A 45331-nucleotide genomic window follows, 5' to 3' on the forward strand; every position below is an offset into this window, starting at 1 on the left:
AACCCTGACCCCCCACCCCGACAACCGGACCACAGTGGACACACCGGATGCAACGCCGGCCACATTCCCCTGCCCGCACAACCACCACAAGATCAACAACCACGAAAACGATCACCCAAAGCCAGCCGGTGGATCCAGGCTTAAGAGAGCGTGTGACGGCTGGCTCGAAGGCTGCTGCTGTGCGCGTCGGAAACCGTAGGGCTGGAAGGAGTTCAGGTGTCGAGCAGGCGGATGGCGTCGGATGCTGTGTCCGTGCGCGGGCAGAGGCGGCCCCATAAGAAACACTCCGCTGAAGTCGCTGAACGGGTGAGGTGAGACGGGCTCGGGCCGCCCGATCGGGCGGTGAAACGGGCGGTGTTCCGCGCGCTTTTAGTGCTGGTGGGGCGATTCCCAGCCTGGCAGGGTGAGACCCGCTGGGCATGTTCCGGCGATCGATCCCTCACTTGTCCTTGTACGGGAGGAAATCCATGCGCCGAAGGCGCCTTTCACTGGCGGTGGCCGTGCTCGCCGGAAGTATCGCGCTCGCAGCACCGGCCGAAGCCGCCCAGCCTGAAGCCACCCAGACTGACGCCGCCCAGATCGCCAGGCTCACCACCGGTGTGACCGCGGGTGTGGCCTGGAAGTCCTATACCTGGGACCGTGACCTGCACGCGGGCGACTGCACGATGTTCCATGGCGCGACCTGGACCATCCGCGCTGACGGGACGGCCAGCTTCCAGGGCACCGTGACCAGCAGCGACGACAACGACGCCTGGTTGATGCAGGCGCATCTCCTGACCGTTCAGCAGGGGCAGCTCGTCCAGCTCGAGAACGCCTTCCCTGATACCCGGGAGCGCATCATCTTCGCGAAGAACATGCCCGACCACAACCGGCAGTATCCGTGGTCGACCTCGGGTGGCCGGTTCCCCTCTTGGTATTTCGACAGGGTCGGGAGCATGCAACTGATCTCCAACTGCTGAACCCATCCCGATTCTGGAGGAAAGAAGTGCGCTTTTCCCTTACGGTGGCGGCAGTGGCCGCGATCACCGGAAGTTCGCTGGCCGCCGCTCCCGCCGAGGCGGCGGGGACCGTCACCGTCGGCGCGACCGCGGGGGTCGCCTGGAAGTCCTATACCTGGGAGCACGACCTGCACGCGGGCGACTGCACCCTGTTCGGCGGCGCGACCTGGACCATCCGTGCCGACGGCACTGCCAGTTTCCAAGGCACAGTGACCAGCAGTGACAGAAACGACGCTTGGCTGATGCGCGCGTTCCTGAAGAACTCCAGCAATGTCTCGCTCGTGCCGCTGTACAACCAAGCTCACGACGTCGCGGACTGGAAGGTTTTCGCGCAGAACCTGCCCGATCCTCGGCTGCGGTACGACTTTTCCCGCAGCGCTTCCTACGATAAGCGCGTTTTCGACCAGGTGTCGACCATGGGACTGCTCAACGACTGCTGAGCGCCGTGGCTCGTGACGTGTGACAGAGCCACACCTCATGCCGCGGTGAAAGTGTGGCTCGCGCACATATCCAGAGTGGGGTGGTCAGTACTTAAAGTGTTGCCACTATGAACAAGGTATTCCCGGCCGCCGCCGATGCGGTCACCGATGTCCACAATGGAGCTTCGCTCGCGGTCGGCGGCTTCGGGCTGTGCGGTGTGCCGCAGGTGCTGATCGACGCGGTGCACGGCACCGGGGCTTCCGGGCTGGCGCTGGTGTCGAACAACTGTGGTACCGATGGGCGTGGGCTGGGGGTCCTGCTCGAATCCGGGCGGGTCGCGAGCGTGGTCGCGTCCTATGTGGGCGAGAACAAGGAGTTCGCTCGCCAGTATCTGGCAGGCGAACTCGAGGTCCACCTGATTCCGCAGGGCACACTCGCCGAACGGCTGCGTGCGGGCGGGGCCGGGATTCCCGCCTTCTATACGCCCGCCGGCGTCGGTACCCAGATCTCCGAAGGCGGGCTGCCGTGGCGCTATGCCTCGGACGGGACCGTCGCGGTGGCGTCGCCGCCAGGGGAGACCCGTGTGTTCGGCGGCCGTGAGTACGTACTGGAGCGGGCGATCACCTGCGATTTCGCGCTGGTCCACGCGGCTCGCGGTGATCGGCACGGGAACTTGGTCTTCCGTCGTTCGGCGGCCAACTTCAACCCGATGGCCGCGACCGCGGGGCGGATCACGATCGCCGAGGTGGAGGAGCTTGTCGAACCCGGCGATCTCGACCCGGACGAGATCCACGTTCCCGGCGTCTACGTCCAGCGAGTCGTCGAGCTGACTCCCGAACAGGCGGCCGACAAACCCATCGAACGCCGTACGACCGCTGAAAGGATCGCCGACTGATGTCGTGGACACGTGACCAGATGGCGGCGCGCGCGGCGGCCGAACTCGCCGACGGCAGCTATGTGAACCTGGGCATCGGGCTGCCGACGCTCGTGCCCAACCACATCCCGGACGGCGTGCGGGTCGTGCTGCACTCCGAGAACGGGATACTGGGCACCGGGCCTTATCCCGGCGACGCGGAGGTGGATCCCGATCTCATCAACGCCGGCAAGGAGACGGTCACCACGCTGGCCGGGGCGAGCTTTTTCAGCTCGGCCCAGTCGTTCGGGATGATCCGCGGTGGCCATATCGACACGGCGATTCTCGGTGCCATGCAGATCTCCGCGCGCGGAGACCTCGCCAACTGGATGATCCCGGGGAAGATGGTGAAAGGCATGGGCGGCGCGATGGACCTGGCCCACGGCGCGCGTCACGTCGTCGCCCTCACCGAGCACACCGCGCGCGACGGCAGCTCCAAGATCGTGGCCGAATGCAGTTTGCCGCTCACCGGCCGCGGGTGTGTCGACCGGATCATCAGCGACCTGTGCGTACTCGACGTCACCGCCGAGGGGCTCCGCCTGGTCGAAACCGCTCCGGGCGTGACCCGTGACGACGTCGTCGCCGCCACAGGTGCGCCGATCATTTAGAGGCGTCGGGAACGACGACGACCTTTCCGGCGGCCGTGCCGGACTCGGCGAAGCGCAGCGCTTCGGAGATCCCCGAAAGCGGGAAGACGCGAGCGATGCGTGCGCTGATCACCCCGTCGGCGAGCTGGCCGAACACGACTTCCAGATCGGCTTTGAGCTGGGCGCGGTGCTTCGCGGGGTTGCGCTTGCGGCCCGCCCAGATGTTGAAGAACGTGGTGGTGCGGCCATTGGGCAGCGCACGCCAGAGCAGGAGCCTGCCGACCAGCGCGAGCACCGGCAGCTTGGCGTTGCCCTCCTGGTCGCGCGTCGCGGCGGTGCCGTAGGCGACCAGCGCACCACCGCGACCGAGCATGGCCCACGAGGTCTTGATGCCGGGACCGCCGACGTGGTCGAACACCGCGTCGACGCCGCTGGGGGCGAGTGCGCGGACCCCGGCGGCGACGTCGCCGGAGCGGTCGATCGCGATCGCGCCGAGTTCCCGCACGTAGTCCATGTGGCGCTGGGAGACGACGCCGATGACCCTGGCTCCGCGATGCTGGGCGAGCTGCACCAGGAGTGAACCGACGCCGCCGTTGGCGCCGAGCACCACGACGGTGTCGCCGCCGCCGACCTTCGCGAAGTCGATCATGCGCTTGGCCGTCACGCCGTTGACGATCACGGCTTCGACGTCTTCGGCGCTCAGGCCGTCGGGCACCGGGACGAGGTCGGCGGTGTCGGCGACCAGGCGGTCGGCCCAGCCGCCGGTCTTGGACAGCGACGCGACCCGCTGCCCGACCGCGAGGCCGCTGTCCGGGCCGCCGACGGCCTCGACCACGCCGACGAAGTCGTAGCCGGGCACGAACGGGAACGGCGGCTGGTCGTAGTACTTGCCGCGGCGCATCTGCTGCTCGGCGAACGAGACGCCGGTCGCCTCCATACGCACCAGCGCCTGTCCGGCGGCGAGCGCGGGGACCTCGCGGGTCCGCAGCCGCAGGCCGTCCGGGTCCACCACTCCTGGCAGCTCGACTTCGGTGATCATGGCGTCCTCCTGGGCTTTTGTTGTCCTCTGGCGAGAGCAACGATGCCGTGGCGGGCGCACTGGACGCGTCGGTGAGAACTACCTAGATCGCCGCCTATGCGGATCACAAATGGGTAACGCCTGAGCTTGCTGTCTTCAGCCTGTTGGCGTTCAGAGTTCTACTCGTGCGTCACATACCTGTTGAATGTTCATGGATATGAACGGAGTAGCAGTGTTGCCACTCAGACCTCTCCGGCGGCTCGGCGTTCTCGCCGCGACGGCGGCCGTGTTGAGCCTCCCGCTGTCCGCCGGCGTCGCGTCGGCCGCTCCTGCCTCCGGCGGGGCGTGCTCGTTGCCGGTGCTGGCCCGTTTCTGCCCGCCTAAGACCGTCGTGCTCGACGGAAAGCGCCTGCTGCTTAACAAGCTCGCCCTGCTTGTCGGGGAGCGGACGGTCACGGCTTCTCTGAAGGATCTGCTCAAGCAGGCCGACATCGCGGTCAAAGAAGGGCCGTGGACCGTCGTCGACAAGGAGCGCGTGCCGCCCAGCGGCGACAAGCACGACTACCTGAGCCTCGCCCCGTACTGGTGGCCCAGCAAGCCGAAGACGCCGGAGAACCCGCTCGGCTGCCCGTACGTGCAGAAGGACGGTGTGCTCAACCCCGAGACCACGGCCGTCCCCGACAAGGCCGAGCGGCTCAAGGCGTTCGGCTCGATCTACCAGCTCTCGCTGGCCTGGTACTACACCGGCAAGGCCGACTACGCGCGCCGCGCGGCATTAGACCTGCGGACGTGGTTCCTCGACGCCGCAACGAAAATGAACCCGAACCTGAACTTCGCGCAGGGCATCCCGTGCAAGAACGACGGCCGCGGGATCGGCATCATCGAGTTCGCCTACACCTTCACCCAGGTGCTCGACGCCGCCGCGATCCTCAGCACTGGCGCGCCCGGCTGGTCGAAGGGTGACGAGAGCGCGTTCAAGGGCTGGTCCACCGACTTCCTGACCTGGTTGCGCACCAGCCAGTACGGCAAGGACGAGGCCGCGGCGCAGAACAACCACGGCACGTTCATGGACATGCTCACTTCGGGCATCGCGCTCTACACCGGACAGACCGCGGTCGCGAAGGACATCCTCGAGAAGGCCAAGGCCGGCCGCATCGACCCGCAGATCGCCGCCGACGGCAGTCAGCCGCAAGAGATCACGCGCACACGGACCTACCACTACTCGACGTTCAATCTGGTCGCCCTGACCCGTCTCGCTCAGCTCGGCGAGCGCGCGGGGGTCGACCTGTGGGGTTACCAGAACCCCAAGGGCGGCAGCATTTTCAAGGCTGTCGACTTCCTGCTCCCCGCGGCGACCGAGGGGCAGTCGCAGTGGAAATACCCCGACCTCAACTTCCTCCAGTACGCGGCGCTCGACAGCGTCCACGCCGCGGCCGACGCAGGTGACCGCGAAGCACGCGCGGCGCTGCCGAAGGTGCCCAAGTCGCCGATCGGCGATCTCTACCCGGTCCGCCCGGCCGCCGAGCAGCTGGACGACATCTCGACCACCGGCTGAGTGAGGCGCTGGGACCGGTGACGACCGGTCCCAGCGGCTTGCTTGTTCACCGGGGATCTGTCTATCCTCCAATTCACTACAATGTGTAGCGAATTGGAGGCGACGTGGCTGGGCGACCCCGGGATCCCGAGCTCGAGAAGCGACTGCTGGACGCGGGCTGGGCGCTGCTGACGAGCCGGGGCTATGACGCGCTGACCATGGCGAAGGTGGCCGCGGAAGCCCAGGCGCACCGCACCGACCTCTACCGGCGGTGGCCGACCAAGGCGCAGCTCGTCGTGGATGTGCTCGCCGGTCACCTGCCGCCGGTCTCCGAACACGACACCGGGACCCTGCGCGGGGACCTCAAGGCCATCGTCGACGACTTCGCCGAATCCTGGTCCTCGAGCTGGGTCGACGGGCTCATGGCGCTGACAGCCGATCTGCACCACGACCCGGACGCCGAACTCGCGTTCCGCACCATGGCCGAGGGGCGAGGGCGGCCGCTGCACAACGCACTCACCCGTGCCATGCGGCGGGGCGAAATCGGCGAGATTCAAGAACTCGGCCTGGTCGGCGACCTGATCGAGGGCCCGTTGATGCACCGCCGGATGATCGGCCGCCAGCCGCTGACGCCGGAGTACCTCGACGCCGTGGTCACGTCGGCGCATCGCCTGCTGACCGGCATGTCGGTGACGCCGTGAACCTCCACGACCTGTCCGCCACGGAGCAGCTCGGCGCGCTGCGCGGGGGAGAGGTCAGCTCGCGTGAACTGACCGAGCACTACCTCCGGCGCATCGAACGGCTCGACGCCGGGCTCGGCGCGTTCATCACCGTCACGCCGGAACTCGCCGTCGAGGAGGCCATTCGCGCCGACAAGCGGATCGCCGAAGGGGAATGGGCGCCGCTGCTCGGGCTGCCGATCGGCATCAAAGATCTCTATCCGGCCGCGGGTGTGCGCACGACGTTCGGCTCCGCGGCGCTGGCCGGGTTCGTCCCGCCGGACGACTCCTGGACGACCGCGTTGGTGCGTCGCGCCGGGGCGGTGCTTGTCGGCAAGACGAACACCGCCGAATTCGGCGCCACCTGCTACACCCACAACGACGTGACGGCCCAGCCTGCCGTGACACCGTATGACCGGGGGCGTTACTCGAGCGGCTCCAGTGGTGGTGCCGCCACGGCTGTCGCGGCCGGGCTGTTGCCGCTGGCCACGGCGGGCGACGGGGCCGGGTCGACGCGGACTCCGGCGGCGGCCTGTCATCTGGTCGGGGTCAAGCCGAGTCGCGGGCTGGTCGGTTCGCCCGCGCTCGTGAGCACGACCGTCGAGGGGCCGATCGCCAGGACCGTGGCGGACGCCGCGTTGCTGCTCGATGTGATGGCTGATGGGCATTTTGCTTACGAGACAAGAAAAACGCTGAGTGTCGCGGTGTGGACAGAGACGGGTCTCGGTGGGCGTCCGCATCCGCAGGCGGTCCATGCCGTGGAGCGGACGGCGGCGCTGCTGCGGGAGCTGGGGCACGACGTGCGCGAGGTGCCGATCCCGGCCGTCTGCGACGAGCCGGTGCGTCAAGCGCTGCGCAAGCATTTCGCCTCGTCGGTACACGCGGCGGTGTCCACTTTGGTCCCGCCCGATGATCGGGACATGCTCCTGCCGTACACGCGCTATCTCGACACCGAGGGCGCGGCGATGCCGGGCAGCGAAGTGCTTGCCGTGCAAGAAGTTCTCGCTCATTACGCCAGCGCGTTCCTGGCGGCGTTCGAGGACTTCGACGTCGCGCTGACCCCGGTCACCAACGGCCCGCCGGTTCCGATCGGGCACTTCCTCGCCGACGGCGTCGAAGCGGTGGCCGAGTCGATGCTCGCCTGGTCCGGCTACACGCCGTGGGCGAACTTCACCGGCCAGCCCGCGATCGCGCTGCCGTCCCATTTGGCCGACGGGCTCCCGTACGGGGTACAGCTCGCCGGACGTCCCCGCCGCGAGGCCGAACTGCTCGCTCTCGCCGCCCAGCTCGAAGAAGCGGCTCTGTGGCGCGACATCCATCCGCCCTGTTGGGATCAGTGAGAGGCAGGCCCCGATGCGCAAGGAAAAGCTGGATCCCGGGCAGGGATTGACCGAGCGGTTCGTCGCGCTGCCCGACGGGCGGCGGCTGCGTGCCGTCACCGCTGGCGAGGGCGAGGGGCCGCTGGTCGTGTTCGAAGCGGGGATGAGCGCGCCTGCCGCGTCCTGGGTGCACACCCAGCGCGAGATCAGCGCGCGCACCCGGACCTTGTCCTACGACCGTGCCGGTTACGGCGGCAGCGATGACGACTCGCGGGATCGCACGCTGGAACGGATCGTCGACGACCTCACCGGGCTGCTCGACGCGCTCGGCGAGACTCGGCCCGTCGTACTCGTCGGGCACAGCTGGGGCGGGCCGATCATCCGCCTGTTCTGCGAACGGCATCCGCAGCGGGTCGCGGGTCTGGTCTTCGTCGACGCCACGCTCGCCGAGATCATGAACGCGCGCAACGCGAAACTGGCCGCGGTCAGCTTCGCGGTCATGGCCGTGCTCGCGCGCTTCGGCGGCCGGGGTCTCATCGAGAAGTTCACGCTCCCGCACGGGGTTTCGCCCGCGATCACCCCGGCCGATTTCGCCATTGTGCTGCGCGACTACGCCTGCGCGCGTGCGATGCGCGCAGGAGGCCGCGAGGCCGCGCAGATCGTCGCGGCGCTGCCGGTCATGCGCAGGCTGCAAGCGGCGGGAACCCCTGACGTGCCGACGATCTGCCTGCAGGCCGGGCGGATCGAGCGCGGGATGGCGAAGGCACGCCCGCGGTTCAACCAGCTCGCCGCCGACCTCATGGCCTCGTTGCCCCGTGGGCGGATGGTCGTCGTCGAGGAGGCGGGACACCTTCTCCCGCAAGAAGATCCGGCGGCCGTGCGGGACACCATCCTCGAAGTCGTCGACGCCGCCGCGGTGACCCCGTGATCCCCGTAGCGCTGGCCAGGCCCACCGGCCAGAGACGCCTGCTGGCCGCGCTGGTCGGCACGAACGCCGCCGCCTACATCGGCACGTCGGTGCCGATCAGCCTGTTGCTGGTCACCCACCTCACCTCGATCGCCGGCGCCGAGGCGACGTCGGCGTTCAGTCTGGTGACCGGCATCGGCGGACTCACCGGGCTGCTCGCGAACCCGCTCGGCGGCCGGATCAGCGACCGGACGGCGGCGCGGTTCGGCAGGCGCCGCACCTGGATCTTCACCGCGGGCCTCGGCGCGGCGATCCTGCTGGTGGTCATGGGCTGGACCACCGCCGTGTGGCAGGTGGCGCTGGGCTGGGCGTTGATCACGGCGCTGATCGCCTTCCAGCTCGCCGCGAGCTCCGCGCTCGCCGCCGACCAGGTGGCCCCGGCGCGCCGGGGGACGGTGTCGGGCGTGGTGGCTTTCGTGGCGCTCGCGGGACCGGTGCTCGGCTTCGCGCTGGTGAGCGCGGTACCGGCGCTGCCTTGGCTGCAATGGGGCGTGGTCGGGGTGCTGAGCGCGGCCGGTGTGCTCATGACCGTGGTGCTGGTCCGTGACCCGCGGCATCAGGTTCCCGACGAGAAGCCAAGTCTCGCGCTGGTGCTGCGGTCCTATTGGGTCAATCCGCGCAAGCATCCCGCGTTCGGCTGGGCTTGGGTGGTGCGGTTCCTGATCACCGCCGCGTGGGCGTCCAACAGCTATCTGGCTTTCGTGTTCACCCAGCGCTTCGGCGTCCCGACCGGCGAGGTGGCCGGGAAGATCCTAGTGCTGACATTGATCGGCATCCTTTGCGTCGCCGTCACCGCGTGGCTGACCGGCTGGCTTTCCGACCGGATCCAACGGCAGAAGCCCTTCGTGCTCGGCGGCGGCCTCGTGCTCGCGGCAGGACTTGTCGTGGTGGCGCTTTCGCCAGCCATTCCGGTCGTGTACGCGGGCGCCGGGATCATGTCGCTGGGCTACGGCACCTTCCTGGCCACCGATTTCGCGCTCTGCCTGCGCATGCTGCCCGACCCCGAATCGGCGGGCAGGGATTTCGCGGTGCTCAACCTCGCCAGCATCCTGCCGGTCGCGGCCGTGCCGTTCGTGGCGCCCGCGTTGCTTGCGGCGGGCGGGTTCGCGGTGCTGTTCGGTGGTCTCGCGATACTCGGCGTGGCGGGCGCGGTGAGCGTTTTACGCCTGCCCGATATCGGGCAGGAAGGTCAGCCGCGGTTCGCGGCGATGACCCGCGGCTGAGTCACGACGCGGTGAGGTGCTCGGTCAGCTTTTCGCGCAGCCGCGACGCTTCGTCGTGGTCCAGCCGGTCGCAGAGTGACAACGCGCGTTCCCGTTCGGCGCGCGCCGACTTCGGGTCGCCGTCCGCTTCGGACAGTGCCGCCAGCTCGGACAAGGTGTCCACCTGCATGGACATCAGGCCGACGCGTTCGAACAACGCGAGCGCGTCGGTCAGCTTGGCGCGGGCGTCGGGACGGTTTCCCTGACCGGCGAGGAACCGGCCCGCGGCGAGCAGCGCACGGGCCTGGCCCATGGTCGCGCCGTGCTGCTCGAACAGGACGAGTGCCTCGTCGCACTGGGCGAGTGCGGTGCCGAGCTTGCCGAGTGCGGCCAGGTTCTGCGAGGAGCGCAGCAGCAGGTACGCGTAGCTGGTGTCGTCGACGGGGGTGCGGGGGCCGTCGTGGGGTTGCCTGAAGTAGCGGACGCAGGCGTCGAACTCGGCGGCGGCCTCGTCGAGTTCGCCGTTCATGTGCCAGTGCGTGGCTCGCATCGCGCGCGCCACGTGCAGGCCGAGCCGGTAGCCCGCCTCGTCGAACAAGGCCACCGTCTCGTCGAGCAGTGCGCGTGACGCGCCGGGCTGGCCGGCGTTGAAGCGCGCGCTCAGCAGATAGATCCTTGCCCAGGCCTGTTCGCACAGGTCACCGGCCTCCTCGGCGGCCTTCCTCGCCTGCTGGGCCATCTCGACCGCGTCGCTCGCGCGGCCTAACAGCGTGGACAGTGCCCAGGCCAGGTAGTTGCGGTGGACGGCTTCGTCGCGCTTGCTGCCGAGCGCGAGCGCCGACCGCACGGCGAGGCCGAACACGTCTTCCCAGGTGCGCGCGGTGCCGCCGAGCTCGGAGTACCAGTGCATGGCTTCCGACAGGTCGAGTACCTGTTGGTGCTCACCGTTTTCGGCGGCCAGCCGGACCGCGGTCGACCAGTTCTTCAGCTCGATGTCGAGCCAGCGGCCCGCGCCGGCGGCGGTGTCGAAGGAGGGCGTGGGCGAGGGCGCCGCGTTCACCCGATCGGAGGGCTGGAAGTACTGGCCCGCGGCCGTCGCCGTGCGCACCAGCCAGTCGTTGAGGCGATCCTCGGCCGCCTGGATGGCTTCCGGCGAGTCGTCCTGGGTCAGCCGTTCGGTCGCGAACACCTTGAGCAGGTCGTGGAACTGGTAGCGGCCATAGGGATAGGACGGCTGCACCATGCTGGCGTCGGTCAGTTCTTCGAGGAAGAGCGTGGCCTCGTCCTCATCGGGGGCGTCGATGAGCGCTCGCGCCGCGCCTGCCGAGAAGTCGGCGGCGGGCACGAGTGACAGCCTGCGGAAGACCATGGCGGCGGCGGGGGAGAGCTGACGGTAGGACAGGTCGAAGACGCTGCGGATGTCGAGATCGCCCGCGGTCAGCGTGGTCAGGCGCTTGCCCTGGTCACGCAGCTGGTCGACGAGCCGGGAGAGCGGCCACCCCGGACGGCTCGCCAGCCGGTTGCCCGCGATGCGCAAGGCGAGCGGCAGCCGTCCGCACAGCTCCGCCAGCTCGATCGCGGCCGCGTTTTCCCGCGTGACGCGCGCTTTGCCGATGATGGAGGCCAGCAGCGCGAGCGCGTCGCCCCGATCCAGTGCGCCGAGGTTGAGCCTGCTCGCGCCTTCCAGTCCGACCAGCAGCTGGCGGCTGGTGATCAGCGTGAGGCAGCGGGGCCCGCCGACGAGCAGCGGGCGCACCTGGGCCTCGTCGGCGGCGTCGTCGAGGATGATGAGGGTGGCCCGGTCCTTCAGCAACGCCCGGCAGAGGTCGACGCGGTGCTCCAGCTCGGCGGGAATCTGGACGGCGTCGATGCCCAGCGACCGCAGCGCGAGATGGAGGACGTCCGCGGGCTCGTTCGGCTCGGCCGACATCCCGCGCAGTTTCAGGAAGAGCTGGCCGTCGCCGAACCGTCCGGTGAACTCGTGCGCGGCGCGCACCGCGAGGCTCGTCTTACCGGTGCCCGCGGACCCGCTGAGAATCGCGACGTGCCCGGCGCGACGCGTGCCACTCGCGAGTTCGTCGGCGAGTACGCGCAATGCCGTGAAATCTTTTTCACGTCCGGTCAGGTCGTCGAGGTCAGGGGGCAGCACACCCAATGCCGACGGGCTGTAGATCCGCGTTTCCGGTTTCGGGGCCGCACGAACGCGGCCCTGCTTCGCGATCTTCTGCAACGCGGTCAGCTCGTCGTCGCTCAGCGCCAGCGAACTCGCGAGCGCCTCGATGGTGCGCCGCTGCGGGCTTTTCGCCACCCCGCGTTCCATGTCGCTGATCGCGCGGATGCTGACACCGGAGTCCTCGGCGAGTTCTTCCTGCGTGAGCCCGGCGCGCATGCGGTATTCGTACAAAAGCGCCGCGGTTGTCATGTCCGCGATTATCCATGCGCGCCGGGCTCCGCATTCACAGCGGCTCAGTCCAGAATCTCGATGTACCCATCCGTGCCATTGACCCGGATCCGCTGCCCGTCCTTGATCAGCTGGGTGGCGCGGTCGACGCCGACGACCGCGGGCAGGCCGTACTCCCGCGCGATCACCGCGCCGTGCGTCATCAGGCCGCCGACCTCGGTCACCAGCCCGTCGACGGCGACGAACAGCGGAGTCCAGCTGGGATCGGTGAAGGCGGTGACCAGGATGTCGCCGGCTTCGAGGTCGGCGTCGGCCATGTCCACGATCACGCGGGCCCGTCCCTCGACGGTGCCCGCCGAAACCGGCAGGCCCACCAGCGCGCCGGGCGGGGCGTCCTCCCGCCGGTAGTCGCCGGTGATGGCCTCGCCGTCCGAGGTGAGCACCCGGGGCGGGGTGAGCGTCTCGTAGGTCTGGAACGCTTCCCGCCGCTCCTGGATGAGGTCGTGGTCCGCCTTGCCGGAGCGCACGACCTCCTGGAGCTCCTCGAACCGGAGGTAGAAGATGTCGTCCTTCGCGTGCAGGACGCCTTCCCGGACAAGCCGCTCGGCTTCGCGCAGCAGTGCCTGCTTGTAAGCGAAGTAGCGGCTGATCATGCCGTACTTGGGGTACTCCCGGTACCCGGCGAACGTGCGGACGCGGTCGATCATCCGCTTGGTCTCTTCGGCTTTCGCCTCCCCGTCCGGGAGAGCGCGCAGCCGCGTCAGCACGTCGTCTTCCTTGCGCCGTGACTCTTCGAGGCCCTGTTCGAAGCGTCGCTTGCCCGCGCCGGGCTCGAAGTTCTTGACGTTGCCGAGGATCGTCGGCACGAGCGTGGCGGGACGCTCGGTCCAGCGCGTCCTCGTGATGTCGATCTCGCCCGCGCAGCGCATGCCGTACTGGTCGAGGTAACCCTGGATGGCGTCACGTGCCTCGCGGCCGCCTTCGAGCTCGGCCAGCTCGTCGAGGAAGTCGTCGTCCGAGACCTTCCGCAGGAACTCCACGACCTCCGCGTGCGGCCGGATCGTGTCCGCGACGTCGAGCAGCGCCAGCCCCATTTCGGAAGTGACGTTGTGCGGCACGGACTGGGTGAGCGCGTCGGCCGCGTTCTTTTCGCCCAGCCACTGCTCGAGGTGGTCGTTGAGCCACCACGTCGTGTCCATGCTGGCCATGATCGCCTGGAAACTCCGCCGGTCGAACAGGAGCCGCCGCAGCTCCGCGAGGTCTTCCTGGATGAAGTCCACCAGCGCGGGCCCGGACAGTGCCTGGATCTCGCGCCGCAGGGTGGCGACCGACTCCTGGTTCTGCGCGATCAGGTCGGTGACGATGGCCGGATCGGTCTCGATGGGCGCGGGCTCGGCTGCGGCGGCCGGTGGCGTGGCGGGGTCCGGAAGCGAGGGGATGAAGCCGTCGCGGTCGAGCACGGTCTGCAGTGCGTCCCGGAACAGCGGATCCGACTTGCCCGCGTTACCCATGACGGCCTCGCGCCCGGACGGAGTCGCCAGCATCGGGGCGACGTCGACGAACAGCCTGCCGCCCGCCTCGTGCATCGGCCGCGGGGTGGTCAGCTGCCAGAAGGACAAGCCCAGCGGCTTCATCGCGTCGGTCATCATCTGCTGGTGACCGACGGAGAGGTAGACGTGGTTGGCGTCGTCGTCGGTCACCGGGACCGGGAACAGGGTGGTGATCGGCCTGCTCTGCACGACGTGGAAATCACCGTCGACCAGGCACCATTCGATGTCCTGCGGACTGCCGAAGTGCGCTTCGAGCCGCCTGCCCAGCCGCACCAGGTGGATGGCTTGCGCTTCGGTCAGCGTCGGTAGCGTCTGCCGTTCCGGCTCGATCGGCGTGTCCACGGTGCCGCCGCCCGGCACCGCGTGGACGGCCAGCCGCTTCGTGCCGATCGCCGTGGTGAGCACCTGGTCGTCGCGCACGGTGTAGACGTCGCCGTTCACATGCCCGGAGACCAGCGCCTCGCCGAGTCCCCAAGCGGCCTCGACGGTGGCGATCTTCCGGTTCGACGTCACGGGGTCCGCGGTGAACAGGATCCCGGCGGCCTCCGGGAAGACCATCTCCTGCACGACCACGCCCATCCGTACGGCGCGGTGGTCGAAGCCGTTGTGCTGCCGATAGGTCACCGCCCGCTCGGTGAACAGCGAGGCCCAGCACCGCTTGACATGCAGCAGGACCTCCGCCGTGCCGACGACGTTCAGGTAGGAGTCCTGCTGACCCGCGAAGGAAGCGGTCGGCAGGTCTTCGGCCGTCGCGCTCGATCGCACCGCGTAGGGGACCTGCTCGCCGAGCCGCTCGCTGATCGCTTCGACCAGCTCGCCGGGCATGGTGACGCCCTCGATGATGTCCCTGATCTCGGCGCTCAGCGCCCGTACCGTCTCGCGGTCATCCGGTTTGACCTCCGCCAGCCGGTCGAGATGCTCGTCGATCGACGGCGCGGCGGCCATCACCTGCCCGAAGGCCTCGGTGGTCACGCAGAAGCCGTCCGGCACGCGAACCCCGTCGATCCGCGAGAGCTCACCGAGGTGCACTCCCTTGCCGCCGACGTCCGCGATGTTCGCGCGGTCGATCTGCTCGAAGCCCAGCACGTAACCCAATTCGGTAACTCCATCGTTCGTCTGGTCGGTACGCGACGAGCAGTATGGATCATCTTCCGGCGCCTCATGAGGTCCGCGAATCTGGTATAAACTGAAAGAGAGGGGCGCGCTGCGGGCTGCCGCGCCTCCCGTCCCGCCGCCGGCACCCACTCGGGTGGCCACGATGGCGGTCGGCCGCCGATATCGAATTAGCCATTCGCGATATGTGGGTCTGTTTGCACAATTTCGTGTCATTGAGGCGTGACCTCCACGATTCGGTTGTGCTATTCGACACCTTGTGGCTTTAATGCTCTTGTTGGCCGCCGCGGAACGCCGCCCGATCGATGGCCGATCATCGAATTTCACACGTTCCGGGAGGTTTCATGTTCTTGAAACGGATCACGGCGGCCGCCGTGGCCGCGGCTGGTGTCGCCGTGTCACTGCCCAGCGCGACAGCGGCTTCGGGGGTGCCTTCTTTCGACCACATCGTGCTGGTGATGTTCGAGAACAAGGACTACAAGGAAATCAACAACAGTTCCAAGGCGCCCTATTTCAACAAGCTCGCGGGCCAGGGTGCGAAGTTCACCAAGGCTTTCGGCACCACGCACCCCAGTCAGCCCAACTACATCTCCCTTTTCGCGGGCTCGACGCTGGGTGTCACCAGCAACAAGTGCAAGGACTTGGGCAACAAAGAGAATCTCGCGACCCAGCTGACCAGCGTGAAGAAGACGTTCGTCGGCTACGCGGAGAGCATGCCGTCGGACGGGTACACGGGATGCGAGAGCGGCGAGCTCTACGCCCGCAAGCACAACAGCTGGGTGAGCTTCAGCAACGTGCCGAAGTCCAGCAACAAGCGGTTCTCCGCGTTCCCCAGTGATTTCTCGAAACTGCCGACGGTCGCGTTCGTGACCCCCGATCTCTGCAGCGACATGCACGACTGCGGGATCGACACCGGCGACAAGTGGCTGAAGAAGAACCTCGACGCGTACGCGCAGTGGGCGAAAACGCACAACAGCCTGCTGATCGTCACCTTCGACGAGGACAACGGCTCCTCGGTCAACCAGATCTTCACGGCGTTCGTCGGTGCGCACGTGAAGCAGGGCAGCTACAGCACCTCGATCAACCACTACTCGGTGCTGCGCACGATCGAGGCCGCTTATGGCCTTCCTGGTATCGGCGAGGCGGCGAAGAAGTCGCCGATCTCGGGCGTCTGGAACTGACCAGCCTCGTGAGTGTTCCCGACGGCTATTGCGCGGAAAGCCAAATATGGCTGGTGAGGGACTCCGTCCCTAGGTCCGGCGAGCGCGCTCAAGCCTCGGGTGGGCTTGAAGTGAGGGGGCCTTTGGGTGCGTAGTAAGCACTCGAGGGCCCCCTCGCGTCACGATTGGCTCTGGCGGTGTCCGCGAGTGGTAACTCTGCGTAGGCCGGCTGTTTGGGGTGTGTGGGTTTTGGGGCGTTAGACGACCCAAAACCCACACATCAAGCCCCGGTGGGAGGTGGCTGACGCTGGCCAAGTTCGCCCAGTACGACCTGACGCCTTTGCGCGAGTGGTAACTCTGCTCCGTTGGATGCAGCAGAGTTACCACTCGCGGCCCGTCCGAGCCTCGCGACGTGAAGACCCCATCGGCCCGTCAGGAGCACGCCACATTTGGCCTTCCCTCAATAACCGTCGGCGACACTCACGACCTAGGCGACCGGGTGCATGCAGCCCATCGCGTCGGCGGCGGTCTCGTCGCCGCCGCGCTCCAGGTGCGCCTCACCCCAGAGCCGGACGCTTTCCACGACGGGCAGGACCGTGGTCCCGTAAGGCGTGAGCCGGTAGATCACGGGCGCCGGGACCGGCCCGGTCTCGATCCGCTCGACGAGACCGTCGGCCTCCAGCTCGCGGAGCTGCTCTGCCAGCACCTTGGGCGTGATCGGCGCACCCCGGCGGCGCAGGCCCGCGAAGTGCGACTCGCCGTGGGCCAGCCAGTACAGCAGGGTGAGCTTCCACTTGCCGCCGATCGCGGCGAACGCCGCCGCCATCGGGCAGCCGGGCAGCGGGTTGGGGCGGGGGTTACCCGCAGGTGCCTTCTTGTCCATGGCCGTGCTCCCTCAGATAGTCGCATCATGAACATGCGCACGCTGCTCACCGTCCCACATGGACGGGTTCTCGTCGCCCTGCTCGTCGGCCTCACGCTGATGGCGCCGGCTCCGGCGTCGGGAGCCGAGGAAGGGCAACAGGACTTCGACTGGGAGATCGGCACCTGGCACACCGATGTGCGAGTGCTCGCCGACCCACTGTCGGACACTCAGGACGAATGGCTCCGTTTCGGGGGCACATCGGTCGTACGGCCCTTGCTGGACCGGCGGGCGAACGTCGTCGAGCTCAAGGTCTCCGGCCCGAACGGGCGGATCGAGGCGCTCAACATGCGGCTCTACGAGCCGGGGGCGAAGCGCTGGAGCCTGACCTTCGTCAACATCCGCGACGGGCTGCTCACCCCGGCGGTGTACGGCGGATTCCGCAACGGGGCAGGCGAGTTCTACGGCGACGACCAGCTCGGCGGACGCCCGATCAAGGTGCGCTTCCGCATCGACCGGCAGGGCCCGGACCGGGCGAAGTTCGAGCAGGCGTTCTCCGCGGACGGCGGCGCGACCTGGGAGCCGAACTGGATCGCCGTCGACACCCGCCGCTCATGAGGCGAGGACGTTGTCGAGGCGCGTCATCGAGTCGAGTACGCCGCGTTCCATGCCGCTTTCGACCATCGCGTCGCGGCTCGCGACCGAGAGGAACACCGAGTGCTTGTGGACGCGGGTGCGGCCGCCGAGGTCCTCGAAGGTGAGCGTCTCGAGGCTGACCTCGGTGGGCCAGCCGTCGAACTGGAAGGTCTGGACGATCCGCTCGTTCGGCACGACCGCGTGGAACACGCCGCGGAAGACGTACTCGCCTGCGTCGTCGCGGTGGACGTAGTGGTAGCGGCCGCCGTCGGTCACGTTGTACTCGATCAGGTCCATCGACATGCCGGACGGGCCCAGCCACAGGGGGACGATCTCCGGGTCGGTCCAGGCGCGGAAGACCTGGGCGGGGGTGGCCTCGAACTCGCGGACGATGTCGATGAACGGGGTGTTCGGCTCGGCCGTGATCGTGGTCTCGTTCATTTTTCTTGCTCCTTAAGGGTTTCCAGCACCGCGTCGAGGCGGCGATGACGTTGTTCCGCGGCTAGGCGGTAGTTGTCGAGCCAGCTGGTCAGTTCCTCCAGCGCGGCCGCGTTCAGGTGGCAGGGCCTGCGCTGGGCGTCGCGGCTGCGGGTGATCAGGCCCGCGGCTTCGAGCACCTGGATGTGCCGCGAGACCGCCTGTTTGGTGATGGTGAACGGTTCGGCGAGCTCGTTCACGGTCGCGTCGCCGCGGGAGAGCCTGGCGATCATCGCGCGCCGGACGGGATCGCCCAGCGCGGCAAACGCCCGGTCCAGCCGCGCCGCCACTTCGTCAACTGCCATGTTGTTTAACTCATCTCTTTATCAACCGATGTGTTGACTATAGGTCGGCCTCCGTCGGGGTGTCAAGCGTCCGCAATCGGGAGGTTGGTAGGTCACGGAGTGGTGCGGAACTGTGGGAAAGGAGCCCGCCCAGGAAACTCGGCCGACTACTGGAGGAACAATGTCTCTCGAAAACGGCAATGGGACCGCCGAGCCGTTGGAGATGTTGCACACCCATCGCGTCGACGAACCGCTGGGACCGCCGTTCCTGTCCGCCCTGAAGACCGGGGTGCCGGTGTGGGTGGTCCAGCGGCACCCCGAGGCCAGGCAGGTGCTGACGGACCCGCGGCTGAACCGGGCCTCGCTCGTCGCCCCCGACGCGCCGCCACACACGCCTTATCCGAATCTGCTCACCGATCCCTCGATCCTCAACAATCTCGACGGGGAGGAGCACCGGCGGTTGCGCCGTACGGTGAGCAAGGCGTTCGCGCCGCGGTCGATCGCGCTGTGGCGGCCGTGGGTCGCGTCGGTGGTCGACGGCCTGATCGACAAGCTCATCGAAACACCCCAGCCCGCGGACGTTATTTCCGGCTTCGCGAGTTCGTTGCCCAGTTCGGTGCTCAGCAGGCTGATGGGGCTTGATGAATTCGACCGCGACCGGCTGGCCAATTTCTGCGATCACGCCTTTTCCACCACGGCTTTTCCGCCGGAGCAGGTGCAGGCGGTGCTGGGGGAGTTCGCGGCCTTCGGTGCGGAGGTCGTCGCGATGCGCCGCGCCGAGCCCGGCGACGACCTGGTCAGTTCGCTGATCAAGGCCGCAGACGAGGACGGCGGGCTCCCGGAAGAGCAGATCGTCGGACTGGTCATCCTGCTGACGGTGGCCGGGCACGAGGTCACGACGACCGTCATCGGCAATACCCTGGTGTACCTGCTCACCGATGGCCGTGACGCCTGGCGCGCGCTCGGCCAGGACGAAAGCCTGGCGCCCATCGCGGCCGAACAAATGCTGCGTGGCATTTCGATCGGCGGGGACATCCTGCCGGGATTCATGCGCCGGGCCATCGAAGACGTCGAAATCGGCGGGGTGCTGATCAAAAAGGGCGAGCTGGTCGCGGCGGACACGAAAACGGCCAACCTGGACCCGGAGGTCTACCCGAAGGATCCGCGCGAGGCCCCGTTCAGCGCGCTGGGCACGCCGCATCTCGGTCTCGGCGCGGGCCCGCACTATTGCCTGGGCGCCTGGCTCGCCAAGCTCGAAATGGAGCTGACGCTGCACCGGCTGCCGAGCCGCCTGCCTGACCTCCGGCTGGACGTGGCCCCGGAGAACATCGAATGGCGGCCGGGGCAGATGACCCGTAGCCCGCAGGTCCTGCCGGTCACCTGGTAGTTCCGCCGCAGGGCTTTCTGTATCGCAATGGGGGATTGATCATGGCTATTGCCATTGTCGGGATTTCGTGCCGTTTCGCTCAGGCGGCCGACATTTCGGAATTCTGGGAACAGCTCAAAGCGGGGGCGAATTTAATCACCGAGATCCCGGTCGATCGCCGGGACGGCGATGAATCGACCTACGCGGAAGGCGCCCGCTGGGGCTCGTTCGTTTCCGGGGTCGACCGGTTCGACGCCGGGTTCTTCGGCATCTCGCCGCGTGAAGCCGCCGCGATGGATCCGCAGCAGCGGCTGACGCTCGAGCTGAGCTGGGAAGCGTTGGAGGACGCCGGAATCGTCGCGGAATCCATCCGGGGAACGCGGGCCGGTGTGTTCATCGGCGCGGGCCGCGACGACTACGCGCGACTGTCCAAACGAGACAGTTCGCAGCACACGTTCGCGGGACTCCAGCGTGGGATCATCGCCAACCGGGTCTCGTACTTCTGCGGGTTGCGTGGACCGAGCATGGTCGTGGACACCGGCCAGTCGTCCTCGCTCGTCGCGGTCCACCTGGCCTGTCAGAGCCTGCTCGCGGGCGAATCCGAGATCGCGCTCGCCGGTGGCGTCAATCTGAATCTCGCTGCCGCGAGCGCGCGGGACGCGGCGCGGTTCGGTGGTCTCTCGCCCGATGGCCGGTGTCATACCTTCGACGCACGCGCCAACGGTTTCGTGCGTGGTGAGGGCGGCGCCGTCGTGGTGCTCAAGCCGCTGGCCGCCGCGGTGGCGGCAGGCGACCGGATCCACGGGGTGATCAGCGGCGGCGCGGTCAACAACGACGGCGGCGGGGACGGCCTGACCGTCCCGAGCCAGGCCGCGCAGGAAGAGGTGCTGCGGGCCGCGTACGAGCACGCCGGGGTCGACCCCGCGCGGATCGGGTACGTGGAACTGCACGGGACCGGCACCAAGGTCGGCGACCCGATCGAGGCCGCCGCGCTCGGCGCCGTGCACAGCGCCGCCAGGGAGGCGGGCGATCCGCTGCCGGTGGGCTCGGTGAAGACCAACCTCGGTCACCTCGAAGCGGCCGCGGGTATCGCCGGTCTGCTGAAGGCCGTGCTCGCCATTCAGCACAAGGAAATCCCGGCCAGCCTGAACTTCACGACCCCGAATCCGGAGATCCCGCTCGACGCGCTGCGGCTGCGGGTGTGCACGGAGGCGAAGGGCTGGGACGACGGGCCGCGGTTCGCCGGGGTGAGCTCGTTCGGCCTCGGCGGGACCAACTGTCATCTCGTGCTCACCGATCCGCCCGCGCCGTGCGAGACACAAGGCATTGTGGGACAAGAGCTTCCATTCGTCCTTTCTGGACGCTCCGTGAAAGCATTGCGTGAGCAGGCTGTCCGGCTCGGCGAATACGTCGAGAATCACCCGGAGATCTCACTCGCGGATCTCGCCTATTCGCTGGCGACCACGCGCACCGCGTTCGAGCATCGGGCCGCGCTCGTGGTGGCCGATCGGGGAACCTTGCTGTCCGGGCTGCGGGCACTCGCCGAGGGCAGGGACCCCGAGCCAGTGGGCGCGAACACGCCGGCCGGCATCTATGTCGGCGGCGGCCAGCCCGACTGGGAGGCGGTGTTCGACGGCGCGGGTGTGGTCCGATTGCCGACTTACCCGTTCCAGCGCACCCGCCATTGGGTGGACGGCGTGCGGGAACCGGTACGCACGAAACCGCGGGTCAACGACGACGCGCTGCTGAGGGTCGTGCGCGAGCAGGCCGCGCTGGTGCTGGGGCACGCCGATCCCGCCGAAGTCGATCCCGACCGCAAGTTCGCCGACCTCGGGTTCACCTCGCTGATGGGCGTGGAACTCTACGAGCGGCTCCAGCCGCTGGTGGAGACGCAGGTGTCCCAAACCGCGTTCCTCAACTACCCGACGCCGCGCGCCTTGGCGAAACACCTGCGCGCGGCCCCCGAGACATCCGCCGCGCGACCGAAGGCGGATCCGGTCGACGAGCCGGTCGCGATCGTGGGCATGGCGTGCCGGTTCCCCGGCGGTATCGCCACGCCGGATGACCTGTGGCGCGTCGCGGCCTCCGGCGTCGACGCGATCGGCGAGTTCCCCGCTGATCGTGGCTGGGATCTCGACTCGCTCTTCGACCCGGATCCCGACCATGTTGGCACCTCCTACACGCGAAACGGCGGTTTCCTTTACAACGCAGGGGATTTCGACGCGTCGTTCTTCGGCATCTCCCCGCGCGAGGCGCTGACCACGGATCCGCAGCAGCGGCTGCTGCTGACCACCGCGTGGGAGGCGTTCGAGAGCGCCGGCATCGACCCGGCGTCCGTGCGGGGCAGCCGGACGGCGGTGTTCGCTGGCACGCTCAACCACGATTACATGCCCAGGGTCCACACCGTCCCCAAAGGACTCGAAGGTCACCTGATCACCGGAAACACCGCCAGCGTGCTGTCCGGTCGGCTGTCCTACTTCTTCGACTTCCGCGGGCCCGCGATCACGGTCGACTCGGCGTGCTCGTCCTCGCTGGTCGCGATGCACTTGGCGACCCAGTCGCTGCTGCGCGGTGAATGCTCGCTGGCGCTGGCGGGCGGCGTCACGGTGATGGCGACGCCCGAGATGTTCGTCGAGTTCTCACGCATGCGCGGACTTTCGCCGGATGGCCGGTGCAAGCCGTTCGCCGCCGCCGCGAACGGCACCGCCTGGGCCGAAGGCGCCGGGCTGCTCGTGCTGGAGCGGTTGTCGGACGCCAGGCGCAACGGGCACCGGGTGCTCGCGATCGTGCGCGGCTCCGCCGTCACCCAGGACGGCGCGTCCAACGGCATCTCCGCGCCGAGCGGGCCCGCGCAGGAGCGGGTCATCCGCGACGCGCTCGACAGCGCCGGGCTGACCTCGGCCGACGTCGACGCGGTCGAGGCGCACGGCACCGGGACCCCCCTCGGCGACCCGATCGAAGCGCAGGCGCTGCTCGCCACCTACGGGCAGGGCCGCGAGCGCCCGCTGCTGCTCGGCTCGCTCAAGGCCAACATCGGGCACGCGCAGGCCGCGGCCGGTGTCGGCGGCGTGATCAAGATGGTGCAGGCGATGCGGCACGGGATGCTGCCCAAGATCCTGCATTTCGACGAGCTCAGCCCGCATGTGGACTGGTCCAGCGGGCAGGTCGCGCCGCTCGCCGAGCACACCCCGTGGCCCAGGTCCGACCGGCCGCGCCGGGCGGCGGTGTCGTCGTTCGGCATCAGCGGCACCAACGCGCACGTGATCCTGGAGCAGCCGCCCGCCGAACCGACGCGGGAGCGGCCGGTGCTGCCGCTGGTGCTCTCGGCGAAGACCGAGGCCGCAGTCCGTGAGCAGGCGGCTCAGCTCGGCGCGCACCTCGAACGCGAGCCGGACCTCGATCTCGCCGATGCCGGGTTCACGCTGGTGACCGGCCGGGCGAGATTCGACCACCGCGCGGCCGTCGTCGGCCGTGACCGCGACGAGTTCCTCGCCGGGTTGCGCGCGCTCGCTTCCGGCAAGACGGCCGCCGGGACCGCGGTGGGCCGGACCCACGGCAGCAGTCAGCCGGTGCTGGTTTTTCCTGGTCAGGGCACGCAATGGGTGGGCATGGCGGTGGAGCTGCTGCGCTCCAGCCCGGTCTTCGCCGAGCAGATGGCCGCCTGCGAGCGGGCGCTGGGGGAGTTCGTCGACTGGTCGTTGACCGAGGTGCTCGCCGACGAGACCGCGCTCGAGCGGGTCGACGTCGTCCAGCCCGCGCTGTGGGCGGTGATGGTGTCGCTGGCCGCCGCCTGGCGGGCGCACGGTGTTTCGCCTGCCGCGGTCGTCGGGCACTCGCAGGGCGAGATCGCGGCGGCGACCGTCGCGGGTGGACTGTCCCTTTCGGACGGTGCGCGGGTGGTGGCGTTGCGCAGCAAGGCGATTCGCGCGCTGTCCGGCCAAGGAGGTATGGCTTCGGTCGGGCTCTCCCGAGCTGAAGTCGATCTCAAGATTCAGCAATGGGCGCCGCGGTTATCGGTCGCGGCGGCCAATGGCCCGGCGTCCACGGTGGTCTCCGGTGAGCCCGGCGCGCTGGACGAGTTCGCCGAGGCGCTGGCGGTCGATGGCGTGCGCGTGCACCGGCTGCCGGTGGACTACGCGTCACACTCGCCGCAGGTGGAGCAGTTGCATGAGGTGTTGCTGCGTGAGCTGGGCCCGATCGTGCCGCGGACGAGCGAGGTGTCGTTCCACTCGACGCTGACCGGCGAGCTGATCGACACCGCCGGGCTGGACGCCGAGTACTGGTACCAGAACCTGCGCAATCCGGTCGAACTGCACCAGGTACTCGGGTCGCTGGCCGAGCAGCACGCGCTGTTCGTCGAGTGCAGCCCGCACCCCGTGCTGACCGTCGGCGTGCAGCAGATCCTCGAAGAGAGGGCACGCGACGGCTACGCGCTTGGCACACTGCGGCGCGGCGAAGGCGGCATCGACCGGTTCCTGCTGTCGCTGGCCACGGCGCACGCGCACGGCGCGGAGGTCGACTGGGGCACGGTGTTCCCGACCGGGAAGCACATCGACCTGCCCACCTACCCGTTCCAGGTCGAGCGGTTCTGGATGGTGCCGACCGGCACGCCTACCGCAGGTGCCTCGGATCATCCGCTGCTCGACACCACGATCCCGCTCGCGGGCACCGACGGTGTGGTGTGCGTCGGGAAGCTGTCCCGGCAGAGCGCGCCTTGGCTGACCGACCACGCGGTGACCGGCACGGCGCTGCTGCCGGGGACCGGGTTCGTCGAACTGGCGTTGCATGCCGGTGAAGTGACCGGCTGCGTGACGGTCGAGGACCTCGTGCTCGAACACCCACTGCGGATCCCCGAGCGGGGCGGGGTCGAGCTGCAGGTCGTCGTCGGCGGGCCGGACTCCGCTGGCCGACGGGACGTGACTGTCCACTCGCGACCGGATGCCGATGAACCCTGGACTCGGCACGCGACCGGGACGCTTGCCCCCGCTGTTACGGCTGGGGACTCGTTGACTGCGTGGCCGCCGCCGGGCGAGGTCGTCCCGATCGACGACGCCTACGACACGCTCGCCGACCTCGGCTACGAATACGGGCCCGCGTTCCAGGGGCTGCGGGCGATGTGGCGCGACGGCGCCGACCTGTATGCCGAGATCGTGCTGCCAGCGGCCGCAGGCGACGCCGAGCGGTTCGGACTGCACCCGGCGCTGCTCGATGCGGCGCTGCACCCGATCATCGTTGCCGCGCCTGATGAACTGCGGCTGCCGTTCTCGTTCGCGGACGTGTCGTTGCACGCCCGCGCGGCGACCATGCTGCGGGTGCGGTTGTCGGCCGCCGGTGGGGCTTTCGCGATCACGGCGGCCGACGGGACCGGTGCGCCTGTGCTCAGTGCGCGGTCGCTGGCGTTGCGGCCGATCTCGCCGGAGCAGCTGGGGTCGGCGGGGCGTGGACATCTGCGTTCGCTGTTCAAGGTCGACTGGAAGCCGGTTTCCATTCCGGCGACGGCGGCCGATGATGTGGTGATCGTCGAGGTTCCCGCCGGAGACGATGTGCGCGGGTGTCTCGAACACGTGCTCGGAATCGTGCAGGATTGGCTCAGCAACAAGGATTCCGAGGCGCGCAAGCTGGTCGTCGTGACCAGCGGCGCGATCGCGACCGGCGACGTCGACCTGGTGAGCGCGCCGGTCTGGGGCCTGCTCCGTGCCGCGCAGTCGGAGAACCCCGACCGCTTCGTGCTCGTCGACGCCGACGAGCCGGCACCCGAACTGGTCCGCGCCGCCGCGGCGACCGGGGAGCCGCAGGTCGCCGTGCGTGGCGGGCAGCTGCTCGTCCCGCGTCTGGTCAGGGCGGCCGTGCCGGACGACGCGACGCCGCCGGTGCTCGACCCGGACGGGACGGCGCTGATCACCGGCGGGATCGGCACGCTGGGCCGGTTGTTCGCCCGGCATCTCGTCACCGGCTATGGCGTGCGGAACCTGGTGCTCACCGGCAGGCGTGGCCGTGACACCGAGGGCGCGGCCGAGCTCGAAGCCGAGCTGACCGCGCTCGGCGCGCGGGTGACGATCGCGGCGTGCGATGTCGCCGACCACGACCAGCTCGCCGAAGTCCTGGACGGCCTCGAACACCCGCTGACCGCGGTGATCCACGCGGCGGGCGTGCTCGACGACAGCACGGTCGCCGCGCTCGACGCGTCGCGTTTGGACACTGTGCTGCGCCCGAAAGCCGACGGCGCCTGGAATCTGCACAAGCTCACCGAACATCTCGACCTCGGCGCGTTCGTGCTGTTCTCGTCGGTCGCCGGGATCGTCGGCAATCCCGGGCAGGCCAACTACGCCGCCGCCAATACCTACCTCGACGCGCTGGCCGTCCATCGCCGGGCGGCGGGACTGCCCGCGACGACGCTCGCGTGGGGGCTGTGGGCGCAGGACACCGGCATGACAGGGCATCTCAGCGCTCTCGACCGGACGCGCATGGCACGCAACGGCCTCGTCCCGATGGAAGCGGAGCTCGGTCTCGCGCTGTTCGACGCCGCTCTCGCGCTCGACGAGGCGCTGCTGGTGCCGGTCCGGCTCGACCTCGGCGCGCTGCGGGAAGCGGCCAAGTCCGGGACGCGGCCGCCGCTGTTCACCGAGTTGCTGGGCACCGTGCGCGCGCCCGCGGCCGGGCAGGCGGTGGTGACCCCGGTGCGCGACGAGAAGGCGATGCTGGACCTCGTCCGCACGACGACGGCGACGGTGCTCGGTCACAGTCCGTCGGACTCGGTGAACGACGACCAGGCCTTCGGCGAGGCAGGCGTCAACTCGTTGTCCGCCTTGGAGCTTCGCAACGAACTCAATGCCGCGACCGGTCTGCGGTTGCCCGCCACCGCCGTGTTCGACTACCCGACACCGGCCGCGCTGGCGAGCTACCTGGCCGACCAGGCCTGGGGATCCGCCGCTCCCGCCGTCGTGGCGGAACGGCCGCGGACACCCGCCGACGAGCCGATCGCCGTGGTGTCCATGGCGTGCCGCTTGCCGGGTGGAGTGTCCGATCCGGACGGTCTGTGGCGCTTGGTGGCGGAGGGCCGGGACGCGGTCGGGCCGTTCCCGGCCGGACGTTGGGACGTCGAGGCGCTCTACGACCCGGATCCGGAGGCGCCAGGGAAGTCGTATGCGCGGCATGGCGGTTTCCTCGATGACATCGAGTCGTTCGACGCGAGGTTCTTCGGCATCACGCCGAAAGAGGCCGCGGCGATGGATCCGCAGCAGCGACTGCTGATGGAGACGACCTGGGAAGCGTTGGAGCGCGCGGGGATCGTGCCCGCTGCACTCGCGGGCAGCGGTACTGGTGTTTACGTCGGGATGATGGCCAGCGACTACCTGGTCGGTTCGCGGCTGGACCAGATGGACGGGTATGTCAGCACTGGCTCTGCGCTGAGCGTGGCTTCCGGACGCTTGGCGTATGCGCTCGGGCTGCACGGGCCCGCGTTGACCGTGGACACCGCGTGTTCGTCGTCGCTGGTTGCGGTGCAGTTGGCGGTTCAGGCGTTGCGGTCGGGGGAGTGCGATTTGGCGCTTGCCGGTGGTGTGACGGTGATGGTGACGCCGCAGTTGTTCGTGGAGTTCAGCCGGTTGCGGGGGCTTTCTCCGACTGGTCGGTGCCGCTCGTTCTCCGATGACGCCGATGGTGCTGTCTGGGCTGAGGGCGCCGGGATGGTCGTGTTGAAGCGGCTGAGTGACGCCCGGCGCGATGGTGACCCGGTGCTGGCGGTGCTGCGGGGGATCGCGGTGAACCAGGATGGGCGCAGCCAGGGGCTTTCCGCGCCCAATGGCCCGGCGCAGGAGCAGGTGATCCGGCGGGCTTTGGAGCAGTCCGGGCTGGAGCCGGGCGACCTGGACTACGTCGAAGCGCATGGCACGGGCACGCCGCTCGGCGATCCGATCGAGGCCAACGCGCTGGCGCAGGTGTTCGGGGCCCAGCGGGAACGTCCGCTGTACGTCGGGTCGTTGAAGTCGAATCTTGGGCACGCTCAGGCGGCGGCGGGGATCGCCGGGCTGATCAAGGTGGTGCAGTCGTTGCGCCACGAAACCCTGCCTGCGAGCCTGCACGCCGACACGCTCAGTCGCCATGTCGACTGGGACGGCAGCGGTCTGCACGTGCTCCAGGAACCCACCGCGTGGCCTGCGGCTTCCGGTCGCGTCAGGCGGGCGGGGATCAGCTCGTTCGGGATCAGCGGCACCAACGCCCACCTCGTCATCGAGGAAGCCCCGCAGGAAAATCCCGAACCGGTGACTGAGGTACCCGGCAAGCGGCTGTACGTCGTGTCGGGACGCAGCGAGGCCGGGCTGCGAGGTCAGGCTGCTCGGTTGGCTGGGCATCTCACGGACCTGGCAGGCGTCGCCGACGCGCTCGCGCGGCACCGCAGCCACTTCGAGTGGCGGTCGGCGATCGTGGCGGGCGACCGCGAGGAACTGCGCGAGGCGCTCAACCGGGTCGCCGACGGCCGGACTCCGCTCGCCCCGCCCCGTGACGAACAGCCGGGCAAGGTGGCGTTCGTCTTCTCCGGGCACGGCGGCCAATGGCCCGGCATGGCACTGGAGTTGCTGGAGGAATCCGAATCGTTCCGCGCCGAGCTGACCCGGATCGACGAAGCGGTCCAGCGGCAGGCGGGCTGGTCGGTCCTCGAGGCGCTGCGCGGCACGTCGCTCGACCGGACCGAGTATCTGCAGCCGGTGTTGTTCGCGGTCAACGCGGCGCTGGCCGCCGCATGGGGGCCGTTGGGCGTCACCCCGGACGCGGTGGTCGGCCACAGCCTCGGCGAGATCGCAGCCGCCTATCACGCGGGCGCGCTGACCCTCGACGGCGCAGTCGCCGTGGTGACCGGACGAGCGACCGCGGCGGCCCCGCTGGTCGGGCAGGGCGGCATGATTTCCGTGCCACTGCCGGTTTCCGAAGTCGAAGAACTCCTTGCCCCGTATGCGGATCGGCTGTTCATCGCCGCGGTCAACAGTCCCGGTGCGACCGCCATCGCGGGCGACGCCGAGGCGTTGGCCGACCTGCGAAGGGAACTCGAAGAGCACCGTGTCGACGTGCGCGCGCTGAGCACGCCGTTCGCCTCGCACACTCCGCTGATGGAACCGGTGCGCGACGCACTGCTCGATCGGCTCGCCGGTATCCAAGGGCAGGCCGCGGCGACCCCGTTGTACTCGACGGTGCTGGGTGAACCCGTCGTCGGTGACCGGCTGGATGCCGAGTACTGGTACGGCAATCTCAGCCAACCTGTCCGGTTCGCCGACACGATCCGGCGGATGCTCGACGACGGCTATCGCTACTTCGTCGAGCTGAGCCCGCATCCGACGTTGCTGTCCGCCATCGAGGCGACGGCCGCCGAGGCCGGGATCGAGGCGGTCGGTGTCGGTTCGCTGCGCGAACGGCAAGGCCACGAAGCACTGCTGCGAGGACTGGGGGAGCTGTACGTCGCCGGGCACACACCCGACTGGACGGCTTCGCCCAGCGAGGGCAGGCATGTCGACCTGCCGACGTACGCCTTCGCCACCGAGCGCCACTGGCGCACGCCGGCGCTGGCCGGCAGCAGTGGCTCGGAGCTGCTCGGCACGCACATCGAGTCCAGCGACGAGCCTGGCCGTCACCTCTACCAGTGCGAGATCGACCTGCGGGACAGCCGCTTCGGCTACCTCGCGGAGCACAAGGTCAACGGCGAGGCTTGGCTGCCCGGCGCCGCCTTCCTCGACATGGCACTCGAAGCCGCCGGGCCGGACGCGCAGCTCGCCGACGTGCAGTTCGTGCGGCCGCTGGCACTCGATCCGGAGAAGTCCGTGCGGCTGCAACTGGTACTGCGGCCGGCCGAGGACGGCACCCGGTCGTTCACCATCGCCTCCGCGGCGACGGGCGAGCGCTGGGAACGCCATGTCACGGGACGTGTCGTAACAGCACACGAGGAGTCGCCCGCCGATCTGCGGCTCGACGCCGTGCGCGAGGAGTGCGGCGACGACGTCGACCTGTCCGCCGTGTACGCGGGGCTGAGTGCCCGCGGCATCGAGTACGGCCCGGCTTTCCGGGCGCTGGAGCAGGGATATCGCGGACCCAAGACGGCCGTGGGACGGCTGGCCGCCAAGTCCGCGCGGGGCTACCTCGTGCATCCCGCGATCCTCGACGCCGCCTTCCACACGGCCGTGCTGCCCGGCGGCGCACCGACCGGGACGTTCGTGCCCGCCGGGGTCGGACGGCTGCGCTTCACCGGTGTCCGCGGCACGCCCACCTGGGTGAGCTGCCGCCTGCGGTCCGTCTCCGACGACGCCGCGACCGTGGACTTCGGCATCTGGGACGAGCATGAGAACCTGGTGCTGGAGATCGAAAACCTCCGGCTCGCGGCGCTTTCGCCGCTGGACGGTGCGTTGTTCGAGACCCGCTGGCAGTCGCGTCCGGCCGCGCAAGGCACGCCTGCCACCGGTGGCTGGCTGATTCTGGCCGACGAGAGTGGAGTGGCCGACGAACTCCACCGCCGCTTCGACGCGGCGGTCATCGCCCGCGCCGGCACGGCATACGCCATCGACGGACCGGGGCGGTACACAGTGGACCCGGCCGATCCGGAGCACCTGGACCGGTTGCTGCGCGAGGCTTTCCCGGACGGACCGCCCACTCGCGTCGTCCAGCTGACTGCGCTCGACGCTCCGGCCATTGAGGACGCCACGTCAGCCGAGGAGGCGGCCAGGCTCTGCTGCCTGAGCACGATGACACTGGTGCGCGCACTCGACGGCAGGGCTCCTCGCCTGTTCGTGGTCGCCCGCGGCAGCCAGACGGCCGGTGACAGCACCTCGGTGGCCAACCCGCAGCAGGCGCTCGCCTGGGGCTTCGGGCTCGCGGTGGCGCAGGAGTACCCGGAGCTGTCGGCCACGCTGATCGACCTGCCGCCCACCGGCGGCGTCGACGCGCTGTGGACCGAGCTGTGGCACGCCGACGACGAACGCCTCGTCGCGCTGCGCGAGTCCGGCAGGCTGGTGCCGCGCCTGGCCCGCACCCAGCCCGACGGCGGTGACTTCGCACCGGACGGCTTGCACCTGATCACCGGCGGGCTGGGCGGTCTCGGCCGGATCGTGGCCGAGCGGCTGGTCCGGCAAGGCGTCCGCAGTCTCGCCTTGCTGAGCCGCGGCACACCCGACGCGGAGACCGGAGAATGGATCGCCGGGCTCGAACGGCAGGGTGTTTCAGTCCACTTAGGACGTGCTGACGTCGCCGATCGTGCGAGTCTCGCCGCTGCCCTGGATGCGTTGCGGCGTAAGGCAGGCCCGATCAGCTCGGTCGTGCACGCGGCCGGTGTGCTCGACGACGCGACGGTCGCGAACCTGACCGAGGAGCATGTCCGGCGCGTGCTCGCGCCCAAGGTACTGGGCACCGTCCTGCTCACCGAGCTGGTGCCGGAGTCGGAGAACCTGGTGCTCTTCGCTTCGGTCGCCGGGCTGCTCGGTTCGGCGGGGCAGAGCCCGTACTCGGCGGCGAACGCGTTCCTCGACGCCTGGGCGCATCACCTGTCCCGTACCGGCCGCCGGGTGTTGAGCCTGGACTGGGGCGCGTGGTCCGGCGTCGGCATGGTCGCTGACTCCGGTGCCCAGCTCGGCGGGTCGGGTGTGCTCGCGTTCTCACCGCAGGAGGGCGGGGACCTGTTCGAGCGGGTGCTGACCACCGGCCGCCGCCAGCTCGCGCCGGTCGCGTTCGACACGCGGCTGCTCGACGCCAGGCCGATCTTGGACGACCTGGTCACCGCCACGGCCGTCTCGGACGACCTCGCCGACACCGTCTTCGCGGCGACCACCGAGCAGGACCGGATCATCCGGCTCGACGCCTATGTCCGGGCGCGGGTGGTCGACGTGAGCGGGGGAGCGGCGGCCGTTTCGTCGACGCAATCGTTGAAGGAACTGGGTTTGGACTCCCTGATGGTCGTCCGGCTGCGTAACTCCTTCGTCCGCGACCTCGGCGTCGAACTTCCCGCGGCGGAGGTGTTCGAGGCCGACGACATCAGCGCGCTGGCCAGGACACTGGCTCGGGCCCTTCCCTCGCAGGCGGTCCGCGTTGAAGCGGCTGTAGTCGCGACCGAGGTGCCCGACCCTGACGTGCGGCCCGCGACCCGCGATGTCGTGCGCCTGCTGCGCAGTGCCCAGCCGGGCATGCCCACCGCGGCACACGGCGTCGGCCTCGCGGTGCGGCTGACCACGCCGACCACCCGCGACGAGCTGCACGCCATTCTCGCGAAACTCGGCGCCCGGCACGCGGCGCTGCGCACCGGGATCGTGCCCGCCGACGCGGGCGGCTGGGAGCTGCGGGTCGACCGGAAGGTGGCCGACCTGCTGTATTGGACGGTCGCCGCGGGCGACCTCGACCCGGCCGAGCGGCTGCGCACGCTGCTGGAGCCGCCGTTCGACCTGGCGCAACCGTCGTTGTGGCGGTTCGAGCTGGTCGACGGGGGCGCACAGGGGCAGATCCTGGTGTTCGGCGCGCATCACGCGGTCAGCGATCTGCAGTCGTTGCTGCTGATCGCCGGGGAGATCGACGCCGGGCTGAGTGGCACGCCGCTCGACGGCACGATCACCAACCGCGATCTCGACCTGCTCATCGAGGCCCAGCAAGGCGGCGGCCGGGCGACCGCGGAGTGGCGTGAGCTGTTCCACGGCAGCAAACGGCTCGACCTGGAACTCGCCCAAGCCCGCCCGCCGGTGCGTTCCTACCGCTCGGGCAGCGCGAGCGTGACGATGCCCGCCGACCTGATGGACCGGGTGACGGCCGCCGCGAGCAGGCTGTCGATCACCCCGGCCGCCTTCTGTCTCGGGACGTTGACCGTGCTGCTGGGCAGAAAGCGGGAACGGGAGCGGTTCGTGCTCGCCGTGCCCGTGGACACCCGCATTCACGCGGACGCCTACGACGCGGTCGGCTTCTTCGGGGTCCCGGTGCCGTTCCCGGCCGAGGCCCGCGCGGGCGAGCCGGTCGCCGAAGTGCTCCGCCGGACCGACGCGCGGCTGCAACGGATCCTGGATCGCGGTGCCATGTTCTCCGACGTGCTCGCGACGCTCGCGCGTCAGGGATTGCGCCGCGAGAACGCGCCGCTCGTGGAGGTCTACTTCAACTACATCCGCTCCTCGGGCGGCCTCAAGCAGCTTGAGGTACTGCCCGCGGGGACCGGCTATTCGGACCTCGACCTGATGATCACCATGATCCCGGACGCGGCACTCATCCGGCTTGACTACAACGTCGACATCCTTGATGCCGCAACGGGTTCCGGGCTGGGGGAGGAGTTCGTCCAGCTGCTCGGGGAGCTGACCGAGGACACGAGCGAGCAGACCGCCGCGCCGGGCTTGGCGCTCGCGGCCACGTTCGCGCTCGGCAACCTGCCGTTGCTGTGTTCGGCGGCGCTCGGGGCGGACGGGCCGAAGATCGCCGAAGCGCCGTATCACCAGGTTCTCGCGGCTCTCAAGGATCCCGCTGGGGCTTTCGCGGCGTCGGAAATCGGGATCGTGCTGCTGAGGGCGGCCGACTTCGGCCGCTTCGGACCGGTGGACGACGCGATGCTCGCCGAGCTGCGGACCGCCTTCCCGGCGGCGCTCAAGGCCATCCGCAAGCCGTTGATCGTCGGGTTCCTGCCGAGCGCGGACTCCGAGGACCGCTTCACGCACTGGGAAAGCGAGGTCGCGGCGGATCTGGCGGAGTCGCCAGGGATCGCGATGCTCGGCACGGACGACTGGAACCGGCACCACGCCGCAGGGGAACGCTTCGACGACCGGACCGAACGGCTGGCGCATCTGCCGTTCACCGCGCCCTTCCAGGCGGCCGTGGCGCTGCGGCTCGCCGAGACGGTCACCGCGGTGCGCCGCCGCGCACCCAAGGTGATCGCGGTCGACGGCGACGAGACGCTGTGGGGCGGTGTCGCGGGCGAGATCGGCCCCGAGGCCGTCGATCTCGGCGGACCGCGCGCACTGCTCGCGCGCAGGCTCTTGCGGTGGCGGGAAGCGGGCGCGCTGCTGATGCTCGTCTCCAACAACGACGAGGCGACCGTTCGCGCGGTGCTCGACCGGCCCGAAAGTGTGCTGAAGCCAGAACACTTCAGCGTGTTTTCGGCCGCGTGGGGACCCAAGCCACAGCGGCTCGACGAGGCAGCACGCACGCTCAATGTCGGAGTCGACAGCTTCCTGTTCCTGGACGACAACCCGGCCGAGATCGCGAAGGTGCGGTCCGCGTTGCCCGAGGTGCTGGCGGTGACCTGCCCGCCGACGGATGAGCTGGCGGAGTTCCTGTCCCGGTTGTGGCCGCTCGTCCCGGCGGCCGCGACCGCCGAAGACGCGCTGCGCGCGCGGTTCTACGAGCAGGAGCGCGAGCGTGACGCGGCCGGCAGGCAGGCGGGCTTCGAGCAGTTCCTGGCCGACCTGGAACTGGAGGTCGACATCACGGCCGTCGCCGAGGCGGACGTGCCGCGTGCGGAGCAACTTGTCAGCCGTACCAACCAATTCACCTTGCGCGCACGCTCGTCGGACGGCGGCGATGTCGCACGCTGGCGGGAGCGCGGCGAGCTGTGGATCGCCTCGGCGCGTGACCGTTTCGGGGACTACGGCCAAATCGGGTTGCTCGCGGTGCGCGTCGAGGACGGGCACCTGGACGTGATGGCGTGGCAGCTGAGTTGCCGGGCGCTGGGCCGTGGGGTCGAGGAGCGCCTGCTGGAGTTCCTCGCCACCCGCGCCGAGGAACTCGGGTGCGCGACCGTCCGGCTGGCCGCCGAGCGCACCCCGCGCAATGTGCCTGCCCGGCGGCTCTTGGCCGCACTCGGCGGTGGTGACTCCGGCGACGAGCGGCTCGAGGTCGTCCGCACCCCCGATGAACTGCGGATTTTCCGCTCTTGGGAGCAGTGATGACTGGAGGAGACATGAGCGAGCAGCGTGCGACGGCCGAGTCCATCGAACGCGGCGGCGGGCTCAGCGTCGACGATCTGCTGGCCAGCCTGACAGGCGGCGCCGCGGCACCGAGCCCGGTGGCCTTCCCCCGCGATGTCGACGGGGTCGCCGCCGCCATCGCGGCCGCGGCGGGCCGTCATCTCCCGGACGGTCACCTCGCGACCGACGCCGACTTCTTCAACGCGGGTGGCACCTCGTTGCAGGCCGTGGATCTCGTCGCGGAACTCGAAGCCGAGCTGGGTATCGAGTTCGACCTCGACGAGGTGTTCGCCGACGCGAGGCCGATCAGCCTCGCCCGGCGGTGGGCGGAGAGTGCCGGAGTCGAGCACGACCACACCAGGGCGCGCACCGAGGATCTCGATCAGATACTCGCTGACCTCGCGCTGGTGGACCGGTTGCCGTTCGTCGACGTGCCGGAACCGTCGCCACCTAGCCGTATCCTGCTCACCGGCGCCACCGGGTTCCTGGGCAGCCACATGCTGCTGGACCTGCTTCGGTACAGCGACGCCCAGGTGTACTGCGTGGTCCGCGCGGCCGACGAAGAGTCGGCCGTCGCCAGGCTCGGCGATGCGCTGAGGGGCTTCCGGCTGCCCTGGTCGTCGGAGCTGCGCCGCCGGGTGACCGTGCTGCCCGGTGACATCCGGGAGCCGAGGCTCGGACTGACCGAAGACCGGTGGCTGAGCCTCGCGTCCGAAGTGGACAGTGTGGTCGGCGTGGCGGCCGCCGTCGACTTCCTGCGCGGCTACCAATCGCTGCGGACGGCCAACGTACTCGGCGCGGTGACGCTGGCCGAGTTCGCGGCGACCGGCAGGTCCAAGCCGTTGCACCACATCTCGTCGATCGCCGTGTTCAACGAGGTCGGCATCACCGCCATGGGCGAGGACGACCCGCTCGCGCACGCCGACCGGCTGATCTCCGGCTACGACCAGACGAAATGGGCGGCGGAGGTCGCACTGCGCCGGGCCCGCGACCACGGACTGGTCGTCACCGCATTGCGTCCCGGGGGCATCGGCGGCCACACCAAGACGGGCGCGCACAACCCGCAGGACCTCAGCAGCGGGTTGCTGTCGATCTTCGCGCGGTACCGCACCGTCCCCGGCTTCCGGTACCTCAACGCTGCCCCGGTCGACTGGGTCAGCCGGGTTGCCGCCGCCGTGGTGTGCGAACCCGACGCGTGGGGCTTCGACTACAACCTCACCGGTATCCCGGCCACGCTCGATGACGTGGTCAGCGACATGGCGCTGAGCGGCATGCATCTGCGCGTCCAGGACTGGGACGAGTGGCGCGTCCAGACGTTGGCCCGCCTCGAGGCCGAGCCGATTCCCGAGCTGGCTTTCATGACCAGGGTGTTGCAGAGCCCGACGGCCTTGAAACTGTGCGAGGCGACCTTGAAGGGCCCGGCGGCCCGCGCCGACCGGACCAACGCGCTCGTCGAGGCGCTCGAACTGCCGCCAGCGACCGTCTACAGTGGACAAGATCAGCTCAAGGCCTTCGAGGAGCTGGCCGAAGCCGGTCTCGCCAGGTTGCCGCAGAAGGGCGACGAGCGGTACCTCTGGTTCTCCGAAACGACCGAAGGGTTCGTCGGCGACAGTCCATGCTCGATGGCATTGACGCTGTCGATCGCGAGCATGTATCAGCTGGTGCGGGACCGGCGAGTGGACGTGACCGGCGAGGTTGTCTGCCAGGCCGTCCACGCCGCACCGCTGACCGTGGAGACCGGTGATCTCTGGGTCCGTCCTGATGAGGGCATCCCGGTGCAGCACGGCATGAAGCATCCGCTGTTGCGGTACCGGCTGCGCCTGCGTGACGCGGACGGCGGCCTGTGGTGGCTCGAGGGTCACAAGTATTCGCACGTCCATTGGAATGTGTGGAAGCAGTGCACGACGCTCACGGTCGAGATCGGCCGCGAAGGCGCCGAGGCGGCTTTCACCGGCGAGGTCGTCGTGCCGCGCGAGTCGTATGTCCGCGACCAGATCGACGGCATCAAGGTCGACCCGCGCCTGACCGGCCGAGAGCAGCGAGCCGCCAAGGTGACCTGGCTCGCCTGGTTCGGCATGGAGATGAGCCGCGGCCTGCTGCCGCCGTTCGCCCGCGCCGCGGCCGACCTGCTCGACCTCCGCCGCGCCCGAGCCACCGAGGAGCACTGATGACCAGGTCCCGCAAGCTGCGCAGGGTCAGGACGGACGCGGCACTGCGCCTGCTCAGGCACCGTCTCCCGGCCGTCGAGGAGATCCCCTTCCGCGCGGCCGACGGTGTCCGGCTCGGCCTGACCCGCGTCGACACCGGCTCGTCCGACCGTCCCGCGGTCCTGTTGCTGCACGGCCACACCGCGTCCGCCGACATGTTCCTGGTACCGGAGATCCGGAACATGGTCGACGTGCTCGTCGACAACGGCTACGAGCCGTGGCTGCTGGACTGGCGCGGCAGCTGTCGCTTGCCGTACAACGAAACCGGGCGGCGCTACACCTACGACGACGTCGCGCTGCACGACATCCCGGCCGCGGTCTCCTACATCCGCGGCCGCATCGGCGACAGGCCGTTGTTCGCGGTCGCCCACTGCATCGGGTCCATCGCGCTGTCCATGAGCATGACCGCCGGGCTGGTCCCGGGCCTGGCGGGCGTGGTGTCCCAAGGCGTGTTCCTGACACCCCGGTTGCCCGGCCGGATGTCGCGGCGGATGACGGTGGCGGGTGAGCTGATGAAGAACCGCTTCGACCACATCCCGGTCGACTTCCGCAAGGTCGGCCTGTGGTCGAAGTACACGCCCCTGTTCGCGCTGGCCGCGCGCAAGGCCCAGTGCCCCGACCCGACCTGCCAGATCCTGCACAACTCGGCGTGGGGCATGGGCATTTCACTGTTCGTGCACGAGAATCTGTCGGAGTCCACGCACGACCGGCTGGCGGATCTGTTCGGCCCCGCTCCACTGTGGATACTGCCGCACCTGCGCCGGATGGCGCTGGCCGGGACCGTGGTCCGCTGGAACGACACCGACCATCGCTACGGCGCGCTGCCCGCCAACGCGCTGGACGCGGCCGGCCGCATCGACACCAGGGTGCTGCTGCTCGCGGGCTCCGAGAACGGCCTGTGGCAGGACTCGCAGAAGGTGTGCCGGGACGTGCTGGCGAACCGGCAGCCCCAGCTGGACGTGTCGTACGTCGAGATCCCCGGCTACGGGCACCTGGACACGTTCATCGGCAGGGGCGCGGCGCTCGACGTCTTCGGCCACATCATCGACTTCCTGGACAAAGCCGAGTCGTGAGCGCCGCCGGGCTCGGCGGCGGTGGCAAGATCTGTGCATGCCAGACGACGATCGAAGGCCTGCCGGAGCCGATGAGGCGACGGCGTACATCGCGTTCGATCCGAGATTGCCCGCAGGCGCCCACTGGCCGACCCGCGACCCCGACGTGCCGCGGACGTATACGCAGATCGCGGTCCAGGTGGCCGTCCGGCCGCCGCCCCCGTCGCCGATCGAGGAGCCGCGGTCGCTCGCCCAGTCGAGTGGCAGGCTGGCGATCGCCGCCGTGATCAGCAGGCTGACCGGGTTCGGCTGGAAGCTCGCGCTGGCCGCGGTGATCGGGACCGGGGTGGTCAACGACGCGTTCAACGTGGCCAACAACCTGCCGAACATGGTGTTCGAGCTGCTGCTCGGCGGGGTGCTGTCCAGCGTGGTGATCCCGCTGCTGGTGCGCTCGCACGACGACGAGGACGGCGGCGAGGCCTACGCCCAGCGGCTGATCTCGATGGCCTTGGTGGTGCTGGCGCTCGGGACCGCGCTGGCCGTCGCCGCCGCGCCGCTGTTCACCGCGCTGTACGTCGACGGGTCCTCGCCCGACGCCAACCCGGCGCTGGTGACCGCGCTCGGCTACCTGCTCTTGCCGCAGATCCTGTTCTACGGTCTGTTCGCCCTGTTCGCGGCGGTGCTGAACGCGAAGAACGTCTTCGGGCCGCCCGCGTGGGCGCCGGTGCTGAACAACCTGGTCGTGCTGGCCGCGCTGGCGGTGTTCTACCTGGTGCCCGGCGAGATCTCGCTCGACCCCGTCCGGATGGGCGACACGAAACTGCTGGTGCTCGGCCTCGGCGTGACGCTGGGCATCGTCGTGCAGGCGCTGGCGCTCATCCCGCCGTTGCTGCGCAGCGGATTCCGCTTCAAGTGGCGCTGGGGCGTCGACCCCCGGCTGAAGGAATTCGGCAAGCTGGCCGCCTGGATCTTGGGCTACGTCGCGGTCGGGCAGGCCGGGCTGCTGGTCAACACGCATGTGCTGACCAGCGGAACCGCCGGCGGCGTGACCGCGTACACCTACGCGTGGCTGCTCTTCCAGCTGCCGTACGGCATCATCGGCGTCTCGCTGCTCACCGCCTTCATGCCGAGGATGAGCCGCGCCGCGGCCGACGGCGACATCCCCAACCTGGTCGGCGACCTCTCGTACGCCGCGCGGTTGTCGACCGTGCTGCTCGTGCCCTGCTCGGCGGTGCTCGCGGTGATCGGCACCCCGATCGGGATCGCGATCTTCACGCTCGGCAGGGGCACGCTCGCGGACGCCGACCGGCTCGGCCAGACGCTGGCGATCTCCGCGCTCGGCCTGTTGCCGTACGCGATGACGCTGCTGCAGCTGCGGGTGTTCTACGCGCTGAAGGACGCCCGCACGCCGACCCTGATCATGATCGTGATGACCGCGGTGAAGATCCCGCTGCTGCTCCTGTGCCAGGCGCTGCTCGACCGTGACCAGCTCGCGCTCGGCGCGATGCTGATCAACGGCGCGACCTTCGTCGTCGGCGCGATCATCGGCCAGGTCTGGCTGTGGGCCCGCATCGGGCACCTCCGCAGCAGGCGCGCGCTCCGCGTCATCGTGATCACGACGGCGGTCAGCGCGCTCGGCGCGCTCGCGGCGGTGGGCGCCGGGCTGCTGGTACCCGGCTCGCTCGGCCCTTCCGTGCAGGCGTGGGTCCGGCTGCCGATCGAGGGCGCCGTCGGTGTGGTCGTCTCGTTCGGGTTGCTGGCGATCTTGAAGATCCCCGAGTTCGATCCGGTCACCCGCCGGATCACCGGGCTGTGGCGGGCGTTCCGCCGGTAGCGGAATCGGCCGCCGCGAGCCCGGCTCGCTGCCAGGATGACGGCATGGCGGACATTCTCCACTTCCACCCGAAACGCGCGCCGGCGCCCGAACCGCTGTGGCGCGAGGCGCTCGGCCGCAACCTGCGTGCCACCAGGGAAGAGCAGGGCGACCGCCTCGTCGACATCGCCGAGCGGGCGGGTATCTCACCGCAGTACCTGTCCGAAATCGAACGCGGGCGCAAGGAACCGTCGAGCGAGATGATCGCCGCGGTCGCGGGCGCGCTCGGTGTCGGACTGGCCGACCTGCTCGCCGACATCGCGGGCGACGTGCGGCAGCGGGTGGGCACGAGGCCCGCGGCTCGTCCCACGGGCCCCGTGCTCATGGCCGCCTGACCTCAGCTTCGCTGGTCGAGTACGTGGTCGGCGAGCCCGTACTCGACCGCGCCGGTCGCGCTGAACACGCGGTCGCGGTCGGTGTCGTGCCGCAGATCCGGGACCGAGCGGCCGGTGTGCGACGAGAGGATCTCCTCCAGCTGGGTCCGCACCCGCACGATCTCGTCGGCCTGCAGGATCAGGTCGGGGATGGTGCCCCGGCCCTCGGCCGCGGGCTGGTGCAGCACCACTCGCGTATGCGGCAGCACGGCACGCCGCCCGGCCGCGCCCGCGGCCAGCAGCACCGCGCCCGACGCCACCGCCTGGCCGACACAGGTCGTCGCCACCGGCGCCTTGATGTAGGTCATCGTGTCGTAGATCGCCAGCGTCGCGGCCGGGTCACCGCCCTCGGAGTTGATGTACAGGTTGATCTCCTGCTCCGGACTGTCCGATTCCAGGTGCAGCAACTGCGCGATCAGCGCGTTCGCCACCCCGGAGTCGATCGCGGTCCCGAGGTAGACGATCCGCGACGACAGCAGATGCGAGTAGACGTCCATGATCCGCTCGCCGCCCGGACCACGCGTGATCACGTTGGGAATGGTGTAGGTGCTCACGCGCCCACCCCCAGCTTGTGGGTCCGCACGGGCACGACCTGCCCGAGATCCTCGACGATATGGTCGATGAACCCGTACTCGCGCGCCTGGTCGGTGGTGAACCAGCGATCATGCAGCGAGTCGGTGAAGATCCGCTCGATCGGCTGCCCGGTGTCGGCCGCGATGATCCCGAGCACGGTGTCCCTGGTGTGCCGCAGGCTGTCCGCCTGCACCTCCACCTCGACGGCCGACCCGCCGATCCCCGCCGAACCCTGGTGCATCAGGATCCGCGCGTGCGGCAGCGCGTACCGCTTGCCCTTCGTGCCCGCGGACAGCAGGAACTGCCCGGCACTGCACGCCAGCCCCAGCGCGAGCGTGGCCACATCACACGGCACGAGCTTCATCACGTCACGGATCGCCAGCATCGACGGCACCGAACCACCCGGCGAATGAATCCACAACGCGATGTCCTTGGCGGGATCATCGCTCGCCAGCGAAAGCATCTGCGTGAGGAGGACGGTGCCGTTGTCATCGTCGAGTCCGCCGTCGAGGACGAGCACCCGCTTGCTGAAGAACTGTTCACGGAGCCGGTGATCGAACAGCGGCTGCTTTTCGTCGTTGGTCATGCTTCGAGCGTGCCGATGCGGTGGGGTCGTTCGCTCGCTTCTCTGCTGGGGGCAGATCCGCCCCCAGCAGAGCGGGCACGAGCCCTTAACCGGAAATGCTCGTCCAGCGCTGCAGTGCCGAGCCGGTGTCGGCCTGCTGGGTGACCGCGGCGCCGTTCGCGGTCGACGCGGTGGTCAACAGCAGGGTGCTTTTGACGGACTTGAGGGTATAGCTGCCATCGGCGAGTTTGGTCGCGATCCAGTGCTGGTTGGTGCCGCCGGTGCACGTCCATTGGATGATCGCCGCGCCCGCCGTCGTAGCGCCGCCTTCGACGTCCGCGCACAGGCCGGATTCGATGTTGCGGAGCTCGTACGAGCCGTCCGGCCGCGGTGTGAACTGCCAGCGCTGGTTGGCGCCGCCGTTGGTGGCCCAGGTGATCAGCTTCGTGCCCGCGGTGGTGCTGTGGCCGGGGACGTCGAGCGCCTTGCCGCCGACCGCGATGGCGTGTGTACCGCCGAGGCCCGCGTCGCCGGTCGCGGTGACGCTCAGCGTCTGCTGGGCGGCGGTGCGGCCGTCGCCGGTCCAATGCCGGACCGGGGTCGTTTCGGCGACGGTGCCCGTCAGGCCGAGCACGAGGCCGCTGTAGCGGTTGACCAGGCGGTAGGTGTCGCCCGCGCCGCGGATGACGAACCACTGCCGGCCGACGCCGGCGTCGCCCGAGGTCACCGTCGGCGCGGTGCCCCATGCCCTGGTGGCCGTCCCGGTCGAACCGACGCCCAGCAGGCCGCCGGTCGCGGAGTTGGTGATCCGGTACGAGCCGTCGCCGTTGCCGGTGAACGTCCACGCCTGCAGCGCGGAATCGGAACCCGGCGCCGAGGTGGTCGCCGAGCTGCCGGAAACCTGGGCGAGCACGCGGCCGTCACCGTTGGCGATCCGGTACGTCTTGGCCGGATCGAACGGGGCGGGCGGCCGCGTCGCGTTGTCCACGGTCAGGTTGACGTACTCCGCCGAGGTGTTTCCGGAGCAGCCGAAGGAACAGTAGGCGCGGAAGTTCTTGCCGACGATGGTGGAGCCGGTCCTGTTGGCGCTGTCGACGAACCATCGGTACCACGACGCGGTGTGATAGGCGCCGGTGTCACCGATCAGGTGCCATTTCTGTGAGGCGAGATCATCGGTGGCGTAGAGCTGCTGAGGCGCGTTGCCGCTCTGGTCGACCGCCTGTGGCTCGCCGAGATACAGCCCGAGGTAGGCGTTGTACGTGATGTCCATGACGAACAGCGGTGACGTCGCGGGCATCTTGCCCGCCGCGATCTGCTGGTCGGCCGTGCCGGTGTTGGCGGGGTCGTATTCCTTGGCGGGCGGGGTGTATCCGTTGGCGTTGCTCGCGTCGACCGGAACCTGGTTGCTCTCCTTGCCGCCCACGCCGGGCTGCGACCAGGCGCCGTCGTACCACTTCCGCCAAGAGCCGGGCGCCATCTTGGCCGACATCGGCGAGCGCGCCACGTGGCCGTAGAACGCCTTCCAGCTTCCGCTCTTGTCCACGACCCGTGAGCCGTAGAAGACGTAGAAGTAGCCCGACGCGACGTCCGCGTACAGGCGCTGGTCGCCGTCGCCGTAGTAGTAGGTCTGGTTCGGGAAGGCCGCCGTGTCACCGCGTTCGGTGCTGAACGGCGAGGTCAGCACGTGGTCCTTGATCGCCCAGGTCCGGCCTTGATCCTTCGACACGGCGTAGTCGATCGCGTCGTAGTGCAGCCCGTCGCCGAAGGGCTGCGGGGTGAACTCGTTGTGCACCAAGCCATACCAGTCGCCGGTGTCCGGATCCACCCAGGTGCCGACCAGGTCGCAGAAGTTCTTCTGCGAGTAGCGCGAGCCTGCCGGCGGGTCGGTGGACTCCTTGCCGGTCGGGCTGTTGTTGCACCGCCAGGTCGTGTCGTTGTTCCGGTCCTTGCTGTTGGCAGGGTTGACCGCGTCGCTGATCGCGCTGGAGCGGGTGGCGTCGTCGAAGTTCGTGCCGGTGAAGAACTCCCACTCCCGCACGTCGTTCGCGCCGTAGAGGGCGGCGGACTGCTGGAAGTAGAAGGTGCCGTCCTTGTCGATGTACGGCGCGGCCGGCGCGTCGGTCGGATGCGTCCAGCTGCCCTTCGCCCCGACGGTCACGGTGTATCCGCCGGCGGGCGGGTCGGCTGCGGCGGCGGTCAGCGCGCCCCCGAGCAATGCCACGGCGGCGGTCAAGGCCAAGACAGGACGCATGGTGGGGCTCCCTCGGCTGGATGAGCGAAGATGCTCGTAAAAGCGCAGAAGCGAGCATCTTCGAGCAAGGCTGATGTGCGAACATGATGAGGTTTGTTCGCTTGGCTGTCAACCGGCGTTCGGATACTTCCCGTGCGGCGACCCCGTCCGTGGAAAGATCGCGGACCATGAACCGGAAGACACTGGTGGCACTGGGACTTTTCGGGGTGACCGCGTGGGGCGAGTTCGTGCATTGGCGGGCCAGCCGCGCACTGACCCGGACCCGGCTGCCCGCGCGCACCGAGGCGGTGGTCGTGCTCGGTTACCGCAACCCCGGCAGTGAACGGGCGAACGTGCTGAACCGCTGGCGCGTGCGCGCGGCGCTGCGATCGGTCGATCCCGCAGTGGCCGGGTCGACTCTCGTCTGTTCCGGGGGAAGTGGCACGGCTTCAGTGTCCGAGGCGACGCTCATGGCGGAGTACGCGGTCGCGGCCTGCGGCTTCACCGGCAGGGTGCGGCTGGAGGAAGAGTCGCGCAGCACCTGGCAGAACGTCGAAAACGTGCTGCCGCTGATCGAGCACGCCGACCAGATCAAGATCGTGTCCAACCCGCTGCACGCTCTGAAAGCACGCCTCTACCTGCGTAAGCTGCGCCCGGACCTCGCCGATCGTCTCGTGCGTGCCGCCGACTACCGCCTTGGGGAAGCGTGGCCGATCAAGCCGCTGTTCGCTGTCTACGGTCTCCGCGACCTGGCCCGCACGAAGCGGAACCTGGCCGCCAAAGCCTGAGGCCTAAGGCTTCTCGCGCCCCCGGTCATCCGGTCGGGATGAACGGGGCATATGTGTCGCTCAGCGTTGTGAACGGGGCGTTCATTCCTTCAAGCGACCCGGGAAGGCGACTTTGCCGGGACCCTGCAGTTATGCGGGGTGAGGGGAGCCTTCACCCAGCTATGCGGGGTGAACTAGGCCCTCACGCGGCCGGGTCAGGCGTGGCCGCGCCGAGTGGCACACGGCCAGGCAGGATGTCATGGAACGACGAGGCCTTCAGGCTGTACAGCAACGGGTTCGCGAAGCCGATCGGGGTCGCCCGGCCGGTACTCGCCAGCGCCTCCATCCCCGCGAACAGCGAGCACGCGAGTTCGGTCCCGCCGGTCGTCGAAAGCCCGAACTGGCCGCCGACGGTCTGACCCATGACGAACCCCGTGTACGGATCGGCGACCGCTGAAACGTCCGGGACCACACGCATCGGCGTGCCTCCATACCGGCGCGACAGTGCGGACGGGACCTTGCGGCGCTGGTAATCCGGCTGGGCGAACAGGGTGCTCGTGCCGCCGCCGGAGCCCGCCGTGAACGTCCCGGGCTGGGGGAGCGGGTAAGCGCCCGCGACGACCCGGTTGAGCGCGGTGCCCCAGCCGGTCTCGAACTGGCGCTCGCCCGCTTGGCCGATAGCCAGGCTGGTTCCCCTCAATAGAACCGCCCGCAACGCGCACGACCCTAGGTTCCCCTAGGCCAAGGGGGGTGCGCGCTCTGCAGCTCGCCGGGGTTTTGGTGAGGGCCTCCTTCGCCAAGCCCCGGTCGTGAAGGGAGTCTTCACAAGGTCTGGCTGTGTGAAGGCTCCCTTCACACAGTTCGGCCGCGTGAGGGCCTAGTTCGCCACATATAGCCTCGTGAGGGGAGCCTTCACCCAGTCTGGCTGCAGGGTCCCGGCAAGGTCGGCGATCAGCCTTCACCCGGGGTGCCCGCAAATGTCTACAAAGGACTCAAGCTGACTCTTTTTGTCCCCCTTGTCGCTTTTGCGCGAGTTTCGGGGCGGGCCGGACGGAACGAACGGGGTGTATGTGTCGCTCAGCGTTGCATAAGTGGCGTTTGTGTGTGCAGTCGATACGAGATGGGCGGCTTTGCCGGGCCCCTGAACCCGAACTTGGTGAGGGAGGTCCTCACCCGAACCCACCCGAGGCTGGGCCGCGGATGCAGGCCCAGCGCCGCCGCGTTCGCCCGGGCCGCCGCACAGGCGGCCGGGTCGCGGTCG

General features: G+C 69.2%; 28 protein-coding genes. 18 read left to right on the forward strand and 10 right to left on the reverse strand.

The window, feature by feature from the left end:
* The first annotated feature begins 467 nt into the window (after positions 1 to 467).
* The 4 genes from ACFV15_RS33065 to ACFV15_RS33080 all read left to right on the forward strand — a co-directional run bounded on the left by ACFV15_RS33065 (position 468) and on the right by ACFV15_RS33080 (position 2939).
* The gene (locus tag ACFV15_RS33065) at positions 468 to 959 is read left to right on the forward strand and encodes a DUF6294 family protein (protein ID WP_378355316.1); all 492 of its coding nucleotides are present in this window, start codon (positions 468 to 470) and stop codon (positions 957 to 959) included.
* 26 nt (positions 960 to 985) lie between these two features.
* Positions 986 to 1438: a DUF6294 family protein gene (locus ACFV15_RS33070; RefSeq protein ID WP_378355318.1), complete on the forward strand. Its 453-nt coding sequence runs from the start codon at positions 986 to 988 to the stop codon at positions 1436 to 1438.
* A 107-nt stretch (positions 1439 to 1545) separates the two neighbouring features.
* The gene (locus ACFV15_RS33075) at positions 1546 to 2313 is read left to right on the forward strand and encodes a CoA transferase subunit A (RefSeq protein ID WP_378355320.1); all 768 of its coding nucleotides are present in this window, start codon (positions 1546 to 1548) and stop codon (positions 2311 to 2313) included.
* The gene (locus ACFV15_RS33080; RefSeq protein WP_378355321.1) at positions 2313 to 2939 is read left to right on the forward strand and encodes a 3-oxoacid CoA-transferase subunit B; all 627 of its coding nucleotides are present in this window, start codon (positions 2313 to 2315) and stop codon (positions 2937 to 2939) included. Before ACFV15_RS33075 ends, ACFV15_RS33080 begins: the two co-directional genes overlap by 1 nt.
* On the opposite strand, the gene ACFV15_RS33085 is transcribed toward ACFV15_RS33080, so the two are convergent.
* Positions 2932 to 3957, reverse strand: a complete 1026-nt coding sequence (locus tag ACFV15_RS33085; RefSeq protein ID WP_378355322.1) for a medium chain dehydrogenase/reductase family protein — start codon at positions 3955 to 3957, stop codon at positions 2932 to 2934. The two genes, ACFV15_RS33080 and ACFV15_RS33085, sit on opposite strands and share 8 nt — an antisense overlap.
* A gap of 214 nt (positions 3958 to 4171) precedes the next feature.
* Here ACFV15_RS33085 and ACFV15_RS33090 point away from each other — a divergent pair, with 214 nt between their 5' ends.
* The 5 genes from ACFV15_RS33090 (at position 4172) to ACFV15_RS33110 (ending at position 9698) form a co-directional block, all read left to right on the forward strand.
* Complete coding sequence (locus ACFV15_RS33090; RefSeq protein ID WP_378355324.1) at positions 4172 to 5491, forward strand: alginate lyase family protein; 1320 nt, start codon at positions 4172 to 4174, stop codon at positions 5489 to 5491.
* A 104-nt stretch (positions 5492 to 5595) separates the two neighbouring features.
* Entirely contained in the window at positions 5596 to 6171 is a 576-nt protein-coding gene (locus ACFV15_RS33095; protein ID WP_378355326.1) for a TetR/AcrR family transcriptional regulator, read from the forward strand.
* A complete protein-coding gene (locus tag ACFV15_RS33100) occupies positions 6168 to 7529 on the forward strand; it encodes an amidase (RefSeq protein ID WP_378355328.1) in 1362 nt (453 codons plus the stop codon). Before ACFV15_RS33095 ends, ACFV15_RS33100 begins: the two co-directional genes overlap by 4 nt.
* A gap of 13 nt (positions 7530 to 7542) precedes the next feature.
* Positions 7543 to 8436 (forward strand): alpha/beta fold hydrolase, encoded by an 894-nt coding sequence (locus tag ACFV15_RS33105; protein ID WP_378355329.1) that lies wholly within the window; start codon positions 7543 to 7545, stop codon positions 8434 to 8436.
* Entirely contained in the window at positions 8433 to 9698 is a 1266-nt protein-coding gene (locus tag ACFV15_RS33110) for an MFS transporter (protein WP_378355330.1), read from the forward strand. Before ACFV15_RS33105 ends, ACFV15_RS33110 begins: the two co-directional genes overlap by 4 nt.
* A 1-nt stretch (position 9699) precedes the next feature.
* On the opposite strand, the gene ACFV15_RS33115 is transcribed toward ACFV15_RS33110, so the two are convergent.
* On the reverse strand, positions 9700 to 12099 hold the full coding sequence (locus ACFV15_RS33115) for an ATP-binding protein (protein ID WP_378355332.1): 2400 nt from the start codon (positions 12097 to 12099) through the stop codon (positions 9700 to 9702).
* A 44-nt stretch (positions 12100 to 12143) separates the two neighbouring features.
* Positions 12144 to 14714 (reverse strand): rifamycin-inactivating phosphotransferase, encoded by a 2571-nt coding sequence (gene rph, locus ACFV15_RS33120; RefSeq protein WP_378355364.1) that lies wholly within the window; start codon positions 14712 to 14714, stop codon positions 12144 to 12146.
* Between the two features lie 371 nt (positions 14715 to 15085).
* Between rph and ACFV15_RS33125 the strand changes: the two genes are divergently transcribed.
* Positions 15086 to 15922 (forward strand): alkaline phosphatase family protein, encoded by an 837-nt coding sequence (locus tag ACFV15_RS33125; protein ID WP_378355334.1) that lies wholly within the window; start codon positions 15086 to 15088, stop codon positions 15920 to 15922.
* A gap of 466 nt (positions 15923 to 16388) precedes the next feature.
* Here the strand turns inward: ACFV15_RS33125 and ACFV15_RS33130 are convergent, their stop codons facing one another.
* A complete protein-coding gene (locus ACFV15_RS33130) occupies positions 16389 to 16784 on the reverse strand; it encodes a winged helix-turn-helix transcriptional regulator (protein WP_378355336.1) in 396 nt (131 codons plus the stop codon).
* 27 nt (positions 16785 to 16811) lie between these two features.
* Here ACFV15_RS33130 and ACFV15_RS33135 point away from each other — a divergent pair, with 27 nt between their 5' ends.
* Positions 16812 to 17381 (forward strand): hypothetical protein, encoded by a 570-nt coding sequence (locus ACFV15_RS33135; RefSeq protein WP_378355338.1) that lies wholly within the window; start codon positions 16812 to 16814, stop codon positions 17379 to 17381.
* On the opposite strand, the gene ACFV15_RS33140 is transcribed toward ACFV15_RS33135, so the two are convergent.
* Both ACFV15_RS33140 and ACFV15_RS33145 read right to left on the reverse strand, forming a co-directional pair.
* On the reverse strand, positions 17376 to 17840 hold the full coding sequence (locus tag ACFV15_RS33140) for an SRPBCC family protein (protein ID WP_378355339.1): 465 nt from the start codon (positions 17838 to 17840) through the stop codon (positions 17376 to 17378). The genes ACFV15_RS33135 and ACFV15_RS33140 overlap by 6 nt on opposite strands.
* A complete protein-coding gene (locus tag ACFV15_RS33145) occupies positions 17837 to 18181 on the reverse strand; it encodes an ArsR/SmtB family transcription factor (RefSeq protein WP_378355341.1) in 345 nt (114 codons plus the stop codon). The genes ACFV15_RS33140 and ACFV15_RS33145 overlap by 4 nt, the downstream gene beginning before the upstream one ends.
* A 160-nt stretch (positions 18182 to 18341) precedes the next feature.
* Between ACFV15_RS33145 and ACFV15_RS33150 the strand changes: the two genes are divergently transcribed.
* Genes ACFV15_RS33150 through ACFV15_RS33175 form a run of 6 tightly spaced genes read left to right on the forward strand, consistent with a single transcriptional unit; the run spans position 18342 to position 39896 of the window.
* The gene (locus tag ACFV15_RS33150) at positions 18342 to 19547 is read left to right on the forward strand and encodes a cytochrome P450 (protein WP_378355343.1); all 1206 of its coding nucleotides are present in this window, start codon (positions 18342 to 18344) and stop codon (positions 19545 to 19547) included.
* 41 nt (positions 19548 to 19588) lie between these two features.
* The gene (locus tag ACFV15_RS33155; RefSeq protein ID WP_378355344.1) at positions 19589 to 34408 is read left to right on the forward strand and encodes an SDR family NAD(P)-dependent oxidoreductase; all 14820 of its coding nucleotides are present in this window, start codon (positions 19589 to 19591) and stop codon (positions 34406 to 34408) included.
* Between the two features lie 14 nt (positions 34409 to 34422).
* The gene (locus ACFV15_RS33160) at positions 34423 to 36597 is read left to right on the forward strand and encodes a thioester reductase domain-containing protein (protein WP_378355346.1); all 2175 of its coding nucleotides are present in this window, start codon (positions 34423 to 34425) and stop codon (positions 36595 to 36597) included.
* Entirely contained in the window at positions 36597 to 37709 is a 1113-nt protein-coding gene (locus ACFV15_RS33165; RefSeq protein ID WP_378355348.1) for an alpha/beta hydrolase, read from the forward strand. The genes ACFV15_RS33160 and ACFV15_RS33165 overlap by 1 nt, the downstream gene beginning before the upstream one ends.
* Positions 37710 to 37746: 37 nt before the next feature.
* Complete coding sequence (murJ, locus tag ACFV15_RS33170) at positions 37747 to 39522, forward strand: murein biosynthesis integral membrane protein MurJ (RefSeq protein ID WP_378355350.1); 1776 nt, start codon at positions 37747 to 37749, stop codon at positions 39520 to 39522.
* Positions 39523 to 39566: 44 nt separating this feature from the next.
* The gene (locus ACFV15_RS33175) at positions 39567 to 39896 is read left to right on the forward strand and encodes a helix-turn-helix domain-containing protein (RefSeq protein ID WP_378355352.1); all 330 of its coding nucleotides are present in this window, start codon (positions 39567 to 39569) and stop codon (positions 39894 to 39896) included.
* A 2-nt stretch (positions 39897 to 39898) separates the two neighbouring features.
* On the opposite strand, the gene ACFV15_RS33180 is transcribed toward ACFV15_RS33175, so the two are convergent.
* The 3 genes from ACFV15_RS33180 to ACFV15_RS33190 form a co-directional block, all read right to left on the reverse strand.
* Positions 39899 to 40489, reverse strand: coding sequence for a ClpP family protease (locus ACFV15_RS33180; RefSeq protein WP_378355354.1), 591 nt, complete (start codon positions 40487 to 40489; stop codon positions 39899 to 39901).
* Positions 40486 to 41094: a ClpP family protease gene (locus tag ACFV15_RS33185; protein ID WP_378355356.1), complete on the reverse strand. Its 609-nt coding sequence runs from the start codon at positions 41092 to 41094 to the stop codon at positions 40486 to 40488. The genes ACFV15_RS33180 and ACFV15_RS33185 overlap by 4 nt, the downstream gene beginning before the upstream one ends.
* 85 nt (positions 41095 to 41179) lie before the next feature.
* Positions 41180 to 43324: an RICIN domain-containing protein gene (locus tag ACFV15_RS33190; RefSeq protein WP_378355358.1), complete on the reverse strand. Its 2145-nt coding sequence runs from the start codon at positions 43322 to 43324 to the stop codon at positions 41180 to 41182.
* Positions 43325 to 43491: 167 nt separating this feature from the next.
* Between ACFV15_RS33190 and ACFV15_RS33195 the strand changes: the two genes are divergently transcribed.
* Positions 43492 to 44091 (forward strand): YdcF family protein, encoded by a 600-nt coding sequence (locus ACFV15_RS33195; RefSeq protein ID WP_378355360.1) that lies wholly within the window; start codon positions 43492 to 43494, stop codon positions 44089 to 44091.
* 181 nt (positions 44092 to 44272) lie between these two features.
* Here the strand turns inward: ACFV15_RS33195 and ACFV15_RS33200 are convergent, their stop codons facing one another.
* Positions 44273 to 44770, reverse strand: coding sequence for a hypothetical protein (locus ACFV15_RS33200; RefSeq protein WP_378355362.1), 498 nt, complete (start codon positions 44768 to 44770; stop codon positions 44273 to 44275).
* Between the last annotated feature and the right edge of the window lie 561 nt (positions 44771 to 45331).

It is taken from the genome of Amycolatopsis sp. NPDC059657, assembly GCF_042734395.1.
Classification (GTDB): domain Bacteria; phylum Actinomycetota; class Actinomycetes; order Mycobacteriales; family Pseudonocardiaceae; genus Amycolatopsis.

Excerpts from the sequence above, each read along its gene's own strand:
- ACFV15_RS33155 (WP_378355344.1), top strand. The coding sequence starts at position 19,589 with ATGGCTATTGCCATTGTCGGGATTTCGTGCCGTTTCGCTCAGGCGGCC.
- ACFV15_RS33085 (WP_378355322.1), bottom strand. The coding sequence starts at position 3,957 with ATGATCACCGAAGTCGAGCTGCCAGGAGTGGTGGACCCGGACGGCCTG.
- ACFV15_RS33065 (WP_378355316.1), top strand. The coding sequence starts at position 468 with ATGCGCCGAAGGCGCCTTTCACTGGCGGTGGCCGTGCTCGCCGGAAGT.
- ACFV15_RS33160 (WP_378355346.1), top strand. The coding sequence starts at position 34,423 with ATGAGCGAGCAGCGTGCGACGGCCGAGTCCATCGAACGCGGCGGCGGG.
- ACFV15_RS33140 (WP_378355339.1), bottom strand. The coding sequence starts at position 17,840 with ATGAACGAGACCACGATCACGGCCGAGCCGAACACCCCGTTCATCGAC.
- ACFV15_RS33125 (WP_378355334.1), top strand. The coding sequence starts at position 15,086 with ATGTTCTTGAAACGGATCACGGCGGCCGCCGTGGCCGCGGCTGGTGTC.
- ACFV15_RS33185 (WP_378355356.1), bottom strand. The coding sequence starts at position 41,094 with ATGACCAACGACGAAAAGCAGCCGCTGTTCGATCACCGGCTCCGTGAA.
- ACFV15_RS33075 (WP_378355320.1), top strand. The coding sequence starts at position 1,546 with ATGAACAAGGTATTCCCGGCCGCCGCCGATGCGGTCACCGATGTCCAC.
- ACFV15_RS33175 (WP_378355352.1), top strand. The coding sequence starts at position 39,567 with ATGGCGGACATTCTCCACTTCCACCCGAAACGCGCGCCGGCGCCCGAA.
- ACFV15_RS33195 (WP_378355360.1), top strand. The coding sequence starts at position 43,492 with ATGAACCGGAAGACACTGGTGGCACTGGGACTTTTCGGGGTGACCGCG.
- ACFV15_RS33135 (WP_378355338.1), top strand. The coding sequence starts at position 16,812 with ATGAACATGCGCACGCTGCTCACCGTCCCACATGGACGGGTTCTCGTC.
- ACFV15_RS33105 (WP_378355329.1), top strand. The coding sequence starts at position 7,543 with ATGCGCAAGGAAAAGCTGGATCCCGGGCAGGGATTGACCGAGCGGTTC.
- ACFV15_RS33130 (WP_378355336.1), bottom strand. The coding sequence starts at position 16,784 with ATGGACAAGAAGGCACCTGCGGGTAACCCCCGCCCCAACCCGCTGCCC.
- ACFV15_RS33190 (WP_378355358.1), bottom strand. The coding sequence starts at position 43,324 with ATGCGTCCTGTCTTGGCCTTGACCGCCGCCGTGGCATTGCTCGGGGGC.
- ACFV15_RS33080 (WP_378355321.1), top strand. The coding sequence starts at position 2,313 with ATGTCGTGGACACGTGACCAGATGGCGGCGCGCGCGGCGGCCGAACTC.
- ACFV15_RS33145 (WP_378355341.1), bottom strand. The coding sequence starts at position 18,181 with ATGGCAGTTGACGAAGTGGCGGCGCGGCTGGACCGGGCGTTTGCCGCG.
- ACFV15_RS33165 (WP_378355348.1), top strand. The coding sequence starts at position 36,597 with ATGACCAGGTCCCGCAAGCTGCGCAGGGTCAGGACGGACGCGGCACTG.
- ACFV15_RS33150 (WP_378355343.1), top strand. The coding sequence starts at position 18,342 with ATGTCTCTCGAAAACGGCAATGGGACCGCCGAGCCGTTGGAGATGTTG.
- murJ (WP_378355350.1), top strand. The coding sequence starts at position 37,747 with ATGCCAGACGACGATCGAAGGCCTGCCGGAGCCGATGAGGCGACGGCG.
- ACFV15_RS33115 (WP_378355332.1), bottom strand. The coding sequence starts at position 12,099 with ATGACAACCGCGGCGCTTTTGTACGAATACCGCATGCGCGCCGGGCTC.